The following is a 57,671-nucleotide window of genomic DNA, read 5'->3' as shown; positions in this document are numbered from 1 at the left end:
GCATGATCCCAAAAAGTGGGTGCCGGTTTTTGGAAAAGATCGTGCTCCAACAAAGGGTTAGATCATGATGAGATTTCATCCAAATCTCATCATGATCTAGTAACCCGCTCCAGGCTTGTGTCCGGACGCGCTGTCAAATAGCTTCCGGCGCGGATCAGAGGGCGGCCTCAAGGAGATTTCGATGGCGGGACTTTTGCGGAGCGTCGCTGCGGCGCTGCTCCTTTTGTCGATGACTTCGCTCGGCTTTGCCGCCAATAGGGTTATCATCATTCTTGACGCTTCAGGCTCGATGTGGGCCCAGATCGACGGCAAGCCGAAGCTCGAGATCGCGCGCGAATCGCTGAGGACCGTACTGCAGTCGGTCCCGGGCGACGACGAGATCGGCTTAATGGCCTATGGCCACCGCGAAAAGGGCAGCTGCGACGACATCGAGCTGATCGTGCCGCCGCAAGCCGGCTCGGCTAGCGCCATTTCGGCCGCTGCCGACAGCCTGAAATTCCTCGGCAAGACGCCGCTGACCGCAGCCGTCAAGCAGGCGGCCGAAGCTCTGAAATACACCGAGGACAAGGCGACCGTGGTTCTCATCACCGATGGGCTTGAAACCTGCGAAGGTGACCCGTGCGCGCTGGGCAAGGAACTGGAGGCCTCAGGCGTCGATTTCACCGTCGACGTCGTCGGCTTCGGCCTGACCGCTGACGAGGGCAAGCAGATCGCCTGCCTTGCCGACAACACCGGCGGCAAATATATCCAGGCCTCGGACGAGAAGGCGCTGCAGGAAGCACTGGTCGAAACCGTCGCCGCGCCGGCTCCGGCGCCGGCACCCGAACCCGCTCCGGCGCCTGCCCCTGAACCGGCAAAGCCCGAATTCAATTTCATCCCGACCGTGGTCATGGCGGAAGGCGGCGATCCGATCACCGACGGCAATGCCTGGGAGGTCTACAAGGCCAAGCCTGATGGCACGCGTGGCTACAACGTCACCACCGAATACGGCGCCTACAAGGGCAATCTGGAGCCGGGCGACTACATCATCGTCGCGCGCGACGGGGAGGCCAAGACCGAACAAAAGCTCAAGGTCGAGGCAAGCCAGATCTACAAGCCGCTCTTCACCCTGAATGCCGGCACGCTCATCATTCATCCGCGACCAAGCGTGGGGGCGGATGTTGTCGATGGCGCGGCTGTCGTGATCGACTATCCGGGCGCCGATAACCCCGCGACCTACTATGGCACCACCAAGGTGGTGTTGCCGGCCGGCGACGAGAAAGTGACTGTCACCATCGGCCAGGGCGTGGCTACCGAGACGATTCCGCTCGCTGCCGGCAAGACGGTCGAAAAGGACATCATCGTCGGCGTCGGGCATGTCGTGGCCAACGCCTACTATGTCGCCGGCGGCGACAAGGCCGATGGTTCAGGCATCGGCTTCAAGGTCTTCAAGGCGAAAAAGAAGATCGACGGGACCAGGGAAGAGGTGACCTACTCCTATGGCCCTGACAGCAAGTTCGATCTGCCGGCCGATGACTATGTGTTGATTGCGACGGTCGACCTCGCGGTCGTCGAGCGGCCGTTCACCGTCAAGGTCGGCGAATTCCAGGATGTGAAGGTCGCCATGAACGCCGGCGTGCTGGCAATCACCGCGCCCGGCGCTTCAAAGATCGAGATTTTCGAGGCTAAGAAAGACATCAACGGCAATCGCAAGTCGCTTGGCTACGCTTACGACCAGAAGTATCAGGCGGCGATAGCGACTGGCGATTATGTGGTCGTTTCGGAGAAGTCGGACAACAGCTCGAAGGAAGGCACCGTAACGGTCAAGGCCGGCGAGCGAGCCGAGCTCACGGTGCAATAGGATCGTATGGACGAACGCAAAAAAGGGCGGCCACGAGTCGCCCTTTTTCATGGATAAGGCAATCTGGTCAGGCCGTGCCGAAAGCACTGGCGCCGTGGTCGGCGCGGCCGACCAACTGGCGGAAACCAGCGAACAGCTCGCGGCCGAAACCGAACTCGTTGCCGATGAGATCGATGTCGGCCGTGCGGCGCAGCGCGAGCTCGGGCCCCGGCACCAGCACTTCCAGCGTGCCGGCATCGGCGTCGAGCCGGATGATGTCGCCGTCATGGATCCTGGCGATCGGCCCTTCCTCGACCGCTTCCGGCGTTACATGGATCGCCGCCGGCACCTTGCCGGAAGCGCCAGACATGCGCCCGTCCGTGACCAGCGCGACGCGCTGGCCACGATCCTGCAGGATGCCGAGCACGGTGGTCAGCTTGTGCAGTTCCGGCATGCCGTTTGCCTTCGGGCCCTGGAAGCGGATGACGGCGATGAAGTCGCCGGTCAGCGTGCCGGCCTTGAAGGCTTCGTTCAGTCCCTGCTGGCTGTCGAACACCTTGGCCGGCGCCTCGATGACGCGGCGTTCCGGCTTCACGGCGGACGTCTTGATGACGGCGTGGCCGAGATTGCCGGCGAGCACCTTCAGGCCGCCGGTCGGCTGGAAGGCCTTCTTGAACGGCGCCAGCACCTTCTCGTCGCCGCTCTGCAGCGGCGAGGCTTCACGCACGACGCCGCCATCTTCGCCGAGCCGGGCCTCGACCGCATAGGGCCTCAGGCCTTCGCCCCATACCGTCTGCACATCCTCATGCAGGATGCCTTCGTCGAGCAATTCGCGGATCAGGAAGCCAAGCCCGCCGGCGGCGTGGAAATGGTTCACGTCGGCAAGCCCGTTCGGATAGACGCGCGCGAGAAGCGGCACCGCTTCCGACAGGTCGGAAATGTCCTGCCAGGTCAGCGTGATGCCGGCCGCCGCGGCCATGGCGATGAGATGGATGGTGTGGTTGGTAGAGCCGCCGGTGGCGTGCAGGCCGACGACGCCATTGACGAAAGAGCGCTCGTCGATCATGCGGCCGACCGGCGTGTAGGCGTTGCCGAGCGCGGTGATCTCCAGGGCTCGCCTGGTCGCCTCGCGCGTCAGCGCGTCGCGCAGCGGCGTGCCTGGATTGACGAAGGACGCGCCGGGCGTATGCAGGCCCATGATCTCCATCAGCATCTGGTTGGAATTGGCGGTGCCATAGAAGGTGCAGGTGCCCGGCCCGTGATAGGATTTAGACTCCGCTTCGAGCAGTTCTGCGCGTCCGGCCTTGCCCTCGGCATAGAGCTGGCGAACCTTGGCCTTCTCGTCGTTGGGCAGGCCCGTCGTCATCGGCCCGGCCGGCACGAACACCGCCGGCAGATGGCCGAAGGTGAGAGCCGCGATCACAAGCCCCGGTACGATCTTGTCGCAGACGCCGAGATAGACGGCGGCGTCGAACATGTTGTGCGACAGGCCGATCGCCGCGGACATGGCGATCACGTCGCGCGAAAACAGCGAGAGCTCCATGCCGGGCTGTCCCTGGGTCACGCCATCGCACATGGCGGGCACGCCGCCGGCCACTTGCGCGATGCCGCCAACTTCCTTCGCGGCTTCCTTGATCAGCGCCGGGAAGGTTTCGAAGGGCTGATGCGCCGACAGCATGTCATTGTAGGAGGTAATGATGCCGAGGTTCGGCACCTTGTCGGCGCCGAGCGCAAGCTTTTCAGACGGGCTGCAGACGGCAAAGCCATGCGCGAGGTTGCCGCAAGACAGAACCCCCCGGTTGGCGGCGCGGCTGGAGGTCTCGGCGATGCGGCCGAGATAGCGCTCGCGGCCGGCTTTCGAGCGTTGGCGGATGCGTTCCGTGATGGCTTCGATGTCGCGTCTGGCTGTCATGGTCGGTCCTTTCGAGCCCCGGAAGAACGTCCTCCACCGTCTGCCGGGACTGCTTTGCGTGAAATCAGGGTGCCCAGAACACCTCTACCGGGGTGGGTGCCGCTTCGAGCACTTTGCGGATGGGCTTTTTCGCACCCGGTCCCATCGCACCGTCGAAGGCGGTGCGCTTGTCCTCGCCTTCTATATGCAGCGCGATGAAGCCGGCGTCGACGATCCGCGCCAGCGGCAGCGTCAACCGGGGTTCGCCGGCGCTTGCCGCGTGAACCGGCAGCACGATCCTTGATGAGGCCGGGTCGAGCAAATCGCCGAGATTCTCGGCGTCGGGAAAGAACGAGGCGGTGTGGCCGTCGCCGCCCATGCCGAGCACGACGACATCGAGGGGCCAGGGCAGAGCCTTCAGCGCCGCATCGTCGGCCGCCGCGGCGGTCTCGATGCTTGCCGCCTCATGGTAGAGCGGCACGAAGTGCGCGGCAGCCGCCTTGTTCTGCAGCAGGTTGGCCGCGACCAGCCCCGCATTCGAGCGCGGCGAGGAGGCCGGCACGAACCGTTCGTCGACCAGCGTCACCGTCACCTTGTTCCAGGCGATCGGAATGGCCGAAAGTGCTGCAAAGAACTTTGCCGGCGTGGTGCCGCCGGAAACGGCAAGCAGGGCCGTGCCGCGCTCGTCGATGGCCTTGGTCAGGCGCGCCGCGACATTGCCGGCAAGGGCTGCCGCCAGATCCTGGCGCCCGGCAAAGCCGTTCCAGTTATAGACGGGCTCGCTCAATTGCTTTCGTGCCATGTCCGCCCGTCGCGTTCGATCAGCGCAATCGAGGCCGAGGGACCCCATGTGCCGGCCGTATAGCCTTGCGCCTCCTGCCTGGCGCTTTCCCAGGCGTTCTGGATCGGGTCGATCCACTTCCATGCCGCCTCGACTTCGTCGCGGCGCATGAACAGCGTCTGGTTGCCGCGGATAACATCCATGATCAGCCGTTCATAGGCGTCCGGCGCGCGACCGTCGAAAGATGTTGCAAAGCTCATGTCGAGCGGGATCTGGCGCAGCCGCATGCCGCCCGGGCCTGGATCCTTGATCATGATGAACTGCTTGACGCCTTCGTCGGGCTGCAGCCGGATCACCAGTTGGTTGGCTGAGATCGGCCCGGCGCTGTCGCCGAAGATCGAATGCGGGATCGGCTTGAACTCGATGACGATTTCCGAAACGCGGGTCGCCAGCCTTTTGCCGGTCCGGAGATAGAACGGCACGCCGGCCCAGCGCCAATTGCCGATCTCGGCCTTGATGGCGACGAAGGTCTCGGTGGAGCTGTCTTTGCCGAGTTCCTCGACATAGCCTTTCACCGCGCCGCCTGCAGAGGCGCCGGCGCGGTACTGCCCGCGCACGGTGTGCTTGGGTGCCTCATTGCCGTTGATGCGCTTCAGCGCCCGCAGCACCTTCAGCTTCTCGTCGCGCACGGCATCGGCATCCATCGACGATGGCGCCTCCATGGCAACCAGGCAGAGCAGCTGCAGCATGTGGTTCTGCACCATGTCGCGCAGCGCGCCGGCCTTGTCGTAGTAGGTGACGCGGTCTTCAAGACCGACGGTCTCGGCCACCGTGATCTGCACATGGTCGATATGGGCAGAATTCCAAAGCGGCTCATAGAGCGCGTTGGCAAAGCGCAGCGCCATCAGATTCTGCACCGTCTCCTTTCCGAGATAGTGGTCGATGCGGAAGATCTGGCTTTCGTGGAAGTCGTCTCCAACCACGTCGTTGAGCTTGCGCGCCGAATCGAGGTCGCGGCCGATCGGCTTCTCCAGCACGATGCGCGAATTCGGCGTGATGAGATTGTGGGCTTTCAGCTGGTGCGAGATGTCGCCGAACAGCGCCGGCGCAACCGCCAGATAGAAAGCGCGAATGCGGTCGCTTTCGCCGATCGCCTTTTTCAGCTTGTCGAAGCCGGCACCCGTCGTCGCGTCGGCCGATACGTAGGACAGCCGGGCAAGAAATGTCTTGAGTTCCTCGGCGTCGATGTCGGCCGGCTTAACATGCTGGGAAATCGCCTGCTTGGCGAAAGCCTGGAATTCCTCGTCGCTCATCTTGGAGCGCGAGGTGCCGATGATGCGGGTCGGCTCGGAAAACTGGTGGTCGCGCTGGCGGTGGTAGAGCGAGGGCAGCAGCTTGCGTTCCGACAGGTCGCCGGTGCCACCGAAAATGATGAAGTCGAAAGGCTCGACGGGAATGATCTGGCTGGTCATGGTCTGTCCGCTTTGACGCCGCTCGCTGTGACGCGGCTGGATATAATCTAATCGATTTAAATTATCCAGTGCCATGGTGTCACATAAGGACAAATCACTGCATATTGATTCGGTCCAAATGTGCCTTGACACTGGCTTGCACCCGGAGGCCTTTCGTCAAGCGATGGTCCCGGGGCTTTCGCGCCTGCAACATAAAGCGGGAATGTGACGAAAGCTAATGCGTGTCGCCCAGAAGTGCGAAGCGGTTCTGGGAGACAGACACGCATCAAACAAAAAGGAAAATGCGCTTGCGAGGTGGGTCTTCAATGAGCGGAAAAAGCATGCGTCTGGAAAACAAGGTTGCCGTCATCACGGGTGCTGCGTCAGGTTTCGGCGAAGGCATGGCCAGGCGCTTTGCCGAAGAGGGCGCCAAGGTCGTCGTCGCCGACCTCAACGCCAAGGGCGCGAAGCGCGTTGCAGCAGAGATCGGCCAGGCCGCGATCTGGACCCAGACCGACGTTTCGCAGCGTTCCGAATTCGACGAGATGGTCCATGCCGCAGAAAGCGCCTTCGGCCGCATCGATATCATGGTCAACAATGCCGGCTACACCCATCGCAATGGCGACATGCTCGAGGTCGACGAGGCGACCTTCGACCTGATCACTTCAGTCAACATGAAGGCGATCTATCACGCCGCACTTGCCGTGGTGCCGATCATGGAGCGGCAGGGCGGCGGCGTCATCCTGACCACGGCTTCGACCGCCGGTTTGCGGCCGCGTCCGGGGCTCACCTGGTACAATGCCTCGAAGGGCTGGGCGATCACCGCGACCAAGTCGATGGCGGTCGAACTCGCGCCCAAGAACATCCGCGTGAACTGCCTTTGCCCGGTCGCCGGCGAGACCGGCATGCTGGAGAAATTCATGGGCACTGACACGCCCGAGATCCGCGAGAAATTCCGTGCCTCGATACCGCTCGGCCGTCTGTCGACGCCGCTCGATATCGCCAACGCTGCGCTTTGGCTTGCGTCGGACGAAGCCGCCTTCATCACCGGTGTGGCGCTGGAGGTCGACGGCGGCCGCTGCATTTGAGCAATTCGGGAAGTACCTCGCTGTTCGCAATGCATGGCAGGCAGAGCCACATCGGCAAGAGTTCGCATCGGTGCGCCGGCCAGCCGAGGAACGAACAGTTGACGTCGTCACGCCGGACCCCCGTTTGACTTCTCGATCCCCCAAAAGGCATAACGGGATCGTGGATAGTGTTGGCGGGTGATGAAGATCAGGCAGCAGAAAAGTCGCTACGATCTGGGATGGCGGCTGCGGCTTTACCTGGCCACGCGTGCGCGGGCACAAAGCAAGGCGATTTTCATCGGCATTACCGGAAGCTCCGGCAAGACCACGGCGGGAAGCCTGCTTGGACACATCCTGGCCGGTCATGGTTCGGTCCACACACAGGTTCTGGCCAACACTATGAAACTGTTGGTCTCGACCCTATCCAGGCGAATGGGAAAGGGCGGCAAAACCGACTACGTCGTCTTCGAGGCTGCTGCATTCGGCCCGGATACAATGAAGCCCATGGCCGAGTTGCTTCGCCCCGACGTGGCTGTTGTCACAATGGTCCGGCTGGAGCATCGGGCCAGTTTCAAGACTGTGGAAAACGTCGCTCGAGAAAAGAGCGCCCTAGTCGCGGCGCTGGAGCCGGGCGGCTTCGCGATGCTCAATGCCGATGACCCTCTTGTGATGGGCATGGCCTCGGCGAGCTATTGCCGTTCCGTCACATTCGGCACATCGGAGCAGGCGGATTATCGCGTCAGCGATATCGAGGCAGCCTATCCCAAGCCGTTGCGGTTCTCGCTCCACTGGCGCGGCGGTGTGCTCGATATCGAGACGTCGTTCCCCGGCCAGCATTTCTGGCTGCCGACGTCAGCGGCGGTTGCAACCGCTCTTGAACTGGGCGTGCCTGCGCAGATGGTCAAGGACAGAACCGCGACGTTCCAGCCTCTGGAAAATCGCGGCCAGGTGCTCGTCCCCGCGGGCGGCCCCCACTTCATCGTGGATGCCGCAAAGGCGCCCTGGCATTCGCTGAGCCTTGCCTTCGACATGGTAGCCGGATCGACATTCGGGCGAAAACGTATCGTTCTTGGCCAGCTATCGGATTTTTCCGGCTCGAATAACAGATATGCCCAAGCCTACAGCAGCGCGCGCGAGATTGCAGACCAGGTGATTTATGCCGGCGATCATGCCCATCGCTCCAAGGCGAACCAGGCAGATCGCGACAGCGGCCGCTTCATCGAATTGCGCACGGCCAGGGAAGTGTCGGACTACATCGCCCAAACCGCGCAGCGTGACGAGTTGATCCTGCTCAAGAGCTCGTCCAATCTGCACCTCGAGCGTGTCGCTCTTGCCTGGACCCACGACGTCCAGTGCTGGGTTTCGGTATGCGGCAAGACCGAGGGATGCGAGCAATGCGGCCTCTATGAAGTGCCGTTTGAGCAGCACCGTGAGTTTGTGGCGCAGAGAAAATCGAAGCGCCGCAAGCACAGACTGCTGCGGCTCCTCGGCCGCTAGAATCTTTGGCTGAAGCACGCCAGCGCCCGTTTGACTCTGGAACTTGGCACGACGCATATTAGGCTGGGCTAAAAGCTGGCGGGGTGTGAAACTGGAATTGCTGAAAATTCGCAAGGACTTGGGCTGGGCGCTGCGACGGCTGCAGGCGCGCTGGGTGCGGGCGCGTAACAAGGGGACGTTCATCGGCATCACCGGCAGCTCCGGCAAATCCACATCCACCAGCCTGCTTGCACACATACTGGCCGCCCAAGGCAAGGTGCATCTACAGGCCCAGGCCAATACAATGCCTGCGCTCATCCGAACGCTTTACAAGCGCCTGAGGAAGGCCGGCAAAGTCGATTACGTCGTTTTCGAAGCCGGCGCTTCCGACTTCGGCACGATCAGCGCCATGGCGCAGATGCTGAAGCCGAGTGTGGCGGTGGTTACGATGATCCGTCTGGAGCATTTCGGCAAGTTCAAGACTCTGGAAGCTGTGGCGGGAGAGAAGCGGGCGCTGGTCGGGGCACTCCAACCTGATGGACTTGCGGTTCTCAATTGCGATGACCCACTGGTGATCGGCATGGCGTCTGGCGCGAAATGCCGGATTGCGACCTTCGGCCAGTCCGGCGAGGCAGACTACCGCGTGAGTGACGTGCATGCCGCGTATCCGGAATTGCTGCGGTTCACCCTTCATTGGCGCGATGGCAGCCTGAATATTCAAGCGCCTTTTCCCGGCGAGCAATTCTGGCTGCCGACTGCAGCGGCTGTTGCCGCCGCCTTGGAACTTGGCGTCCCGCCAGAGCAAGTCGTAGCGAGAACGGCATCGTTTGCACCACTGCCCAACCGCTCTACGGTGCAAGAGGTATCCGCGGGTCCGAAATTCCTGGTCGATACGGCCAAAGCGCCCTGGCATTCGCTCAACATTGCTCTGGAGATGATTGCAAAGGCCAAGGGTGCTCGCAAGCGCATTGTGCTGGGGCAGATATCCGACTACGCCGGCTCGTCGAGGAAATACGGCGCCGCCTACAACATCGCGCGCGAAATCGCCGATGAGGTCATTTATACCGGCGACAATGCGCATCGCTCGCGCGCCAGCCAGGCCGACCGCGACAGCGGCCGTTTCATTGAGCTTCGCACTGCCAAGGAAGTTTCGGATCATATCAAACGGACGGCAGTCCCAGGAGAACTGATTCTGCTGAAAAGTTCGTCCAACCTTCATCTGGAAAGGATCGCGCTCGCCTGGACACACGACGTCAAATGCTGGGTCCCGATATGCCGCAAGTCGGAAAGCTGCCAAATGTGCGGCCTCTACGAAGTGCCGTTCGAGGAACAGCGGGATTTCCTGGCGAAGCGCAAACTTGCTCGCAGAAGACACCGTTTCAGATGGCTGCTCGGCGGCTGACCAGAATTTGGCGGCTTCGTCTTGGGCAGGCTCGACGACGTCGTTGTCTCAATCCCCGGTCTTGATGTAGCTCTTGTAGATCCAGCCGCGCTTGCCGTTGTAGACGATCTGGCACCATTTCTTGCAACTCATCACCTGCACCGACGACTTGGCGGGCACGGTCCCCATGGCGGCGGCGTTTTTCTGCGGACCGCTGCGCATTGTCACCGCCCTGAGGATGCGTCCGGTGCCGGCGGCAGCAGCCACCTTCTGTGGCTTGGCCTTGGCCTGGGTATCGTCCGTTGCGGCGGAAGATTGCTCGTCTGGAAGTTGCGGTTTTGGCGTCGGTATGGCGGCGGTCTCGGCGTCGTCGTCATTGGCGGGAGCAGCGACCTTTGACAGCTGCGTCGTGGCGTCGCTCTGCGTCGCCGGTTCTTCGAATGCCGCAGCATCGGACGGTTTGGCGGCAGCCTGCTCGGCAGGAGCCTGATCGGATGGCGTCGCGGCAGGGTCGCTGTTGGATTGCGCCGCAGTCCAGCGCGGATCGTTGGCCGACAGCGGCGGCATGGCAGCCCCACCCACAGCGACCGTCGTTGAAACCGCGTCGCCCTTGGGCGCGGCTTGTGGCGCCGCTACCGCGGTAGCCGTCGCCGCGACCGGGGCAATCTTGGTCGTCTTGACCGGAAAAGTCGGAACGTTCTGCTGTGTGCTGGCGATCGCTTGCCGGTCGTTGGCCGGCAATGCCAGCCAAAGCGCTATGCCCGCCACGCCAAGCAGCGCTGCGGTGCCGACCGCGGCGATCACCAGATGCGAATTCGTGCGCACCCCCTGCCAGAAGGAGGGCCGCATGTCATAACCGAATTGCATGGCGAAGCGCCGACGTTCCGGCGCGCCGAAACTGAAGGGCTCGTTCACTCTTGCCACCTCCAAAAGATGAGCCGGTGTTCTTTCGATCGGCGCCGGCAGCCCGGCATTCGATCGGCATCGGTCCCAACAACAAAGCGGGCAGGCCCGCAGAAATCCCCGTTCAATCGCCCAGAACCGGCATCCTTTGCCCTTGATTGTGGCATCAGTGCGCCCTCAGGGGAATTGTGCGCTCTTGCTAAGGATTCTGCAACGTCTCGCTGCGGCAACCAACAGCTCAATAGAATCAGCTCAGTACCAGCCACGGCTGATATGAGATACTTTCCCTATATTCGGTCCCTCAGGGCAAACCAGTTCAGTGCCAAGAACAATAATGGCGTTCTAAATCGCCGGCCGCCGGGAAAAGCCGGGATGTTCAGGTCCTCGATCAGCTTCAGTCTGTCGCGGTTGCCGGCGACGGTCTGGGCATAGAGCTTGCCGAAGAAGTTCGACAGCATCACGCCGTGGCCGGAATAGCCTCCGGCCGAGATCACATTGGGCATCACCTCGCGCACGAACGGTTTCCTGGGCATGGTGATGCCGACATAGCCGCCCCAGCCATGGGTGATCTCGACATCGCTCAGTTCCGGATAAAGCTCGGCTATCTGCCGGCGGATATGGACATGGATGTCCTTCGGATCGTTGACGCCATAGACCTCGCGCCCGCCGAACAGCAGCCTTCCATCCGTGGATTTGCGGAAATAACGCACGACGAAACGCGAATCGTCGACCGCCTCGCCGCCCGGCAGCACTTTCGAATCGACGCCCAGCGGCACCGTCGCGCCGATGAAGGAACCGATGGGCATGATGTGCGCGGCACTCACCGGCTCGAGCGTGCCGCCATAGGCATTTACACCGATCAGGCATTTCTGGGCGGTGATGGTTCCTCTCGAAGTCGTCACCCTGACCTTGCCGCCGCTGGAGGTAACACCGGTCGATAGTGTCTGCTCGAACAGGTGCGCGCCGGCCGCTGCCGCCACCTTTGCCGTGCCGATCACCAGCTTCATCGGGTGGATGTGTCCGGTGCCGGTGTCGCGGGTGCCGCCGAAGTAGCGTGTGGAGCCCAGCCGTTCGGCCGTTTCCCTGGCATCCATGAAGGCGATGTGCGGATAATTGAAGCGGCCCGCCATGATCTCGGCATGCGCCTTGTAGTCGTCGAGATAACGCGGCTTGTGCGCCACGGACAACTGGCCGGGCATATAGTCGATGTCGATCTGGTTGACGGCGGCGAATTCGAGCAGGTGCGCTTTCGCCTCCTCGGCAAGGTCGAACAGCGCCTTGGCGCGGGAGAAGCCGTATTCGGCCTCCATCTCTTCGGCCCAGGCGCGCTGGCCCGTGCCGAGCTGGCCGCCATTGCGCCCTGAAGCGCCGTCGCCGAAGCGATGCGCCTCGATCAGAACGACGTGGGCTCCCGCCTTCGCCAAATGAGCGGCCGCCGACAGCCCGGTGAAGCCACCGCCGACGACGACGACGTCGCAGCTGCGGTCGCCGTCCAGGGCAGGGTACTCAGGGCGTGGTCCGGCTGTGTCTTCGTACCAGGAGCGACCGGGGGAGATAGGTGATTGGTAAGGCATGGGGACACCAGCCAATGGTGAATGGTGAATGGTGAATGGCTGCGAGACGCACGACGTCTGCGCTCATCCATCCAATATGAAACTACTCACCATTCACTATTCACCATTCACACGACGAAGTCGCCGCTCACACGTTGAGCAACAGATACTCCCGCTCCCACGGGCTGATCACTTCCATGAAGGTCTCGAACTCCGCCCGCTTGATCGCTGCATATGTTGCGGCGAAGGACTTGCCCAGAAGAGCGCATAGTTCCTCGTCGCCTTCGAAAAGATCGACGGCTTCGAGCAGGCCGCGTGGCAGGTCGATCTCATCGGCGTTTGCGGTGGTCAGCACCGGAGGCTCGGCCTTGATCTTGTTGGTGATGCCGATCAGCCCGCAGGCAAGTGAGGCCGCCAGCGCCAGATAGGGGTTGGCGTCGGAAGACGGGATGCGGTTTTCGACACGCCGCGCCGCCGGATCCGAGCGCGGCACGCGGAACGCCGTGGTGCGGTTGTCATAGCCCCATTTGTTGTTGACCGGCGCCGAGGCCGACTGCGTCAGCCGGCGGTAGGAATTGACGTAAGGGGCAAACATCACCAGCGCGTTCGGCACATGCTTCTGCATGCCGCCGATGAAATGGAAGAAGTCGTCGGTTTCCGAGCCGTCCTTCGCTGAAAAGATATTCAGCCCGGTCTTCTTGTCGATGATCGACTGGTGGATGTGCATGGCAGAACCTGGCTGGCCCTGGATCGGCTTGGCCATGAAGGTGGCATAGATCTCATGCTTCAGCGCTGCCTCGCGGATGGTGCGTTTGAACATGAACACCTGGTCGGCGAGCTCGACCGGATCGCCGTGACGCAGATTGATCTCGAGCTGGCCGGCGCCTTCCTCGTGGATCAGCGTGTCGATCTCCAGGCCCTGGCTTTCGGAGAAATGGTAGATGTCGTCGATCAGTTCGTCGAACTCGTTGACGCCGGCGATCGAATAGCCGGCGCCGCCGCCGATTGCCCGTCCGGAACGCCCGACGGGTGGGGTCAACGGATAATCCGGGTCGGGGTTCTTGCGCACCAGATAGAATTCGATCTCGGGCGCCACCACCGGCTTCAGCCCGCGCTTGTCGTAGGCTGCTACCACGCGCTTCAGGACGTTGCGCGGCGTGAACTCGACCGAACGGCCATCCTGATGGACGAGGTCGCAGATGACGGCGGCCGTCGGGTCTTCTTCCCACGGCACCACGGTCAACGTCGACAGATCCGGCATCAGCTTCAGGTCGCCATCATCCTCCGGATAGTGGAAACCGTTGCCGTCCTCGGGATAGCCGCCCGAAATCGTCGTCATGAACACTGCCGACGGCAGCGCCAGCGAGGTGTTGGAAGTGAATTTCTTCGACGGCATCATCTTGCCGCGCGCGACGCCAGCCTGATCAGGCGTGATGCATTCTATGTCTTCGATGCCGCGCCATTCCAGCCAGGCGCTGACTTCCTTCCAGTTCTTCACGCCGCGTTGATTTTTCACGAAGGCAGGCGTTCGGACGCGTCCTCCGCGGGTCGACGGACGGACTTCCTTTTTCGCAGGCGGCATCATTCACCAGTTTGGGTTGCAATTATCACAGTATAGCTGTTGCCGGTGATGGAAGGGAAGGGGAGCTGCCTGTCTTCGCCTTCCTGGTTGAAAATCGCGCCACGCAGATTAGGGTCAAACTCCCGCAGATCGAGCAGCAGAAGACACCGTATGCCAGGCAAATTGACCACTATCGGCTTCGACGCCGACGATACCCTATGGCAGAACGAACAGTTCTTCCGCCTGACCGAGAAGCATTTTGCAACCCTGCTCGCCGACCATGGCGAGGCCGAGCACATCTCGGCACGGCTGCTCGAGGCCGAGAAGCGCAACCTTGCCGTCTACGGCTTCGGCATCAAGGGCTTTACCTTGTCGATGATCGAGACGGCCATCGAAGTGACCGAGGGCCGCGTGCCGGCCTCGACGATCGCCGAAATCCTTGCCGCCGGCCGCGACATGCTCGGCCATCCTGTCGAGGCGCTGCCGCATGCGCGCGAGACAGTCGAAAAGCTCGCCGGCGCCTACCATCTGGTGCTGATCACCAAGGGCGATCTGTTCGACCAGGAGCGCAAGCTGGCGGCGTCCGGCCTTGGCGACCTGTTCGATGCCGTCGAGATCGTCAGCGACAAGAGCGCCGCCACCTATGCCAGGATCTTTGGCCGCCACGGCAGCCCGCAGGACAGCATGATGGTCGGCAATTCGCTCAAGTCGGACGTGGTGCCGGCCATCGAGGCCGGGAGCTGGGGTGTGTACGTCCCGCACGAACTGACCTGGGTGCTCGAACATGTCGAACCGCCGGTGGCAGCACCGCGCTTCCGCCAGATTGTCGATCTTGGCGAACTGCCGGCTTTGATCGAGAGCATCGGCAAGGAAGGCTGACCGCCCCGCACGCGTTCGGGCAGATTGCGATCAGCCGCGCCCGAGACTGATCAGCCGGTCGACCACCGGCTGCAGCCTTTCGGTGGTGATCGGCTTGGTTACCACCACATCGACCACGCTCGACAGGCCCAGGCTGTCGGGCGTGCCGGTCTTGGTTGAAAGCAGGATCACCTTGGGGAGCGACCGCCCAGATGTCCGCCGCAAGGCGTCGATGGCCGCCATCAGCGCGCGGCAGTCCTCGTTGTCGGGGCCGCCATCGAGAACGACGGCGCCCGGAATGAGGGTTCGCAATGTCTTGGCCGCCATTTCGGGCGACTCGGAGATCGGCTTCAGTCCGGACTTCTCGACGATCTTCGACACCACCACCCGGTTGATCGGCGATTTTCCAACGACCAGCACGTGGGAGAAATCCGTTGATATCTCGGAGTTCGCGTCCCTGCTTGACGAATTCAGATGTTTGGCGGTGTCGGTCTCGCGGTTCACAGGGCACATGGGCGGGCACTCGGCGCTGCTTCAATGCAGGGTTGAAATCCGAGAGCCAATTGGCGTGAGATCGCCCGCCATGTCAAGCTGAAATGACGGACTGCGAAATATAGCCGGAAATATTAAACCCCGGAGACAAGGTCTGTTTCCGAACTGTAGTTAAGTTTACGCTCAAAAGCAAAAGTCACCCGCGCTGAAAACCCGCGGGTGACGTTGAAATCGGCCAGTGAGCGGCGGGGTCCATAGGTTCCACAAGCACAAAGCTTCCGTTAGGGAAGATCAGCCGTGACTCTTCTGCGTGACGATCACCGGGATCAGCAGGTCGCCCCAATTGCCGTCGCCGCCATGATGCCGGGCCGAGCGCACCAGTTCCACCGAGACGCCGGCCTCCACTGCCTTCATCACCGATTGATTGAGCCGGTGCAGGTCGTTGGCCAGCATGCGGATGGTCGCCTGTTGGTCGACACTCATCGTGGTGGACTGCTCTTCTGCACGTTCCTTGACGCGGCTTATCGATGCCATTTTCTTCTCCCTTGCCCTTCGGGCGTTTCCTCTGTTGGTTATGTCGATCGGTTCATTCCGCTGCCGGCTTGAACTGGGCGTGCTCGGTCGATTCATGCATGGCGGCGGTCGAGGACTGGCCGCCGCTGATCGCCATTGAGACGGCGTCGAAATAGCCGGTGCCGACCTCGCGCTGGTGCTTGGTCGCGGTGTAGCCGTGGACTTCGGCCGCGAACTCGGCTTCCTGCAGCTCGGAATAGGCGGCCATCTGCCGCGCCTTGTAGCCGCGGGCCAGCTCGAACATGCCGAAATTGAGCTGGTGGAACCCGGCCAACGTGATGAACTGGAACTTGTAGCCCATGGCGCCGAGCTCGCGCTGGAACTTGGCGATCGTCGCGTCGTCGAGGTTCTTCTTCCAGTTGAACGACGGCGAGCAATTATAGGCGAGCAGCTTGCCCGGATGATGCCTGCGCACGCCTTCGGCGAATTTCTTGGCCTGCGCCAGATCGGGCCTGGATGTTTCGCACCAGATCAGGTCGGCATGCGGCGCATAGGCAACGGCGCGCGCGATGCACGGTTCGATGCCGTTCCTGACCTGGTAGAAGCCTTCAACCGTGCGGCCGGCATCGTAGTCGACGAAAGGCTGGTCGCGCTCGTCAATGTCGGAGGTCAGAAGCTTTGCCGCTTCCGCATCGGTGCGTGCCACGACTAGCGTCGGCGTGCCCATCACGTCGGCCGCCAGACGCGCCGCGTTGAGGTTGCGGATATGCGCGGCGGTCGGGATCAGCACTTTGCCGCCGAGATGGCCGCACTTCTTCTCAGAGGCCAGCTGGTCCTCATAGTGGACGCCGGCAGCGCCCGCCTCGATGAACGCCTTCATGATCTCGAAGGCGTTGAGCGGTCCGCCGAAGCCGGCCTCGGCATCGGCGACGATCGGCGCGAACCAGGTGTCGACCGACCGGCCGTTGCCTTCCGAGGTCTCGATCTGATCGGCGCGCTGCAGCGTGCGGTTGATGCGCTTGACCAGTTCGGGCGCCGCATTGGCGGGATAGAGCGACTGGTCCGGATACATGGCCGACGCGGTGTTGGCGTCGGCGGCGACCTGCCAGCCCGAGAGATAGATTGCCTTCAGCCCGGCACGCACCTGCTGCATCGCCTGGTTGCCCGACATGGCGCCGAGTGCATTGACGAAGTCTTCCTCGTGGATGAGCTTCCACAGCCGGTTGGCGCCCATTTCGGCAAGACTCTGGCGTATCTGGACCGACCCGCGCAGCCGCTTCACATCGTCCGGCGAATAGGCTCGTTCGATGCCGTCGAAGCGGCCTTCGGGCGCGGATGGGACAAGATTGTAAAAATCAGTCATTGGTCACTCCAGATCAATCGATGCCAGTGTCTTGAAACGCCGCGCCCTGGGATAGTGTGCGTCGTCTGTGTGTGACATCATTTACATTGCGCCGCGACGAGAGCGAGGGAAACCGCTATTTCCGGTAGAAAATAAGAGAAAACCTGTGTTGTGTTTGACTGCTTGCCGCTGTAAATCTGTCATGATTGTAAAAAGATGGTGCGCCGTTCATCGCTCGCAAGTCGTGTAAATTCCTGTCAAGGAAAGCCGATGGCCGACCAGAAGATATTCGCCGGGCCGCGCATCCGCCGCATCCGCATCGCCAAAGGCCTGACCCAGACGGCGATGGCCGAGGGGCTCGGCATCTCGCCGTCCTATCTCAACCTGATCGAGCGCAACCAGCGGCCGCTGACGGTGCAGCTGATCCTGAAGCTGGCCTCCGTCTACAAGGTCGACCCGCATGAATTGCAGGATGAGGCGAGAGGGTCGATCTCGGCCTTGAAGGAAGTGTTCGGCGACCCGCTGCTTGCCGGTGAGCTGCCGGGCGACCAGGAACTGATCGAACTGGCCGAGGCCGCCCCCAACGCATCGGCTGCGATGATAAAACTGTTTCGCGCTTACCGCGAGCAGGCCGAGCGGCTGTCCGATCTCAACGAGCTTCTGGCGCGCGAGGGCCGCGCCACGGCGCTGTCCGGTGCGCGGCTGCCGATCGACGAAGTGCACGAGATTTTCGAGCGCCGGCCGAACCATTTTGCAGCACTGGAGGAAGAGGCCGAGGCCTTCACCTCGGTGCTCGACCCCGGCGACGATCTGTTCGGCGCGCTGAAGGCGTGGCTGAAGCGCGAGTATGGCATCGTCGTCAAGGTGCTGCCGGTGGCCACCATGCCGAACTGGCGCCGCCGTTATGACCGTCATTCGCAGCGTCTTTTTCTATCGGAGCGGCTGTCGCCGTTCGACCAGTTGCGCGAAGTCGCCATGGAGGCCTGCCTGATCCGCATGACGGTCGCTGTCGCCGGCGAAATTCGGGCGCTGAAGCTCGGTACGGACGAAGCCCGCCGGCTCGCCCGCTTCGAGTTCGGCCGCTACGCCGCCAATGCCTTGATGATGCCCTATCAGGCCTTTCATGCCGCCGCCGTGCGGGCTCGTTACGACATCGATGTGCTGCGCTCGCGTTTCGGCGTCTCCTTCGAACAGGCGGCGAACCGCCTGACCATGCTGCAGCGTCCTGGCTTGTCCGGGGTCCCGTTCTTCATGCTCGAGGTCGACAATGCCGGCAACCGCTTCCGCAAGGCCGGCGGCCGGGGCTTTCCGCAAAGCCGCTTTGGCGGCGGCTGCCCGAAACTGCCGGTCCATGCCGCTTTCGCTTCGCCTGGCCAGATACTGGTCGAGGCGGTGGAAATGCCCGACGGCGCCGAGTTCCTCTGCATCGCACGCACGCTCGAGGGGCCGCAGGGTTCGTTCTCCGAGCGCCCGCGCCGCACCGCGCTGCTGTTGGGCTGCGATATCGGCTTTCGCGACGAGATCGTCTATGGCGCCGGGCTGCCGGCAAAGGCCGGACAGGGCGCCGCCACGCCGGTCGGTCCCGCTTGCCGGCTGTGCGAACGCATCGGCTGCCTCGCCCGCGCCGAGCCGCCGGTGACCCGTCCGCTGGGCCTCGACGAGATGGTGACGGGCCTGAGCGCCTTCGATTTCCAGTGATGCTTCTCGGGCTGGAGGTCGCGGAAGACTGCAGCTGTTTGCGCTAAGCAATACAGCGCGGCCCGAACCATCGCCGAACCGAATATTGATTAAGCATCGGCGCTGCGCTATCGAAAGTGAGCTGCAGGGCAGCCAAGGGGGGACGGCTTATGAACAGGAAAGCTTTGTGGCTTGGCGTGGCGCTTGCCCTTTTGGCGGGGCCTGTTCTGGCAGAAAAATCCTCGGAATTCTTCAAGGACTATCAACAGTATAGTGACGACGGCAAGGCATTCCTGGACAAAATCGATCCAAAGACCGGCGCGGTCGACCTTCCCGAAGGCATCCATCTCGATCTCAAGGACAAGTTCTATTTTCTGGGCAAGAAGGACGCGACGTCCGTCCTGACCGAGGCCTGGGGCAATCCGCCTGATACCGCGTCCGAAGCAATCGGCATGATCTTCCCGGCCAAGTACGAGCCCATCGCCGGCAACGGTTGGGGCATCGAATTGCGCTATGAAAAGATCGGCCATGTCGATGACGCCGACGCCGCATCCATCGACTACACCGAACTGCTGAGCAGCATGCAGGCGGACACATTGTCGGCCAACGATCAGCGGGTAAAGGACGGCTTTCCCCCGATCAAGCTGATCGGCTGGGCCTCGCCGCCGGTCTATGATTTCGTCCACAAGCGGCTGCACTGGGCCAAGGAACTGCAGTTCGGAGACGATACCGTCCACACGCTCAATTACGACGTCCGTTTCCTCGGCCGGGAAGGCGTCTTCGTGATGAGCTACATCGCTACGGTTGAACAATTACCGGAGATCAAGCAGAGCCTGGACGAAGTGCTGGGCGTGGCGGACTTCAACACCGGCAAGAAATACACCGATTTTCTGCCCGGCACCGACACGGTCGCCGCAGTTGGCATTGGCGGCCTCATCGCCGGAAAACTCGCGGCAAAGGCCGGCCTGATTGCGGTCGCGGTCATCGCCCTGAAAAAGTTCGGCATTCTGCTGCTGGTACCGTTGGCCGGTCTTTGGCGCTTTATCCGCGGCAACAAGAGCACGTCCTAGAAACGGCGGTGTTCGCCCGTATGGCTGCCGGTTGGCGGTGCGCCAAAGGGAATGCCGGGCTGGATCACGTCCGGGGGTAGCCTATGCGCTAGGCGAATACGGCACGTTTCTGTCGTCCATTGTGCATCATGCCGCCCCGAGATAGCCGACAGTCGCACCCCATGACCGATACCGCATCTTCTCCAATCGCCGCACCGCCGATCGTCTCGCCGCGCGAAGAGCGGGTCGGCTTGCTGCTGGTGTTCCTGTCGGCGCTGATGTGGAGCTTTGGCGGCACCATCGCCCGCTTCATCGACACCGCTGACAGTTGGACGGTGGTGTTCTGGCGATCGCTGTGGGCGGCTGTGTTCCTGATTTGCTTCATGGCCTGGCGCGACGGCTGGCGCGGCATGTTGCGGCTGTTTCGCGACATGGGCCTGCCCGGCCTTGCCGTGGCCGTCTGTTTCGCCACGGCGTCGACGTGCTTCGTTGTCGCGCTCGCCTACACCACCGTTGCCAATATCCTGTTGATGCAGGCCGGTGTGCCGCTGCTGGCGGCATTGCTTGCCTGGGTGCTATTTCGTGAAAGCGTCGCCGTCGCGACCTGGGTGGCGATCGCCGCCGTCATCGCCGGCGTCGCCATCATGGTGTCGGAATCGCTCGACGGCGCCGTATCGCCCATCGGCGACGGGCTGTCGCTGCTGATCGCCGTCATGTTCTCGATTGCCACCGTCATCACCCGGCGCTTCGCCCATGTGCGAATGACTCCGGCGACGTGCCTCGGCACGATGCTGGCAGCGGCTTTCGCCGCATCGCAAGCCACGCAGTTTGCCACGTCGGCCCACGACGTGGCTTTCCTGTTTGCCTTCGGCGTCATCAATCTCGGCCTCGGCCTTGCCTTCTTCGCCACCGGCGCGAGGCTGGTTCCGGCGGCGATCGCAGCACTCCTCGGCACGTTCGAGCCGATCCTCGGACCGATCTGGGTCTGGCTCGTTCATGGCGAGGTGCCCTCGGTGCGCACCATCATCGGCGGCGCGGTGGTGGTCGCCGCGCTGCTCGTCCATATCGGGCTTGAATTCAAGCGCCAGGCGAGGCCTGCACGGCCGGGGACCACCGGCCTGCCATCCCCTAATTGACCCGCCTTTCCCTTGGTTGAGAACGTCTTTCCCTATTAGGCTCGTCTTTCCTAATTAACGAAGCCGCACGCCCTATCGACCGAGCTTCCCCGCGCGGGCCATTGACAACCTTGCTGCGGCACGGGCAGGCTGGGGGCACGGCAACAACAAGACAGGCTTATCTTGCCAAGTGTCCCCGCCGGTCGGACCAAGACCGGACCACAGCGTCGTATCCCTGCCCGCGCCACGGCGAAAGCCTCTGACTGCGTCAGCGCGCCCGCCATGCGGGCACACAGAGCCATCATCTGCCGCTCGCCGAACCGCCCGGACGGCGCTGGCAGTTCATGCTTGTGGCTGCCCGGAAAGCTCAATACTCTGAAGCAAATGCCCAATCGCGCTCGAACGGCGACGACTTGGCGAAGGAACACTCATCAAAGGAGAACAGCATGATCCGCAAAGCGCTCTGGCTTTCGGCAACCTCGGCATTTCTGACGCTTTTCGCCGTCGGCGGCCATGCCGAGGATCGCGTCGTCAACGTCTTCAACTGGTCGGATTACATCGACAGTTCGATCATTGACGACTTCACCAAGGAGACCGGCATCAAGGTCGTCTACGACACCTTCGATTCCAATGAAATCCTCGAAACCAAGCTGCTTGCCGGCGGCAGCGGCTATGACGTCGTCGTGCCCAGCGGCAACTTCCTGGCCCGCCAGATCCAGGCCGGCGTGTTCCAGAAGCTCGACAAGTCGAAGCTGCCCAACATGTCCAACATGTGGGACACGGTTTCGGAGCGCACCGCCAAATACGATCCGGGCAATGAATACTCGATCAATTACATGTGGGGCACCGTCGGCATCGGCTACAACATCAAGAAGGTGCAGGCTGCACTCGGCACCGACAAGATCGACAGCTGGGATGTGTTCTTCAATCCCAACAGCCTGGCCAAGCTGAAGGACTGCGGCGTCTATGTGCTGGACTCGCCGGCCGACATCATCCCGGCGGCGCTCAAATATCTCGGCCTCGATCCGAACAGCACCTCACCTGACGACATCGCAAAGGCCGAGGAGACGTTGCTGAAGGTGCGGCCGTATATCCGCAAATTCCATTCGTCCGAATACATCAACGCGCTCGCCAACGGCGACATCTGCCTGGCGGTCGGCTGGTCGGGTGACGTCTTCCAGGCACGCAACCGCGCGGTCGAGGCCAAGCAAGGCGTCGAGATCGGCTATTCCGTGCCCAAGGAAGGCGCCCAGATGTGGTTCGACCAGATGGCGATTCCCGCCGATGCGCCGCATGCCGCCGAGGCACTCGAATTTCTCAACTACATGATGAAGCCGGAAGTGATCGCCAAGTCGTCCAACTATGTGCTGTATGCCAACGGCAACAAGGCTTCGCAGCAGTTCGTCGACAAGGCGCTGCTGGATGATCCGGCGGTCTATCCGGACGCCGAGACCTTGAAAAAGCTCTATACGGTCCAGCCCTACGATCCCAAGACCCAGCGCCTGATCACGCGCAGCTGGACCAAGATCGTCACCGGCCAGTAAGCAATGCGACATGGTCCCGGCAGCCACCTGCCGGGACCATTCTTCTCTGGGGCGAGAAGCAAAAAAATAGGACGGAGTGGGACATGAAATCGCTTGGCAGCATCCGCAGGGATTTCGCGCCATGGAACGACCCGAACGCCAAGCCATATATCCAATTCGAGAACGTCACCAAGAAGTTCGGTGACTTCACCGCCGTCAACAATCTGTCGCTGACCATTTTCGAGCGCGAGTTCTTCGCCCTGCTCGGCGCGTCGGGCTGCGGAAAGTCGACGTTGCTGCGGATGCTTGCCGGCTTCGAGGAGCCGACCGCCGGCCGTATCCTTCTCGACGGCCAGGATTTGCGCGGCATCCCGCCCTATCGCCGCCCGGTCAACATGATGTTCCAGTCCTATGCGCTGTTCCCGCATATGAGCGTGGAAAAGAACATTGCCTTCGGCCTCAAGCAGGAAGGCATGCCGGGACCGGATATCGAAAAGCGCGTCGCCGAGATGCTGAAGCTGGTGAAGCTAGAGCAGTTCGCCAAGCGCAAGCCGCACCAATTGTCGGGCGGCCAGCGCCAGCGCGTCGCGCTCGCCCGCTCGGTTGCCAAGCGGCCAAAAGTCTTGCTGCTCGATGAGCCGCTCGGCGCGCTTGACAAGAAGCTGCGCGAGGAAACTCAGTTCGAGCTGATGGACCTGCAGCAAAATCTCGGCCTTACCTTCGTCGTCGTTACCCACGACCAGGAAGAGGCGATGACCATGGCCGACCGCATCGCCATCATCGACAAGGGCGAGGTGATGCAGGTGGCGACGCCGGCGGAAGTCTATGAAGCCCCCAGTTCGCGCTTCGTTGCCCACTTCGTCGGCAATGTGAACATGTTCGAGGGCAAGGTCGCCGAGCGTGCGGCAAACACCACGCGCATCACCGGCGCGACAGGGGCCCAGATCGTCGTCGAAAACAGCACCGATACAAAGGCCGGTTCCGACATCGTCTTCGCCATCAGGCCGGAGAAGATCAAGGTGTCGTCGACGAAACCGGCCGACGCCGTCAATGCGCTTGAGGGCGAGGTCTACGACGTCGCCTATCTCGGCGACATGACCGTCTACCACATCAGGCTGGATGACGGCCAGATCATCAGGGCAAGCGCGCTCAACGCTGCACGCGTCATCGACGACCCGCTGACCTGGAACGACCGCGCCTGGGTCTCCTTCCGGCCGGATGCCGGCGTCGTGCTGACACGGTAGGGGGCGGCCATGTCCAACATTGCACTCACTGACGCCGGTCCATCGGCCGCGGCCAAACCGTTCCTGACGCGGCTCGGTGCCGGCTTCGTCAGCCGGCTCGTCATCATCGTGCCTTATCTCTGGCTGCTGTTCTTCTTCTTCATCCCGTTCATCATCGTCTTCAAGATTTCGCTGTCGCAGTCGGCGATCGCCATGCCGCCCTACACGCCGGCGCTCGATTTCAGGGACGGCATATCCGGGTTCTTTGTCCGCTTCCGCGAACTCAGCGTCGACAATTATGTCTGGCTAACGCAGGACGCGCTTTACTTCAAAGCCTACGTGACCAGCGTTGTCATCGCTGCTGTCTCGACGATCCTGACCTTGCTCGTCGGCTTCCCGATCGCCTACGGCATGGCCCGCGCGCCGGCGACGATCCGTCCGACCTTGCTGATGCTGGTAATCCTGCCGTTCTGGACGTCGTTCCTGATCCGCGTCTATGCCTGGATCGGCATCCTCAAGCCCGAGGGTCTGCTCAATCAGCTGCTGTTGTCGCTGCACATCATCAATCAGCCACTGATCATCCTCAACACTTACACGGCGATCTTTATCGGCATCGTCTATTCCTACCTGCCATTCATGGTGCTGCCGCTCTATTCGTCGCTGGAAAAGATGGATTACTCGCTGATCGAGGCGGCAAAGGATCTCGGCTGCCCGCCGACATCAGCCTTCTGGAAGATCACCTTCCCGCTGTCGCTGCCCGGGGTCATCGCCGGCTGCCTGCTGGTGTTCATTCCAGCGGTTGGCGAGTTCGTCATTCCCGATCTGCTCGGCGGCTCGCAGACGCTGATGATCGGCAAGACCTTGTGGAATGAATTCTTCGCCAACCGTGACTGGCCGGTGTCGTCGGCCGTCGCCGTCATCCTGCTGCTGCTCCTGATCGTGCCGATCATGCTCTTCCAGCAGGCCCAGGCACGCGCCCAGGAGCAGGACAAATGAACGCCACCTGGAGCCGCTTCAACGTCACCTCGGTCGTGCTGGGCTTTGCCTTTCTCTATCTGCCGATCGTGCTGCTCATCGTCTTCTCCTTCAACGAGTCGAAGCTGGTCACCGTCTGGGGCGGCTTCTCGACCAAATGGTATGCCTCGCTGTTCCACAATCAGGGGCTGATGGACGCCACCTGGGTGACCGCGCGTGTGGGTGTCATCTCCGCCACTGTGGCAACCGTGCTCGGCACGCTGGCGGCACTGACCTTGACCCGCTACACCCGCTTCCGCGGCCGCATCCTGTTTTCCGGCATGGTGTTTGCGCCGCTGGTCATGCCGGAAGTCATCACCGGCCTGTCGCTGCTGCTGCTGTTCGTCGCCGTCGGTCTCGACCGTGGCTTCCTGACCGTGACGCTTGCTCACATCACCTTGACCATGTGCTTCGTGGCCGTCGTCGTGCAGTCGCGCCTGGTGTCGTTCGATCGTTCGCTGGAAGAAGCTGCCTTGGACCTCGGCGCAACGCCGGTAAAGACCTTCTTTCAGATCACGCTGCCGGTCATCATGCCGGCCATCGTCTCCGGCTGGATGCTGGCCTTCACCCTGTCGCTTGACGACCTGGTCATCGCCTCCTTCACCTCCGGGCCTGGCGCCACCACGCTGCCGATGAAGATCTACAGCCAGGTGCGTCTCGGCGTGACGCCGGAAATCAACGCCGCCTGCACCATCCTGATCGCCGTCGTGGCGGTAGGCGTCATTATCGCTTCGGTCGCCAACAAGCGGCGTGAGGTGCAGCGCCAGCTCGACGAACAGGCCGCGCAGCGCGGTTGATTGCGTCAAACGAGGGATAGGGCGGTCCCGGTAAGGGTCCGGCTATTCGCCTGAGACGCCGCGGCTGATCGGCGAGATGAACGGCGTGCTCCAGGTGCCGCCGACGAAGAATGACGACTGGTTGGATCCCTCCTGGCCATTGACCGGTGCCGCTGCCGGGTCGGCCTGGGTGACACCCCCCGAAAGCGCCAGCCCGCGTCCGCCGTAAGAGGCGATGCCGGACAGCCAGACCTTGTATTTCGCCGAATTGGCCTCGGCCTTGTCCAGCCTTGCCACACCCTTCGAGATGGTGGCCTTGAGCTCGGCGCCGTCCATCGGCAGTGTCCCGTCCGAGACGTCGTCGAGCGCGAAGAAGCCGCCCTGTTCCGTGTGCTTCAGAAATGCCGGCAAATTGAGCCCGCTCAGCGCGCCCGGCCCGAACGTCGCAGAGACCGAGCCGTCCGCGTTCTCGAAGATCGAGTCCCAGGATTTGCCCGGCCCTTTGAGAATGACCGAGACAGAGCCGGTGCTGGCCGGCACCAGCCGCGTCATTCCGGCTGCGGTGCCGAAAGCGGCGCCGTCAATGTCGGAGGCGAGCAGCCGGATCTCGACCTGCGAGCCCTCCGGTTTGCGGTCGAAACGCAGGCTACTTTGCACGTTGCCGCCAAAGGCCGACGCATCGGAGATATCGAAGACGGCAAGCCCGTTCTTCACCTGCGCCGTAGCGGCGACGTCGGCAAGCTGGATTGCGCCGGCCGAGGCATGTGCCGCTGACAGCCTCAGATCGAGATTGATCCGGTCGGCGAAGCTGGTGTCGATTTCGCCGGGACCGGTCTCGCCGGTCGGCGCCAGCGGCGTGAAGGCCGAAAACAGCGACCTGAGGTCGAGCGTATCGAAGGCGAGTGTGCCTGATATCACCGGCAAGGCGTCGCCGAACGAAAAATCCAGCGCCCCCATTCCCGGGTTGTTGTCGAGCGTCACCGCGGTGTTTTCGAATTTGACGCGGCCGGCGGTCGCCGTGATCTTGCTCGAAATCGAGACCGAACCGATCGCCGTACCAGGAGCAATGCCGGCCTGCGACCATTCCAGCACGCGCCGCAGCGAGGGCGCGGCGAATTTCGCCTGGCCATCGAAATAGGCGTTTTGCGACATGCTGGCCGTGCCGTCGAACGAGAAGCTGGCCGGCGCTGCCTTGAACGAAAACGTGACCGGTGCGGCGCCGCCGGCAAACAGCACCAGCGGCTTGGGCGAGGCGGCATCGACGGTGACGCTCTCGCCGCGCCAGATTCCGGTCGCCGACAAGGTCGCGTTGCTGTTCATCGCTGCCCAGCTCGCCTGGCCGGACAGGCTGGTCAGCAATTCGACGTCCTTGCCGCCGACGGAGGCGACCATGCGGCCGTCCCTGAATTCCACGGTGCCGAACGGATCGGCGGGCAGCTTGCTCAGATCCGGCTTCGTCGGATCGGCGTTGACCACGCCGCGCGCCGTGTCGATGGAGCGGGTGATGCGTCCGCCCGTTGGTATGGCGGGCAGGAATATGCCGTTTGCGGCGCGCTGGACCCGGATCGTCGGCCGCACCAGCCGCGCCGTCGAAAACACCACATCGCCCTGCAGCGCCGCCATGGCCGAAAGGTCGACCTCGACCCGTTCGGCCTCGATCACCGGCGGCGCGTCGGTCTCGGTCCACTGGGACAGCGTGACGTCGCTCAATATGGCGCGGAACTTCGGCCACACCTCGATGCGCGGCGAACCGGCGATGGTGACCCTGAAACCGCTCCACGCGCTCATCTCCCAGGCGATGCGATCGCGCACGATCCGGGTCGAGGCAAACAGCGGCAGAGCGGCGACGACCAGCGCGATGACGAGCACGGCAACGCCGATCGCCCATATTCCGCGCCGGATCAAAGGTGATGGCATATTGCCCCGGTTGCTTTCATTCCGATAAACGCCTGACGGGTGTAACCGCCAGTCGTCACCACGCCTTCCAGCCGTCACTACGACTTAGGGCTGAGGCATTTCAAGTCTTTATGGCCCGGCGATGGCAATTGCGCACATATGGCCGAGTTTAGCGGAACAAAATCTTGCTCTGCCGCACGGTGGTAGGCATAAGCGATGCAGCTTCAGCCTGTTACGAGGCGCGGCGTTTTTGGGACAGCGGCGCCTGTAAAGCTGAGGCTAGTGCATGTCGCCCGGAAGAGTGCAGCGGTTCCGGGACAACGACGTGCATCAAACAAAAGCATATCTATCTTGCGACGCGACGGGCTTCAAGGAGGATCGATCATGGCTGCCGAAGCACCGCTCTGGACTCCGACGCAAGACCAGATCGACGCAGCACCACTGACCGCGTTCATGAAGTCAGCAGCGGCCAAAAGCGGCACATCCTTCGCCTCCTACGCCGAACTGCACCGCTGGTCGGTCGAGGATCGCGAGGGCTTCTGGAGCCTGCTGTGGGACTTTTGCGGCATTGTCGGCGACAAAGGGACCGATGCGGGCGAGCCCGTGCTCGTCGATGGCGACAAGATGCCCGGCGCATCGTTCTTTCCCGAAGCGACGCTGAACTTCGCCGAGAACCTGCTGAAGAAGACCGGTTCCGGTGACGCGATCGTCTTTCGCGGCGAGGACAAGATCGAGCGGCGGCTGTCGTGGAGCGAACTGCACCAGCTGACCTCGCGCTTTCAGCAGCTTTTCCTGTCGCTCAAGGTTAAAAAGGGCGACCGCATCGCGGCGATGATGCCCAACATGCCGGAAACCGTCGCCGCCATGCTGGCGGCCGCCTCCATCGGCGCGGTCTGGTCGTCCTGTTCCCCCGATTTCGGCGAGCAGGGCGTGCTCGACCGTTTCGGCCAGATCGAGCCGGTCATATTCATTGCGCCGGACGGCTATTGGTACAATGGCAAGGCAATCGAGGTAGCCGACAAGATCGCTGCCGTTGCGGCGAAGCTCGAAACCGTCCGCAAGGTCCTGATCGTCGACTATCTCGGTACCTCGCGCGATATCGCAGCGATCATCGACAAGGCCGTGGCGCTCGAAGAGGCGCTGTTACCCTTTACCGCCAAAGCGGTCACGTTCAAGCGGCTGCCGTTCGCGCACCCGCTCTACATCCTGTTCTCGTCAGGTACCACCGGCATTCCCAAATGCATCGTCCATTCGGCCGGCGGCACGCTGGTCCAGCATGTCAAGGAACACCGGCTGCATGCCGGACTCATCGAAGGCGACCGCTTCTTCTACTTCACCACCTGCGGCTGGATGATGTGGAACTGGCTGGTGTCGGGCCTGGCCTCGGGCGCCACGCTGCTGCTCTATGACGGCTCACCCTTCCACCCCGACGGCAATGTGCTGTTCAGCTTCGCCGATGCCGAGAAGATGACCTTTTTCGGCACCTCAGCCAAATTCATCGATTCCGTGCGCAAGGCCGGGCTCAAGCCTATCCGCAGCCATGATCTGTCGAGTGTGCGGGCGATTTCCTCGACCGGCTCACCGTTGTCGCCGGAGGATTTCCGCTTCGTCTTTGACGGCATCAAGAAGGACGTACATCTGGCCTCGGTTTCCGGCGGCACCGACATCGTCTCCTGTTTCGTGCTCGGCGTACCGACGCAACCGGTCTGGACCGGCGAGATCCAGGGTCCCGGCCTCGGCCTTGCTGTCGATGTATGGGACGATGACGGCAAGCCGATCCGCGAGCAAAAGGGTGAGCTGGTTTGCACCAAGGCGTTTCCGTCGATGCCGATCGGCTTCTGGAACGATCCTGAGGGCAAGAAATACCATGCGGCCTATTTCGAGCGCTTCGACAATGTCTGGTGCCACGGCGACTTCGCCGAATGGACCGCGCATGGCGGCATGATCATCCACGGCCGTTCCGACGCGACGCTCAATCCGGGCGGTGTGCGCATCGGCACGGCGGAGATCTACAATCAGGTCGAACAGATGCCGGAAATCCTTGAGGCGCTGTGCATCGGCCAGGATTTCGACAATGACGTGCGCGTCGTGCTGTTCGTGCGGCTGGCCGCCGGCGTGACGCTGGACGAGGATCTGGAAAAGCGCATTCGTTCCAAGATCCGCAGCGGCGCCAGCCCGCGCCACGTGCCGGCAAGGATCGTCGCCGTCAGCGACATTCCGCGCACCAAATCGGGCAAGATCACCGAGCTTGCAGTGCGCGACGTGGTGCATGGCCGCGCCATCAAGAACAAGGAAGCGTTGGCCAATCCAGAGGCGCTGGAGCTGTTCACGAACCTGCCGCAGCTGGCTGAGTGACGCGGCCGGGATGGTTAACCAGATATGTCGGTCGAATTTACCTAGATTTCATGAGTGGTACACATTCGTAAATTTTTTGGACGGCCGGTAAGGATTTGTTAAGGCCCGGCGTTGATAGTCGCACGTAACTTGAGGGAGAAATCCCGTTCCTCGTCCCCTGAGGATCAGATTCGCTCAAGCCCCGTTGTGACAGCAAATCCCATTTAAGGCGTCCTGTTGGACGCCTTTTCTTTGTCCGGGATTCTCGCCCGGGAATGGCCGGCCCTATTCGGCCAGCACCCGCGTCGACGGGAAAGCGACCTCGACCAGCGTCCCTTCGCCCGGCGTCGAGGTGATGGTGAAGCGGGCGCGGTTGGCTTCCACCATCGCCTTGGTCAGCGGCAGGCCGAGACCGGTGCCGTCGCCACGCCCGCGCTTCAGCGCATTGATCTGCTTGAACGGCTTCAGCGCCTGCTCGATCTCGGCATGGCTCATGCCAATGCCGGTATCGCGCACCCGCATGACAACGTCGCCGGAGGTTTCATAGGCGGTCGACACGATCACCTGTCCGCCGGCTTGCGTATAGCGAATGGCGTTGGACAGGATGTTGAGCGCGATCTGGCGCACGCTTCTGAGGTCGGCGACGACTTCCGGCAGTCGCGAGGCGAAGCTGGAGCGAATGATGACACGCTCGCGGTTGGCCTGCGGCTGCATCATCGCCACCGTCTCGGCCAGCGTATCGTTGAGCGACACCGCCTCGTAGTCCATTTCCTGCTGGCCGGCCTCGATCTTCGAAATGTCGAGGAGGTCATTGACGAGATCGAGCACATGGTTGCCCGAGCGGTTGATGTCTCTGAGATAGTCGCGGTAGCGGTCATTGGCTACCGGGCCGAACTTCTCGTCCACCATCAGCTCGGAAAAGCCGATAATGGCGTTGAGCGGCGTGCGGATCTCGTGGCTGATGCGGGCGAGGAAATCGGTCTTCTGCGAGGAGGCGCGCTCGGCCACCGCGCGCGCCTGGGTCAGATCCTCTTCGGCCCGCTTCCACTGCGTGATGTCGCGCACCACGGCGCAGAAGCCGCTGTCATTGGGCAGCCTGCCGATGGTCATGAACAGCGGGATGAAGCGGCCTTGCGCCTCGCGCCCGATCACCTCGCGGCCATCGTTCATCACACTCGCCACGCCGGGCTCGGACAGGCCGTTCAGATAGTCGCGCGCCGCGCGCTGGCTTTCGATGGCAAACAGCGAGGCGAACGGTTTACCGGTGACGTCGTCGCTGTCGAAGCCGAACAGCGCCTCGGCCGGCCGGCTGATCGAGCGGATGTCGCCGTCGCGGCCGATCAACACCACACCATCGGTCGCGGTGTCGATGATGGTGCGCATCTCGGCAATGCGCGCTTTGAGTTCGGAGACATCGGGCTGCGTCTGCTCCTCGGCTGCGAGATGCGCAACCATCGGCGGCTCGTTGTCGCCGGTACGTCGCACCACCAGCATCAGCGCCTTGCCGGCGCGCCACGGCACCGAACGCAAAATGGCTTCGATCGGAAATTCCTGGCCCTCGCGCGTCTTCAGTTTGAGTGTGTGGTCGCTTTCGCCGGCCATTTCTGAATAGGGATCGGCAAACAGCGCGTCGAGCCCGCCGGCGTCGCTCAGGTCCTCAAGCGTGTCATAGCCGGTCAGGCCGAGGAATTCCTCATTGGCGTAATGAAGCTCGTCGCCCGAATGGATGAGCAGCGGCACCGGCAGCTTGCCGAGGATCGACGTGTCAGGGGCCTTGTGTTCATCTCCGGCCGAGAATGCCGAAGGCATGAACCCCTCAAGCTTGAGCGGCGGCACTTTCAGGCGCTGTGGTTCTGCCGGCACTGTGTCCGCATCGCCGGCCTTGTCCCCGTCTTCCACGGCGGAATCGGTCGCCTCGTCGGACGGCGCCCAATCCTCATTGTCCTCGGCATCGCGGAAGTCGGCCGACGTCATGCTGTCGTCTTCACCGGCATTGGCCGGCGTCTCGGCAACAACCGGCTGTGGCTCTGCGGCCTCGACGATCTCTTGGGCTTGCGTATCATCCGGTTCGGAAGCCGGCGCAAGTTCGTCGTTGGACGACGTTGCTTCCGTACTGTCTTCGGTGACGGAGCCTGGTTCGGGATCGGCATAGTCGAGCAGGGAGCGCGACACTGTCGGCGCCTTCGCCTCGCCTGCTTCGCTGTCCGCAAGGCCGTCGTCCGGCTGCTCGCCGTCAAGCCGCGTCAGGTCCTTTTCGTCCTCGGCATCGCTTTCCGGCGGTTCGGCCTCAGCCGTTTCGCTTTCGGGTGCGGCTGCCGATGGTTCAGCCGCGGCAGCCGGGCCGGCTTCGTCCGGACTCGAGACCTCGGCGGGTTGTCGGGCTGGCGCGGCTGTTTCAGGCTGGTCCGCCTCGACATGATCCGGCTTGGGCTCATCTGCCTTGGCCTGGTCTGGCATTACCTGATCCGGATTGGCCGGTTCGGCCTGCTTGGCAGTCTCCGGCTGCTCCGGCGGGGGATTGTCCTTCTTCAGCCGCTCGCCGATTTCGCGGAAAGCGCTGCGCTCCAGCGTCGACAGGCCCCTCTCGCTTGTCGGCTGCTTGTCGTTGGCGGGCTGCCGATGCTCGGCCAGCCGGATGACCTTGTCGGCAAAACGACGTTCCTGCTTCGGCACGATGGTCAGTGCCGGCACTTCGCCCTCGAACGGATCGGCCGCCTTGGGAGCTTCCGCCACGGGCTGTTCCGGGGCCGGCTCGGCTGCTGCCGCTGGCGCGCCATTGGGGACCAGCGCCATGCCGATTGCTTCCGGATCGACCACCGCATCGCCGGCGCGGGCGACGCCGAAACCACGAAAACCTTCGAAGGCGCGGCTGCGGCCATAGACAGGCAGTGCTGCCAGATCGACCGGTATCTTCAGGTCGGAGCCGGCAACCGGCCACAGTACCGAGCGGCCCGACCAGGTGTCGCGCCGTTCAAGCAGGCCCGCGATCTCGCCCGAGGCGTCGAGGCCGAAAGTTGTCGCGACGTCCTTGAAGCGGCGGCCGATCACGTCGGCGGCGGCTTTGCCGACAATGTCGCCGAATTCCGGCGACAGCGCGCTGAACTTGCCCTCGGCGTCGGTGCGCCAGACGAAGCGCAGCGGCGGCGCCGAGCGGTCGATCTCACGTTTGGCGGGAGGCGCAGCCGGTGGGGCTGCGTCAGAGGGCAGGGCGGGCGCAGCGGCACTGCAGTCCAACTGCGCACTCTCGGCCGGGGAAACAGAGTCCGGCTCGGCCTGCGCCGGGCTGTCCGGCTCGCCAGCCTGCGGCTCTTCGCCGGCATGGAAGTACCAATGATCATGTTGCGCCGGCGCGCTGTCATTCGCCGCCTGCTCGCGGCCGGTCGTCTGCTCGCGATGGTCCGCCTTTGTATCGGTTGACGCCGAAGCATCATGCTCGGTGGCAGCCCGACCTGTCTCCCCGACATCAGGCGCGGCCGCGAGTGGGGCGCCCTGATTCCCGCTTGCGGTGGGGTGGTCAGCCACCGCATCCACCGTTACCGCGTTCTCCGCGGCGGCTTGCGCCGGGCCATCGTCGACCTGCGCTGCAGCAGGTTCGGCATCCAGCTCGCCGACAGGATTTTCCTCACCGAGCTGATCCTCGTCGATGACCACCAGCAGATGCCTGGACTCGGTCAGGCGCGCGAAGCCGGCCGGATAGGACGTGGCGCCGCCGGGAACCAGCCGCTTGACGATGCGGTCGTCCTGGCTCGCCACGTCGGCGACAAGCGCGGCCAGCGTCTCAGGCCGGATGGCGAGCGCGCCAAAGCCATCCGAAGCCGCCTCGACAGTGCCGGCGGCGTCGACAAAGGCGATGAAATGGCCGTCTTCGGTAAAGCCGCTGATGGCGCGGGCCGCAATGTCGGCAGCACTGCGCGAGCCGGCCTGCGCTGCCGGCACCACCAGCATAATGGCGCTTTCGCCGTCCGGCATAGTCACCGCACTGGCCAGGAAGCCGACGGCGCGGCTGGTGATGCCGGTCGCCAGCCGTACCGTAATGGCGCGGTCGCTGCCGATCTGCGGGAAGCCCGCGGTCGCCATGATCTGGCGCCTGGCGATCAGCGGCAGCTGAGCCGAGGCGCCGATGATGGCCTCGATATCGGGATAGCCGAACACCGCAGCGCCCGGGCCGTTGGCCCAGATCACCTGTTCGAGGTCGGCCGACAGAATCGCGATCGCGTCGCCGGCGGCGAAGCGCTGGCGAACCGCATCAAGCACGGCGACATCGAGGAAAGAGTAGTTCTCGGAAGGCATGCGCTTGGCGGACCCTTTCGGTGAAACCTCTTGGCGAACCCCTCTTGGCGAACCTACAAGGCGGGCAATTTGCAGTTAACGCTTTGTTAATAAAAGCCCGCGCGGCGAAGGTCCACAAGCCATGGCGGGAAGCAGGTGGAATCTCTGGCCACTTGGTTAACAGCGTCTCGGAATGTCCCTGGATAACCTCTTGGGTGACGCATGGGAAGAAATTTATGGTGCACTGCAACAAAGATATTGCATCGCACAAAAAAACCGCTATATTGCCATCATACATGAACGAGACGGCTTTTTGTCAAAGCCGCTACCCCGAAAGGATGGAAAATGACCAAGGCCAAGACCGCTGAGACCATCGAAAACGTCGAATTCCCGAGCTTCGACGCTTCCAAGGCAACCGACCAGATCCGCGCTTTCGCCGAAAAGGGCGTCGAGCAGTCGAAGGAAGCCTACTCCAAGCTGAAGACCGGCGCCGAAGAGACCCAGAAAGTCCTGGAATCGACCTTCGAGACTGCCAAGACCGTTTCCAGCGACCTGTCGCTCAAGACGATCGCCGCTCTGCGCGCCAATGCCGAAGCCGGCTTCTCGCATCTCGAGGCACTCATCGGCGCCAAGTCGCTGTCGGAAGTAGTCGAACTGCAGACCGCCTTCCTGCGCAAGCGCGTCGAGACCACGGTCGAGCAGGCCAAGGACTTCCAGGCTGTTGCTTCGAAGGCTGCCGAAGACGTCTCCAAGCCGGTCAAGACCGCTTTCGAGAAGGCCCTGAAAGACATCAAGGCCGCCTAATAATTGCGCACAACTCTGCGATGCATCAAAACGTCGCATTTCGTCAGACAAATAGGTGTGCAATAGAGTTGTCCAAATGAATACCCGGCGAGTGGAACCTCCTCCCTCTGCTCTCCGGGGTGACCAGCCAGCACCTCCTCCCGCTGGCTCGTAACAGGAAAAGGCCGGCACCTCCTCCCGCCGGCCTTTTTCTTTTGCCGAAGAAACCGGCGCCTGTTGGCAGAACCGGCTTTGCCTTATCAAAGGCCTTGAATTAGTCTCTGATAGACCGTATTGGACGCATCGCCGAACGACAGAGCGGATCTCGGAGAATGAATTTTCACCACGATCTGGCTCAGGCGAACGTGCCGTTGTAGCTCAGATGGTTAGAGCGCCGGATTGTGGATCCGGAGGTCGCTGGTTCGATCCCAGCCAACGGTACCATCGAATTTCCCGCTAAAGTATTGATTGCCGATCCCGGCGATCCACGGGAGATCAAGACCTGTATGGCGCTGTCGGCAGGGCAGGAAGACCCTGACTGCACACACGCCGCGGTGCGGATACCCGCGCCACAGCTTAGGTTTCATTTTACTCCAGCGATTCGTCGGTCGGCCGAGGCGTCGTGCCTGCCTGACGAGGGCGGCCGGCATTGCGATTTGCAATACGGCTGTCGAGCGGCGATCTGGACGCTTGCTGGGCGCCGGCGGTCTTGGGTGCCGTCGGCTTGGCGCCGGAATCGCTGTCTTCAGCATCGCGACGGGGATGTGGCAGGCCGGCGGCGTCAGGCGACCTGGCCGGGGGTGTGGCGGCCGGGTTTGTCGATGCGGGTTTATCCTTGGCCATTTTCAACTCTCGCCTTTTCAGCATGCAGACGGCCGGACAACAAAGTCGGGCCATTGGACAGAACGGTCAGCCGTGCGGGCGCATCACGACTTTGATGCAGCCGTCCTCCTTGTCGCGGAAGGTTTTGTAAAGCTCGGGCCTGGCCTCGACGCCACCCGATGGGTGATCACGAATGACGGGTCGATATCGCCGTTCTGAACTTTCTGCAGCGATGTCGCGTTCATCCTGGATCGTCGGATCGGCCACCTGTTCGCAACGTATGTGGCCTTTGCCGCGCCATGTGAGGGCCTTCATGTGCTGTTCCTTGACGACAAGCTCTGCGAGCCCGAACTTGGCTTGATGTGAAATGTTCCCGCTTCGAACGAGCATCTGGCCTCAACCCTTGGCGGCCGAGCCGGGTTCGGCCATGCCGCAATGCTGCTCGGTCGGGGTGCCGGCCGGCGTGGCATGCGCGGCTGCAACCTGCTTTTCCAGCCGCTGATCGCCTGCTGCCCACGGCCACATCCTTGAACGCGTTTTGGCGCAAGCGCAGGATCTGCTATCGCGCCAGCATCGCGGCGACAACGAACACGACGGCGGCAACGACGACAAGCGCGACAATGGCCAGCACCGGGCCATTTTTACTCGGGGCCGGGGCGCTCTCGTCGTCCGGCCGCCGCATCGCATTGGCGAAGCTTGCTTGATTAGCGAAAGCCGGCGTGCCCGTCGCTGCGGGAACCGGCACGGCGCCGGTGTCTGCCGCTTCGGCATCGGTTTCCATGGGCGCCGCCGCCGGGTCGAATCCCGGCGTCTTGTCCTCTGTCACCCCAGACTGAATATCGCCTCTGTCTTCGGCCGGGTTACGTTCGACGTTCATGATGATGCTCCTGCCGCTGGCCCGGGCTTCCCCAACCACGAGCGGATCAGGATGTTCCATTGGGCGGAATCGCCGACAACGAGGAGCAAATTTCAGATAGCCTTCAAACAGATGTCTCTGGTGGCAACGCGGGCCTTGCAACCGGTCAGCACCGGATTGGTGGTCTCGTTGTAGTCGGCCATGGTCGGCAACGCGGCAGATTCGGCAAAGTTCCAGTCTGGCTCGCAATGCCCGCTTACGCACACCGCCGCTCGTTGACCTTGAGCTGGCTCGTTCCAGCCACTCCAACCCAAATTGCCAGTCCGGCTCCCGGCGGCGCGCTGTTTGGATTCCGTGGGAACATCAACAGCGCCAGCGAGTTCGGTATGTGCAGCGAGTTCCCTGTTCGCCGCATGGCCAACATCCGGAGCTCTTGACTGCCCGCGTCTTCGCTCCTGGAGCGCGGGCCACTCCTCTTAGCCCAAGGTTGCGATCATGAGCAGAAACATTCCGGAAAAGCGGGCCAGGCAGGGTGGCTTGGGGCGACCGGTCCTTGGCGTGCTCTTGGCAGGCCTTGTCTTGGCGCTCGTTGCCTGGGGGATCGCTGAAATCTATGGCGAGCAGGCTAAGACACCGGCGACACAGCAAAACAGCCGGGTTCCCTCGCCAGATACTTACAGCCCAAATCCTGGCCAAACGGACCCTGCAAACTCCAAGGCCGACGATGTGAATGGCGAACCGGTGGACCGAAATCCCAAGCTCGACAAGGATCCCACGCCGCGATCAAGCACTGGCGGGGATCAGCCAGGAACGCCGCCAACTCAACCTGCTTCGCCATAGCGTTCGCACTAGTTGATAAACACAATTCAAACAGATGCGGAAATGTGGAGCGGCGATTTCAGCCAATTTCAAGAGCCGGGTCTGTCAATAATCGCCGGCGCTCTCTGATAGCTGGGGAGCCACGAAAACCTCCGCTGATTCTTACCGCTTGCTGGATGGCACTGGCGGCTCCAGACCGACTGCGCGCTGTGTCACGCCGGCAGACCTTTGCACCTCTGGGCGCTTTTGAACTTGCAAGTCGATGGAATCGGGCAAGCTGGGTGTAGATGATGCAGTCGTCATCTTATCGAGGTCCGGCAGCAACACCATCTTTGCGTAGCGTGGAGGAACCAGATGGCCTCCGAAAACAGCGAATATCCCGCACACGAATAAAGCGAGAAGCAGGGCCGTAAGCACATCTGTGAAAATCTCGACAAATCTCATGTGCTCGCTCCGCGCGTAAGGATCCCGCCGCGCTCTCGACAGTAAGAGCGGCGGGATCCTCAACCGGCGATGAAGGGACTTTGATCGACGGTCTTCTCCTAATGTGGCTTCCGGTTTGCGTGTTCCCTGGTTCGGACCTTATCCACCGACTATGGGACTAAGGTCCCGAACCTAAATGGAACCAATGGGGAAGAGCGGAATCCATGTGCCTTTAAGAGGCTTCAACCAGAGGGCACGACGGCTGATCGTCAGCCTCCCGCCAGAGACAGTCCACGGGCGCGCTCGCGCAGCAAGGCAAGCAGTTCGTCGCGCCGTGGCTCCGGCGTGTCGACGGGTAACACCAGACACAAGGTCCTTTTGATGGCGCCGTGGCCGTCGTGGATGGGCGCTGCCATGCACCAGGTGAAGCGGTCCGCCAGAGCGGCGGTCTCGCTGAAACCCTGCCGGTGGGCCAGGGCAACATCGGCAAAGAATTCGGCTGGTGCAATGATGCGGCCGTCGGGAAGCTTGTAGTCGCCAGATGGGATGAAGTCCCTCAACTCTTGCTCGTTCATATGGCCGAGGAGCAGCCGTCCGGATGCCGTCCATGGGATCGGCACCTCGACCCCGACATCGCTTGAGATCCGGAACGGGCCCGGCGAATCTCGGCAGTCCAGAACGACGTATTTGTTGCCACGCAGGCCGCATAGCTGGACCGTCTCGCCTGTCTCGGCGGCCAACTTATCCAAGGTCTCGATGATGCGACGGTAATGGGCGTTGTGATGTGAGTAGGCCCAGCCGAACAGATGCATGGCGCGTCCGAAATAGACGTAACCTTCACCGCCGACGTTTTCGAGCATTTCGGCGTCGAGCAGGCTGTTGACGATCTCGTAGGTGGTCGAACGCGGCGCGCCGATCATCTTGGCGATGTCGCCGACGCGCATTGGCGCGCGGTGCCGCAGCAACGCCTCGAGCAGCATGATGACGCGGTCAATGCCGCGTCGTCGTTCGCCGTTGCGCGGCTCCGCGCCGGCTTCCTTCCCGATCGCATCGTTAGTGCCGTCGCTCATGACCATCCGCCAAAATCATTTCGGTTCTCGTCTCAAGGCGCTTGAAAGATGTCAAGGCTCGGTCTAGCATCCAATTTGTCCGATATACAGACACATTGTCTGAAATACCAGACAAACTAACGAGCCGGACGCAGACAAATCCCGAGAGGACACACGGTTTCCAAGACCCGGCGACCGACGGGTTTCCTCGCCCTTGTTCTGCACGTCGAGGCCACAACCTCTGAAGGGAACAGTCATGATGAAATCACCGTTTTTCGCATCCGCCAGCGCGCTTTGCCTCGGTCTCGTGCTGAGCTTTGGCGTCGCCTCGCAGGCCAATGCTGCCGCCAACTGCATCAAGGGCGACCGCAAGGCGCCGTACACGATCGGCTGGGCCAACATCTATTCCGTGCCGACCTGGATGAAGCAGACCCAAGGCACGATCGAAGCCGAAGTCGAGACCCTGAAGAAGCAGGGACTGGTCGACAAGCTCGTCGTCACCGACGCTCAGGGCGATGCCAACGTCCAGATCCAGCAGATTCAGTCGATGATCGATTCCGATGTCGACGCCATCATCCTGATCGCCGGTTCGTCGACCGCACCGGCACGCGTTCTGGCCGACGCCTGCGCCAAGGGCATCGCCATCATCAACTTCGACAGCCTCGTCGACACCGACAAGGTCACCGCCAAGGTCAACACCGATTCTTCGCAATGGGGCGACCAGGCCGCCAAGTTCCTGATCGACGCCATCGGCGGCAAGGGCAAGATCCTGATCCTCAATGGCCCCGCCGGGGTTTCGGTCAGCGATGACAGGCGCAAAGGCGCCGACGCTGAGCTCAAGGCCCATCCCGACGTGACGGTGCTTGCCGAGACCAACACGCCCTACAACGTCGCGCCGGCACAGGAAGCCGTCACCAGCCTGCTCTTCGCCAACCCCGAGATCGACGGCATCCTGTCGCTCGGCGGTGCTCTGTCGGCAGGCGCCGTGCTGGCCCTCGACAAGCAGGGCCGTGAACAGGTGCCGATCACCGGTGAGAACGCCCGGCAGTTTTTGGAACTCTGGAAAGAAAAGGGCTTGAAGAGCTGGGCGACGATGCAGCCGAACTGGCTCGGCGCCTTCGCCACCTACACCGCCGTTCAGGCGCTGGAAGGCAAGGATGTGCCGGCTTTCGTCAAGATTCCGCTGCCGGTGATCGACAATTCCAACATCGACGAATACCTCGCCCGGGCCAAGGACTTCCCGGCTGACGGCTACATCTTTTCTCCTTACGATGAGGAGCTGTTCAAGAAGCTGCTGGCTCAGAAATAAGCCTGAAGGGTTGTAGCGTTGACAACCATGGCTCCGCTGCTCGCGGCGCGCGGGGTGTCGAAGTCTTTCTTCGGCAACCCCGTCCTGCGCGACGTTTCAATCGCTCTCCAGCCGGGCCGCGTGCATGCGGTGCTCGGCGAGAACGGCGCCGGAAAGTCGACCTTGATCAACCTTTTGTCCGGCGCCTTGAGACCGGATGGCGGGACGATCGAGGTCGATGGACGCGCGGTCTCACGCATGACGCCAGCTGTTGCGCGGCAGGCCGGCATCGCCGTCGTCCAGCAGGAACTCAGCCTGACGGCCAGTCTTTCCATCGCCGAAAATGTTGGTCTCGGCGCCTATCCCAAACGGTTCGGCCTGATCGACTACCGCGAACTCGCTGCGCGGGCGAGGGCCGCATGCGAACTTGTCGGGCTGCACGAGCCGCTGTCGACGCCGGTCGGGAATCTGTCGCTCGGCCGCCGCCAAATGGTGGAGATCGCCAAGGCGCTCTACCGCCGGCCGCGCGTGCTCATTCTCGACGAACCGACATCGTCGCTATCGGCAACCGAAACCAAAATCCTCACCGATCTGCTGCAGCGGTTGCGCGGCGAAGGCATCGCCATTCTCTACATCTCGCACCGACTGAACGAAGTCATGGCGCTGTGCCAGCACGTCACCGTGCTGAAGGACGGCACCTGCACGGCCGACCGCACCCTGGAAGGCACCGACGCCGCCGGGTTGGTTCGGCTGATGGTCGGCCGCGATCCCGGTGATCTTTTTCCGCAATGGCAGCCTTCCAGTTTGCTTGCCGACGCTATCTCCGTCCGAAATCTTTCGGCCGGCCTGATGCGCGACGTCGATCTGGATATCAAAACGGGCGAAGTGCTTGGCATTGGCGGCCTGGTCGGGCAAGGGCAGGAAGATCTGCTGCTCGGTCTCTACGGCGCCATTCCGGCACGGACGGCGTCGGCGACCGTCAACGGCGCCTCCGGCCTGCCCGGCGGCGTGCCGAAAGCCAACGCGCTGGGGCTGGCCTATGTGCCCGCGGATCGCAAGCGCGAGGGCCTGCACCTGATCCATCCCATCATCACCAACATGATGCTGCCCGCCTTTGCCAGGCTGCCGGCGCTGAAGCTGCGCAGCCGCCGCGCAGAGCGCGAGACGGCCAAAAGCCTTGCCGCCCAACTCGGCATCAAGGGTCACCTCGGCCGGGCGGCGCAGGCTCTATCGGGCGGCAACCAGCAGAAGGTGGCGCTGGCGAAATGGATGCCGCACGACCCGTTGGTGCTTCTGCTCAACGATCCGACGCGCGGCGTCGACGTCGAAACCAAGCGTGAGATCTACATGATGCTTCGCAATTTCGCCGCCGCCGGCAAGGCGGTCGTGCTGCTCAGTTCCGACACGCCCGAACTCGTGCACCTTTGCGACCGTGTAGCCATCGTCCGCGAAGGCCGCATCGTCGCCATGCTGGCGCGTGGAGCGCTGAGCGAGGAAGCCATCGTCTCCGCGGCGATGGGCGCCGAACAGCGGAAGGTTGCGGCATGAACACATCTTCCTCCGCCCGGCAGACCGGCGCGCTCTACTGGCCGGTGCAACTGCGTCGCAATGTCGGCGTGCGCAGCCTGTTTGCCGTCGTCCTGGTGTTTCTCATCGCCTATGGCGTCCTCTTTCCGGGTCTGTTCACGGCGTCCGGCTTCGCCAAATTCACGCAGAGCTGGTTTCCATTGGCTCTGGTCGCGATGGCGCAGGCGATCCTGATGCTCACCGGCGGCATCAGCCTGGCCATCGGCGCGACGGTCAGCTTGGGCGCGGTCATCGCCGCGACGACGATGGCCGGGCCGCTGGGCGTCGCCGGGGGCACTGCCGCGGTGGCGCTGACGGGCCTCGGCATCGGGGCGGCGACCGGCTTCATCGTGGTACGGCTTCGGCTGCCGGCCATCGTGGTGACGCTTGCCGGGTCGTTCATCATCGGCGGCGCCGCACTGCTGATCCTGCCGCGGCCCGGCGGCGCAATCCCGGCGTGGCTGTCCGACCTGCTTGCCGGCAACACACCGGCGGCATTCGTGCTGCTGGTGCTCATCGTTCTCCTGTGGAAGCTCTATCTCGCCACGCCGCTTGGCTTGAGCCTCTATGCCGCCGGCGAGAATCCGGTCGGCGCCTATCGCTCCGGCGTGCCGGTCGACGGCGCGCGCATTGCGGCCTATGCGATCAGCGGTCTGCTCTCCACCGGCGCCGGCTTGTTCGTCGCCGCACAGACCGGTTCGGGCGACCCGGTCATCGGCGCCGCCTTTACCCTGAACTCGATTGCCGCTGCGGTGCTCGGCGGCATCGGCTTCCTCGGCGGCCAGGGCACGATGCGCGGCGCGCTTGCCGGCAGCCTGCTGCTCAGCCTGATGATCAGCGTCATGTTCTTCCTCGGCTTCACGCCGGTCGCACAATATGTGGCCCAGGGCCTGATCATCATCGGCGCGGTCGCCATCCCGCAATTCCGCAAGGCACAGCAATGACAGCATGGAATGACAGCGCGGGCGGCAAACGCGCCCTGACGGTCCTGCGCAGCCGGCCGTTTCTCACCGTTGCCATCGTTGCCGCGGTCTGGATCGTGGCGAGCTTCGTTTCGCGCGGCTTCGGCGCTTATGGCCATCTGCGCTATCTGGTGGAGCTCGGCGCCGTCATCGGCCTGGTTGCCGCGGGCCAGACTTTTGTGGTGATCGCCGGCGGCATCGACCTTTCCGTCGCGGCCATCGTCACGGTCAGCGCCGTCAGCCTGCCGCTGCTGTCGTGGCAGGTGGATCCGACCGGCATCACCGCCATTCTTGCCGTTCTGGTGCTGACCACGGCAATCGGCCTGGTCAACGGGCTCGGCGTCGCTTTGCTGCGCGTCCACCCGATGATCATGACATTGGCCATGGCGACATTCTTGCAGGGTCTGTTGATCATCATCGCCGGCGGCAGCGCCGTGACCGCCGAGAACCCGCTGGTCCACTGGCTCGGCAATGGCCGGCCGGCCGGCATTCCCGCTGGCGTATTGTTGTGGGTGGTCGTCTCGGCGATCGTGCTGACCACGATGCATGCGACATCGCTCGGCGCCCGGATTTTTGCCATGGGCGCCAACCCGCTTGCCGCGGCGCTGTCCGGTGTTCCGGTCACGTCCACGACGCTTGCGGTCTACGGCATCAGCGGCTTCTGCTCGGGACTTGCCGGCGTGCTCGTGTTGGGCATGAACGGACAGGGCTATGTCGGCATCGGCGATCCCTATCTGCTCGCCTCGATTGCCGCCGTGGTCCTCGGTGGCACCTCGATCCTCGGCGGGCTTGGCACCTATGCCGGCACCATCCCCGGCGCCATCCTGCTGGTCACCATCACCGCGCTGATCACCGTCGTCAACGCATCGCCCGGCTGGCGCAGCATCCTGTTCGGCTCGCTGATCCTCGGCCTGCTGCTGCTCTCAGGCCGGGAGCAGGCGCGCCGATGACACATCGTCGAGCCGATAGATGCGCCTTGCGTTGCCGAAGAACAGCGCCGTCTGCTCGTCGGCGGAAAAGTCCGCTGTGATGGTTTTGAAGCCGTCATATATGTCATCGAACGAGGCATGCAGGCCGGCGACCGGAAAGTCGCTGCCGAACATGGCGCGACCGGTGCCGAAACAATCGATGCAATGCAGGACGACGGGCTTCAGGCTGTCGAGCGTCCAGTCATGATCGTAGGCGACCAGATCCGATATTTTGATGGCGACGTTGTCGCATTGCGACAGAAGCCGCAGCCCGTCGCGCCACACCTGCATGCCATCGGCGTCGCGGTCGATCGGGCTACCGCAATGGTTGAGCACGAATTGCTGATCGGGGAAGGCCCTGGCAAGCAGCCCCGCGTCGGCGAGCTGGCGCGGAAACACCATCATGTCGAAGGCCAGCCGATGCTGGCCAAGCAAGGCAAGCCCGGCGCGCCAGGCCGGATCGTCCATGATGCCGTCACGGGCCGCAAAACGGCGGGCAGGGTCGGGATCCCAGCTCAATATGTCGCGCACGCCGGCGACACGCTCGAACGCGGCTTGCGCTTCGATCAGCGCCGGCGCCTGGCGATCGGCGAGCGGCACGTGAACGACATAGCGGGCGGCGACGCCGCGCGATTTGTCGAGTGTTTCAAGCCAGCGCGTTTCTCCGATGCAGTCGCCACTCGCCCAGCCGGCTTCGACATGGACGGTGGCGATGACATTATGCCCTATGGCATCGCGCGCATAATCCCCGGGCAGATAGTTCCGCCGCAAGGGGCCAAGCTCGCCGAGGCCGCCGCGCTCGCTGGCCGTGGCGGCGAGCCAGGGATGCCGTCCCAGTCTGAGATCCCAAAGATGATGATGGGCGTCGATGATCGGTCCGGCGTAAGGTTCTGGCACGTATCTCTCTCAGGCTGTGACCGGCGATCGATCCTGGCTTCGTTCTGCGACGGTAAAAGGGTTAGCATCGCATGACTGAAAACTCACCGGTTCCAGCCCTTTCGGTGCGCGAAAATTTTCGGCTCGACGACCGCATCCGCGGCGTGCCTCCCGGCACAACCGGGCTGGACAGCAGCCTTGTCGCGGCCGAGCACTGGCATCCGGCCGATGGACGCATGGCGCTTCCGGTGCTGACCCTCGACGAGGCGGCCTTCTCCGCCAATCGCGACCTGTTCCTGCGCTATGCGCGCGAACACAATGTTGCGATCGCTCCGCATGCCAAGACGCCGATGGCGCGCGATCTTACCCGGTCGCTGGTCGAGGCCGGCGCATGGGGCACGACGGTCGCCGACATCAGGCAAGCGACAGTGATGCTGAAGGCCGGCTTGACACGGCTGATCATCGCCAATGAGGTTGGAGGAGCCGGCGGCGCCAACCGGCTGGCCGTGCTTGCTGGTGCCTGGCCGGATGCCGAGCTCTATGTCTTTGCCGACTCGGTCGACGCCGTGAACGCGCTTGCCGAGGCTTGGCGCGCCAATGCGGCGCTGCCGCCGCTGCGCGTGCTGGTCGAACTTGGTGCGGGCAGGGCGGGCGCCCGCACCACCGCGCAAGCCGAGGCCATCGCCGATGCGATCACGGCTGCCGGCGGGCGGCTGCTGATCGCCGGCGTTGCGACCTATGAAGGGGCGGCGGCGCAACCCGAGCCCGGTCGCACCGATGAGGTGATATCCGGCCTGCTGGCAATGACCGCCGACATGTTCCTGCGGCTGCGTGCCCGCGTCGGCGGCGACGCACCGCTGATCGTCACAGCCGGCGGCTCCGCCTTCTTCGACCAGGTGGTCGCGGCGCTTGCACCCCTCGTTTCCAGCGACGGCAACGCAACGCTGGTGCTGCGCAGCGGCGCCATCTTCTTCCACGACCACGGCACCTATGACCGTTCGCTCGGCGCCCTCGATGCCCGCAAAGGTTTTGCCATAGGCGGCATCAGCGCTTCGGCGCGGCATTCCTTTCGCCCTGCGCTACGCCTTTGGGCCGAAGTGCTGTCGCGTCCGGAGCCGGGCCTTGTCATCTGCGGCATGGGCATGCGCGACGTGTCGTTCGACCAGGGCTTTCCAACGCCGCTCACCGTCTTTCGTGCCTGCAAGCCGCTGCCGATGCCGGCGGCGCGCGCCGAGGTGGTCAAGCTCAACGACCAGCATTCCTTCCTGTCGATTGCACCGAGCGACGACGTGGCCGTCGGCGACGTCGTCGAATTCGGCATCTCGCATCCCTGCACCTGCCTCGACCGTTATCGCGTGATCTTCGGCGTCGACGCGACCGGCCACGTCCGCCACGCTTTCCCCACCTGGTTCGGCTGACCAGATCCCCCAAAAAGAGAACCTCGAAAGGATCCGATATGATCAAGTATTTTCAGTCCGGCTCGCGCATGTCGCAGGCAGTCGTCTATGGCGGCCTCGTTCACATAGCCGGCCAAGTGGCCAACGATCGCAAGGCCGGCATCGAAGGCCAGACCAGCGACGTGCTTGCCAAAGTCGAGGCGCTGCTGGTCGAGGTCGGCAGCAGCAAGTCGAAGTTGGTGGCGGTCAACATCTTCCTGCCGCAGATCGGTGATTTCGAGGCCATGAACAGCATCTACGATGCCTGGATCGATCCTGCCCGCCTGCCGGCGCGGGCCTGCGTCGAGGCGCGGCTTGCCGACCCTGATCTGCGCATCGAAATCACCGCGGTCGCGGCGGTCTGACCATGCACACCGGCCTCGCCCACACGCTCGATTTCGACCGCGACGGCAAGACGCTCAGCCATCTAAGCATTCCGTTCTCGATCGATCGCTCGCCCTACTTTCAGGTCAAGGTGCCGATCTGCCTCATCCGCAATGGCGACGGCCCGTCACTGCTTTTGATGGCCGGCAATCACGGCGACGAATATGAGGGCGAGCTGTCGCTGGCAAAACTGGCGCGCCGGCTCGATCCGAAGCGGATCAAGGGCCGCATCACCATCATGCCGATGGCCAACGCCCCTGCGGTGATGGCCGCCAAGCGCTGCTCGCCGCTCGACGGCGGCAATCTCAACCGGGCGTTTCCCGGCGATCCCTCGGGAACGCCGACAAGCCGGCTCGCCAATTTCCTTGAGACGGAGCTGTTTCCTCGTCACGACGTCGTCTTCGATATCCATTCGGGCGGCACGTCGATGGAGCATCTGCCGACCGCGCTGGTCGAACGCAACGCCGATCCCGAGCGCCACCGGCGTGGCGTCGAGCTGATGCGCACGCTCGGCATGCCCTACGGCTTTATCGCTGACAACGGCCAGGCCTCGCCAACCTCGATGGGCGCAGCGCGCCGCGCCGGCGCCGTCGGCGTCAGCGGTGAGTTCGGCGGCGGTGGCACCGCAACGGTCGATTCGATGGCGATCACGGCCCGCGCGCTCGACCGTCTGATGATAGCAATGGGTGTGGTCGACGCGCCGGTTCTTGGCGCGGGCGAAAAGCCTTCGGCGCCGACAAGGCTGCTGTCCCTGTCCAGGCACAGCCAGGGCCTCTATGCCACCCGCCGCGGCTGGTTCGAGCCCGCCGCTAGGCTCGGCGACAGTGTCACTTCAGGACAATTGGCCGGCTGGTACCACGATCTCGAGCGGCTCGATGTTGCCGAGGAGGCCCTGCATTTCGCCGAAAGCGGCTTGGTGCTGTCGCGCCGGCTGCACACGATGTGTGAGGCGGGCGACTGCCTAATGCAGGTCGCAGAGCCGGTCGACGGCTGAGCCAAAGGCAGAGGATATTCCATGCAGCAACTGTCCATGTGGACCTATCCCTGGGACATCCAGGATCTCGGCCTGGAGACGGTCGAACGTGATCTTGTCGAGCGCGCCGGGCTCAACATGATCAGCCTGGCGACATCCTATCATGCCGGGCGCTTCCTGCAGCCGCGCAGCCCGCGCCGCAAGGCCTATTTCCCTGAGGACGGCACCATCTATTTCAAGCCGACCGCTGCGCGCTGGGGAAGTCTAGCCATCCAGCCCAAGGTGGCTGACGTGATCACTGAGGGCGGCGACGTGCTCGGTCAGCTCATCCGCCGTCGCGACGCGGGCGGACTAGGAGTTTCGTGCTGGACGGTCTGCCTGCACAACACCCGCCTGGGCATGCTGCATCCGCAGGCCGTCACCCGCAACGCCTTCGGCGATGCCAATTACTACAATCTCTGCCCCTCCCATCCCGATGCGCGCGCCTATGTCCGCGCGCTGATCGCCGACATCTCGCACAGCTACCGGCCGGACCGGATAGAACTTGAAAGCCCGTCCTTCATGGGCTTTGCCCATGAATACCATCACGAGAAGGACGGTGTCGGGCTGACGCCGGAAGACGATTTTCTTTTGTCTCTGTGCTTCTGTCCGTCCTGCGTCGCCCGTGCGGCAAAAGCCGGCATCGATGCCGAGGCGGCGCGCAAGCTCACCAGGCAATGGATCGTCGAGACCTGCGAGCGTGCGATGCCTGAGCGGCGCTTTCCCGATTTTCCCGCCTGCGGCATCGACGCCTTTGCCCCCTGGCCGGAGCTCCATGCCTATCTCTTGTGGCGATTCGAGCCAGTGACCAGCCTGGTCGCCGAACTGCGCGAGGTAGCCGATCCCACGACGCGGGTCGTTATTATCGATCTGAAAGACGGCTGGCTTGGCGGTTGCGATCTGGCAGCGCTGGGCAAGGTCTGCGACGGGGCGATCCTGTGCGCCTACGACATGCAGGCCGGCGATGTCGCCAGCCTGATGGCGGCCGGCCGTGCGGCACTGGGCGCGGACAAATTCCTCGGCGCCGGCTACCGGCTGTTCTATCCGGAAATGGCCCGCCCCGACATTCTTGCGGCCAAGGTGAAGCCAGCGCTGGCGCCCGGTGTCGACGGCATCAATTTCTACAATTACGGCCTCATTCCAGCCGCGCGGCTCGACTGGATCCGCGCTGTTCGGCAGCCTTGAGCCAGCCGGCCAATGCTCGCCGGCCACGAGGCGTTGAGGCCGGATTCGGGCGCGAGCGCTGCGGGGTGAATCAAATCAGCGAAACCTGAAGCCATCCATGGTGTAATCCGGGTATGCGTCCATCGTGTCGAACAGGTCGAACAGGTCAGGTGTGTCCGCCAATATTCCTGACAGAACCAGCACCGTGGCCACGCCGGCAGCAAGTCCGCCAGCGATGTCGTGTTCGACACTGTCGCCGACGCAGACCACAGTGCCGCGGTCTGGATTGCCTGCCAGCGCTAGTGCGGCGCCGAATATAGTGGGGTAAGGCTTGCCGATACGCGTGACGCTACCACCGAGGTCCTCGTAGAGATCCGCCAGCCGGCCGGCACCGAAGCGCGGCCCCACTGCCGTCAGCATGATCTTGTCAGGGTTGGTGCAGAAGCATGGCACCTGCCGCACCGCAGCCGGCGCAAGAAGTCGGCGATAGTGCTCAAGATCATAGCGGTCGCCCTCGCTGGCCGAAATCAGCACCAGCCCGGCATCGTCACCGTCCTTAGTCAATGCGAACGGCAGACCTTCGATCGCCGAGCGGTCATCGTCGCGGCTTATCAACAGGCATTTCGTGTTTGGCAGTAGCTTTCCGGATACCGCCATGTCGTGGAAGAACTCCCACGCGACCTCGCCGGAAGAAACAAAATGGTCCCAGCTTCCCGGTTCGAAGCCGAGCTTTAGCAGCCGGCTCTCGTTAGGCCCCGCCCGCTTGCCGGAGTTCGAGATCAGCACAATGGTCTTGCCGGCGCGCTTCAGCGCCGACAGTGCTTCCACTGCCCCTGGATAGGGGCTGGCGCCGTCATGCAGCACGCCGAACTGATCGAGCAGGAAAAAATCATAGCGCTCGGCCAGCTGGTTGACGCCGTTGAGGTGTTCGACTGTTTTCGCGCTCATAGAAGCCCCGCCGCGCTTGCGCCCATCAGCGCCAGCCGCGCTGTGCCGGCGGCGGCTTCGTCCGAAAGCGCCGGCAGGAAATCAACACCAAGTCTGCGCTGCCGGATCGCCGTCCAGGCGGCATTCGCCGCACCGCCGCCGACGCTTCTGACCGACGTCAGCTGCGGAGCGCCGAGCTCGGCGAGCCTGTCATAGCCGAGCGCCTCGATCGCGGCGATACCCTCCAACATGGCTTTCAGATAGTCGGCGTCCTCCACCGGTCGCGGCACAAGACGCGGCGGCAGTGCCGGATCGGCGATCGGAAAGCGTTCGCCTGCAGTGGCAAGAGGATAGTAGTCGAGGCCGGTCTCGGTCATCGGGTCGATCGCCATGCTCAGCTCGACGATGCGCGCCAGAGGGAAATGCTGTGTCAGCACCTTGCCGCCGGAGTTCGATGCGCCGCCCGCCAGCCAGACATCTCCAAGCCGATGGCTGTAGATGCCGAAGCGTGGCGCCGAGATAGGCCGGTCGGACAGGATCTTGACGGTCAACGACGACCCCAGCGCGGTGACGCCGTCGCCCATTGCCGCGGCACCTGTCGCCAGGAACGAGGCGCAGCCATCGGTCGTTCCGGCGACGACGGCGATTTCGCGCGGTAAGCCGAACATATCCGCGGCATCCGCGGTGAGTTTGCCGACGACATCGCCCGGCCTGGCGATACCGGGCAGCAACTCCATGCGCATTTCGGTGGCCGCAATCCAGTCCGGCCAGCAGCGGGCCGTGATGTCGTAACCGGTTTTCAAGGCATTGTTCTCGTCGCTGACATCGAAGCGACCGGAGAATTGTCCCGCGATCCAGTCCGCCTGATGCAGCACCGCGGCAACACCGGGCGTGCGCTGGAACCAGAGCGCCTTGGCGAGACCGGACGTCGCCCCAAGTGCGGCACTGGTCGCTGGGGCTTCGCGAGCGATCGCGACCAGAATGGCGTTGTCGGCGACCGTATCGTTGTACATCAGCGGCTCGGCCAGCGGCCGCCCGGCGCCGTCGACCGGCAGCAACGTACCTGAAGTGCCGTCAACAGCGATCGACCGGACCGCTGTTCGGTCGATGCCCGAAAGCAGTTCCGCCAGCGCTGCGCCGACCGCTGACCACCACACTGCAGGGTCGCGGGCATTCCGGCCAAACAACTCGAGCGAAACGGCGGAACGCGCGGCAATGGAAAAATCCGGACGCATGGCGACCGCGCGCGCGCCGGACGTGCCGATGTCGATGCCTATGGCAAGCGGCGTGTCAGCGGCTGGCGGCATTGAGTTTCTGGCGATACTTCTCGGCGTCCCAGTTGACCAGTTCATCGTTCTCGGCGGCGGTGAGGTAGTTCAGCCGCGCTGCAATTTCGATGCGTGCCGTCACGTCGGCAAGGCAGCGTTGCATGGCGTCGGCGCCCGCACTGGCATCGCCGCGCATCAGCACGCCCAGCCCGGGAAACAGGATCGCCACGGGGTTTGTACCGCACCGCTCGATGACGCGCGGCACATCCTCACCGGGCTTTGCCACCACCGACCCCCGACCCAGAAAGATGACGTGATCGGGGTAGAGGCTGCCCCCGGACGCCATGCGGCGGCTTTCGGGATCGATGGCGACCGCGTGCGCCTCGATTTCCGCCGGCAGCCTGTAACCGGTTTTCCCGGCCAGCGCCGCCAATCCCGCAACATCCGGTTCCGCCACTTGGCGCGCCGGCCGCGCCAGAAGCAGCGTGACGCGGCGCAGCAGCACTTCGGCCTCGGCGACGGTATCGGCCGCGACGACCAGCCCGTGATTGGCAAGGATCAGCACGTCGACCCCAGCCTGAAGCCGCTCGGCAATACCCTGGGCAAGCGGCAGGCCTGGCCGGAAATAAGGAACATACGCCCATTTGAGACCATCAAGGCGTCTGGCGGCTTCCACCTCGCAATTGGCCTGTACCGCCAGCGAAATGGTTTCGACGCAATGGACATGCAGGACGACGCGCTGCGGCATCAGCGCGTGAACGGTGGTTTCAATCGAAGGGCGCAGGCGCCGGGCGTTGAGCGTCTCGATGGCGAAGATCTGCGGCTGGTCGGCGGCGCTGTCGCGCTGTTCGACAGCCCTGAGCAGCGGCGCCATCGCCACCGGGACCATGATGTCTTCGGAGAGCGCATCCTTCAGCCATGTGCCGGAAGCCTTGATCCACAGCGTGTCGCCGGCTTTCAGCGAGGTGTTGCCGCCGGCGGCCTGGGTCAGATTTGGATTGCGCCCGATGCTGGCCGAAAGCGCCCGCAAAGCAGCCATTTCCTGCGCATCCGCATAGCTCGCCATGGCGCATTTCCTCTATCAGCTCCGTCAGCCTCGCAGCTTCGGATACCCGTCGTGGGATGTTGATGTGTATCGCAGATGCGAGCGACTTACGTCAATAGTGATCTAATGTCATCAAAGGTTCTTGCAATCGGAAAGATGTTGAGTAAGTTACGTCAAATGCCGTGGCAAAAACGGCTCCTGGGAGGAAAAACGATTGAGCGACTCCGGCCGCCAGCGTCAGATCGTCGAGTTGCTGCGGGATCGCCCCTTCGCGTCGGTGCGCGAACTGCAGGAGCAGCTCGGCGTGTCGGCGGCGACGGTGCGGCGCGACATCGACAAGATCGACGAGGCCGGTGAAGCACGGAAGGTCTATGGTGGCATCTCGGCGCTCGACGGCGCTTCACAGGCGGGTGTTGCCTATGCCAGGCCCTATGACGAGAACCGCGACCTCGCGGTCGAGGCCAAGCGGCAGATCGCCGCTCTCGCGGCCACGATGGTGCGCGACGGCGATGCGGTCATCGTGCATGGCGGTTCGACCTGCTTCCACCTTGGGGTCAAGCTGGCTGAGCGCAGCATCCGTCTCTATACCAATTCGATGCCGCTCGCGGCCTATCTGAGCGACCACGGCCATTGCAGCCTGACCGTTGCCGGCGGCGATCTGCATCGTGAGCCGGGCATCATCCATTCACCGACCCAGGCGGAGCCGTTCTACGCATCGAAGTTCTTTCTCGGCGCGCAAGGCCTTGGCCAGGAGGGCGTGCTGGAATCGCACCCGCTGCTGGTCCGCTCCATCGCCGATCTCAGCCTGTGTGCCGACCAGATCGTGGTGCTGGCCGACAGCCGCAAACTGTCGATCCACGCCCGTAACATCGCGCTGCCCTTGTCGCGCATCGGCACGCTGGTGACCGATGACGGCCTGTCCGACGTCGACGCGCGCATGCTGGAAGACGCGGGCGTCATGGTGCGCATCGCTTCGGCTTCGGGAGCCATCCAGTGAAGATGGCCGTCCTCGATTTCGGCAAGACCAATTCGAAGCTGTTCGTCTTCGCTCAGGACGGGCGCATCGTCGACGAGCGCCGGACCCGGCCGAACTGGATGCGCAAAGATGGCTTCAGCGTGCTTGATGAGGCAGCACTTCACGATTGGGCGGTTCGCGCCGTAAGCGAGGCCTCCGACGTCCATGGCGTACAGGGCGTGATGGTGTCGGGCCATGGCTGCACCTTTGCCCTGGTCGACGAGGCGGCGCTGACGCATCCGATACTCGATTATGAGCAAGAGCCGCCGGCTGATATTGCCGCGCAAATTGATCGCCTCGTTCCGGATTTCACCGAGACCTTCTCGCCGCGATTGCCGCTCGGCTTCAACTACGGTCGCCACATGCTGTGGCTACAGGCGGTGCAACCCGGTGCATTCACGGCCGCGAAATCGATCCTCGGCTATCCACAATACTGGAGCTGGCGGTTTGGCGGCCGGGCGGTCTCGGAAGTGTCCTATCTCGGCTGCCACTCGCATTTATGGGCGCCGCGCAAGCGCGACTTCAGTTCGCTGGTCGATATTGAGGGCTGGCGCGACCGGATGCCCGCTTTCGAGCGGGCGGGCTCGGTTGTCGGCGAGCAACGCCTCGGCGACACGAAGCGGCGGATCGCCATCCACAATGGTGTCCATGACAGCAATGCCGCGCTCCATGCCTATCGCCGGCAGGAGCTTGGCCCGGTCACCGTCGTCTCGACCGGCACCTGGGTCGTCGTGCTTAATCCGGATTGCCTGCTCGACGCGCTCGATGGCCAGCGCGACATGCTGGTCAATGTCGATATCGACGGCGGCCCTGTGCCGACCATCCGCTTCATGGGCGGGCGCGAATTCGCCACGATCAGCGACGGCTGGCAAGGCGCGATCGCGCCGGCGGCAGTGCAGCGGGTGATCAACGCCGGCAGCATGGCGCTGCCGAGCTTCGCGCCGGGCGGACCAATGCCCGGCCGCGCCGGCAAATTGGTCGGCCGCATGCCAAGCGCCGAGGAACGCGCAGCCGTGGCGCTGCTCTACGTCGCGCTGATGGTCGACCTCTGCCTCGACCAGATCCATTCGGACAACACCGTGATCGTCGATGGCGGACTGAACGCTGGCGGCCTGCTCGCCGGGCTAGTGGCGCAACTGCGTCCCAGCCAGGCCTTCCTGCAAGGGGCCACACTGGAGGGCAGCGCCACCGGGGCGGCGGCGCTGGCCTTCGAGACCGTCGGCCGCGAATTTGCCGCGGAAGTGCCGGAGCCCGTGCGTGCCGCAAGCTTCACCGGACTTGCCCGATATCGCGACACATGGCGTGGCCTCATCGGCGAGCAGGGCATCCCCCGCGCGGCAGCGGGAGGCGCACGGTGATTGTCGCTGCTCAGGCCGAAGTCACGCGCCAGCCAGTGCTGGAAATGCGGCACATCTCGAAGACGTTCGGGCCAGTCCGCGCCTTGCAGGACGTGTCGCTGACCGTCCATGCCGGCGAAGTCCATGCGCTGATGGGTGAAAACGGTGCTGGCAAGTCGACTTTGATGAAGGTGCTGTCCGGCGCCTATCGGCCTGATGCCGGCGGCGAGATACTGATCGACGGCGTGCCGGTCGCCACCGGCGACCCGATCAAGGCGCGGGCTCACGGCATTGCGGTTATCTATCAGGAACTGTCGCTGGCGCCCAACCTGACGGTCGCGCAGAACATCTTCCTCGGCAATGAGCCGAGGCGTTTCGGCATCGTCGACCGCGACCAATGCTACCGGCGCAGCAATGAGATCATCAAGCGTCTCGGCGTGTCCTTCTCCGCACGGGCCCAGGTTTCCAGCCTGTCGCTCGGCGAGCGTCAGCTGGTCGAAATCGCCCGCGCGCTTTCGACCAGCGCGCGCATCATCGTCATGGACGAGCCAACCACCTCGCTGACCTCGCGCGAGACCGACCGTCTGTTCGAGGTCATCGCGACGCTGAAGTCGCAAGGCATCGCGATCATCTACATCAGCCACCGCATGGAAGAGGTCTACCAGTTGGCCGACCGTGTCAGCGTGCTGCGCGACAGCGGCTATGTCGGCACACTCGAGCGCGCCGAGCTGAACGCCTCGCGCCTCGTCTCGATGATGGTTGGCCGCGACCTGTCGGCTTTTTACAGGAAGGATCATCGCCCGCCGAACAGCAAGCGCGCGGTCGCCTTGTCGGTGCGCGGCATGGCGGACGGCAATCTCCTGAAGAACTGCTCCTTCGAACTGTACAAGGGCGAGGTGCTGGCTCTGGCTGGCCTTGTCGGCTCGGGCCGCACCGAACTCGCGCGACTGATCTTCGGTGCCGACAGACGCATCGCCGGCACGCTGGAACTCGACGGCAAGCCAGTAACCATCGGCTCGCCAAGCGAGGCACTGAATGCCGGCATCGCCTATCTCACCGAAGACCGCAAGGAACTCGGCCTGTTTCTCGACATGTCGATATCCGACAACATCAGCATGGGCGTGCTGGCCAGGGATGCGCGGCCCGGCGGCTTGCGCGATTTCAAAGCCGCCGAGAGACGTGCTGCCACGGCCGTTTCGGATCTCTCCATCCGCACCAGGTCGGTACAGGCCAATGCCGGTTCGCTGTCGGGCGGCAACCAGCAGAAAGTGTTGCTTGCCCGCCTGCTCGAGACCGAGCCGCAAGTGGTCATCCTGGATGAACCGACGCGCGGCGTCGATGTCGGAGCGAAGTCGGAAATCTACCGGCTGATCGACAATCTCGCCAAAAAGGGCATCGCCATCCTGATGATCTCCAGCGAACTGCCGGAGGTGATCGGCGTTGCCGACCGCGTGCTGGTAATGCGCGACGGCACGATTGCCGGCGAGGTTACGGCGTCCAAAGACCAGCCGCTGCGCCAGGAAGCAATCATGGAACTTGCAACGGGAGCGGCCAAGGGATGACCGACAAGGCGACCGAGATCAGTGGCCAGGCTGTCGGCAGGAGCCGGCGGTTGCGCACCGCCTTCGCCGCCCTTGGCATGCTGCCGATCCTGATCCTGCTGGCGGTCGGCTTCCAGTTGATGAACGCGCGCTTCTTCACCCAGACCAATTTGCTGATCGTCATGCAGCAATCGTCGATCAACATCGTGCTGGCAGCGGGCATGACCTTCGTCATCCTGACCGGCGGGATCGACCTGTCCGTCGGCTCGATACTTGCCGCCTCGGCGATGGTGGCGGTGATGGTGTCGCTGGTGCCCGATTGGGGACTGCTGGGCGTGCCGGCGGCCATTCTCGTCGGCCTCGGCTTCGGCGTCATCAACGGGCTGCTGATCGCCTATATCAGACTGCCGCCCTTCATCGTCACGCTGGGGTCGCTGACCGCTGTGCGCGGCGTCGCCCGCCTGCTCGGCCAGGACACCACGGTGTTCAACTCGGACCTGCCGTTCGACTTCATCGGCAACGGTTCGCTGTTCGGCATTCCGTGGCTGGTCATCATCGCCTTGTCGATCGTGGTGCTGTCCTGGCTGGTGCTCAAGCGCACCGTGCTCGGCACCTGGATCTATGCCGTTGGCGGCAATGCCGAAGCGGCGCGGCTGACCGGCATCAAGGTGCCGCTGGTGCTGCTCTTTGTCTATGGCGTTTCCGGCCTGCTGGCCGGCCTTGGCGGCGCCATGTCAGCGGCCCGGCTCTATGCGGCCAACGGGCTGCAGCTTGGGCAGTCTTACGAACTCGACGCCATTGCCGCGGTCATTCTCGGCGGCACCAGCTTCGTCGGCGGCGTCGGCTCGATCTGGGGTACGCTGATCGGTGGCCTGATCATAGCGGTGCTATCCAACGGGCTCATCTTGGCCGGTGTCTCGGACATCTGGCAGTACATCATCAAGGGATTGGTCATCATCGTGGCAGTCGCCCTCGACCGCTACAGGCTCCAGGCAGGAGCGAGAACGTGATTGACCTTGGTCGCCGGCGTAAACGACCGGTTTGTGTAACGCACCGTGAGAGGCGCGGGGCAATTGGAGGAAAGCAATGAAGACCATCGCTAAACTGCTCTGCGGCGTCGCACTCGCGGCCGCCGCCATCGCGCCCGCATCGGCCAAGGACCTCAACAAGGTCGGCATCTCGGTCGGCCTGCTCGGCAACCCCTTCTTCGTCGCCACCATCAAGGGCATCGAGGACGCAGCCAAGAAGATCAACCCAAAGGTCGAGGTAACCTCAGTGTCGGCCGACTACGACCTCAACAAGCAGGTCTCTCAGGTCGATTCCTTCATCGCCGCCGGGGTCGACGTGATCATGCTCAATGCGGTCGATGCCAAGGCGATCAGCCCGGCGGTGAAGAAGGCGCAAGCAGCGGGCATCGTCGTTGCCGCCTTCGACGTCTCGGCGCCAGGCGCCGACGTCACCGTGATGACCAACAACGTCAAGGCCGGCGAAGAGGCCTGCCAGTATCTGGTCGACCACACCGGCGGCAAGGGCGACTACGTTATCCTCAACGGCCCGGCGTCGTCGTCGATCCTGGAGCGGGTGAAGGGCTGCAAAGACGTCCTTGCAAAACACCCCGACATCAAGATCCTCTCCGACGACCAGAATGCCGAAGGCTCGCGCGACGGCGGCCTGAAGGTCTTCCAGTCGCTGCTCACCCGCTTCGACAAGATCGATGCGGTGTTTGCCATCAACGATCCGACGGCGATCGGCGCCCAGCTTGCGGCCAAGCAGCTCAATCGCTCGGAGTTCATCTTCACCGCAGTGGATGGCGCTCCCGATATCGAGAAGGAACTCGCTTCCGGCACCTCGATGATCAAGGCCTCGGCTTCGCAGGATCCCTACGTGATGGCTGGCCAGTCGCTGACGATGGCGGCTGAGCTGCTTGCCGGCAAGAAGCCGGCGGAGCCGACCGTGCTGCTCGACCCGAAGCTGATCACGGCCGAGAACCTGAAAGACTACAAGGGCTGGACCGCAGCCCGCTAAGCCTCCCAAGGCCGTTGGGGGGGGGGGGGCCCCCCCCCCCCCCCACAAAAAACAAAGCGGGGGCGGAGGGTTGGGGGGGGGGGTGTTTTTTTGGTGTGTGGGGGGGGGGGGGGGGGCGGGCGCCCGCGCCACCCCCCAGGG

The 57,671-nt window shown here is 63.2% G+C and carries 47 protein-coding genes, 1 tRNA gene and 1 pseudogene; 29 read left to right on the top strand and 20 right to left on the bottom strand.

The features are described from left to right. Positions 1-181: 181 nt before the first annotated feature. Entirely contained in the window at positions 182-1,840 is a 1,659-nt protein-coding gene (locus NKJ80_RS25990) for a vWA domain-containing protein (RefSeq protein ID WP_352498575.1), read from the top strand. Positions 1,841-1,907: 67 nt separating this feature from the next. Here NKJ80_RS25990 and edd read toward each other — a convergent pair whose 3' ends face one another. From edd to zwf, 3 genes are all read right to left on the bottom strand, one after another. Next, positions 1,908-3,731 (bottom strand): phosphogluconate dehydratase, encoded by a 1,824-nt coding sequence (gene edd, locus NKJ80_RS25985; RefSeq protein ID WP_352498574.1) that lies wholly within the window; start codon positions 3,729-3,731, stop codon positions 1,908-1,910. Between the two features lie 64 nt (positions 3,732-3,795). After that, positions 3,796-4,512: a 6-phosphogluconolactonase gene (pgl, locus tag NKJ80_RS25980; protein WP_023669306.1), complete on the bottom strand. Its 717-nt coding sequence runs from the start codon at positions 4,510-4,512 to the stop codon at positions 3,796-3,798. Further along, positions 4,494-5,963, bottom strand: coding sequence for a glucose-6-phosphate dehydrogenase (gene zwf / locus NKJ80_RS25975; protein WP_023669307.1), 1,470 nt, complete (start codon positions 5,961-5,963; stop codon positions 4,494-4,496). Before zwf ends, pgl begins: the two co-directional genes overlap by 19 nt. Positions 5,964-6,283: 320 nt before the next feature. Here zwf and NKJ80_RS25970 point away from each other — a divergent pair, with 320 nt between their 5' ends. The 3 genes from NKJ80_RS25970 to NKJ80_RS25960 all read left to right on the top strand — a co-directional run bounded on the left by NKJ80_RS25970 (position 6,284) and on the right by NKJ80_RS25960 (position 9,887). After that, complete coding sequence (locus NKJ80_RS25970; protein WP_031205266.1) at positions 6,284-7,030, top strand: SDR family oxidoreductase; 747 nt, start codon at positions 6,284-6,286, stop codon at positions 7,028-7,030. Positions 7,031-7,210: 180 nt separating this feature from the next. After that, positions 7,211-8,506: a Mur ligase family protein gene (locus NKJ80_RS25965; RefSeq protein WP_352463254.1), complete on the top strand. Its 1,296-nt coding sequence runs from the start codon at positions 7,211-7,213 to the stop codon at positions 8,504-8,506. 85 nt (positions 8,507-8,591) lie between these two features. Then, entirely contained in the window at positions 8,592-9,887 is a 1,296-nt protein-coding gene (locus NKJ80_RS25960) for a Mur ligase family protein (protein WP_352498573.1), read from the top strand. 48 nt (positions 9,888-9,935) lie between these two features. Here NKJ80_RS25960 and NKJ80_RS25955 read toward each other — a convergent pair whose 3' ends face one another. The 3 genes from NKJ80_RS25955 to NKJ80_RS25945 form a co-directional block, all read right to left on the bottom strand. Continuing rightward, entirely contained in the window at positions 9,936-10,781 is an 846-nt protein-coding gene (locus NKJ80_RS25955) for an SH3 domain-containing protein (protein WP_023806619.1), read from the bottom strand. A gap of 275 nt (positions 10,782-11,056) precedes the next feature. Continuing rightward, entirely contained in the window at positions 11,057-12,343 is a 1,287-nt protein-coding gene (locus NKJ80_RS25950; protein WP_023806620.1) for an NAD(P)/FAD-dependent oxidoreductase, read from the bottom strand. A gap of 127 nt (positions 12,344-12,470) precedes the next feature. Continuing rightward, positions 12,471-13,907, bottom strand: a complete 1,437-nt coding sequence (locus NKJ80_RS25945; RefSeq protein WP_023669313.1) for a glutamine synthetase family protein — start codon at positions 13,905-13,907, stop codon at positions 12,471-12,473. Positions 13,908-14,054: 147 nt separating this feature from the next. On the opposite strand from NKJ80_RS25945, the gene NKJ80_RS25940 reads away from it, so the two are divergent. Continuing rightward, the gene (locus tag NKJ80_RS25940; protein WP_352498572.1) at positions 14,055-14,762 is read left to right on the top strand and encodes an HAD family hydrolase; all 708 of its coding nucleotides are present in this window, start codon (positions 14,055-14,057) and stop codon (positions 14,760-14,762) included. Between the two features lie 30 nt (positions 14,763-14,792). Here NKJ80_RS25940 and NKJ80_RS25935 read toward each other — a convergent pair whose 3' ends face one another. The 3 genes from NKJ80_RS25935 to aceA form a co-directional block, all read right to left on the bottom strand. Further along, a complete protein-coding gene (locus NKJ80_RS25935) occupies positions 14,793-15,254 on the bottom strand; it encodes a response regulator (RefSeq protein WP_023669317.1) in 462 nt (153 codons plus the stop codon). 270 nt (positions 15,255-15,524) lie between these two features. After that, positions 15,525-15,767, bottom strand: a complete 243-nt coding sequence (locus NKJ80_RS25930) for an SMc00767 family acetate metabolism repressor (protein ID WP_023669318.1) — start codon at positions 15,765-15,767, stop codon at positions 15,525-15,527. Between the two features lie 52 nt (positions 15,768-15,819). Next, complete coding sequence (aceA, locus tag NKJ80_RS25925; protein ID WP_352498571.1) at positions 15,820-17,109, bottom strand: isocitrate lyase; 1,290 nt, start codon at positions 17,107-17,109, stop codon at positions 15,820-15,822. Between the two features lie 249 nt (positions 17,110-17,358). On the opposite strand from aceA, the gene NKJ80_RS25920 reads away from it, so the two are divergent. The 7 genes from NKJ80_RS25920 (at position 17,359) to NKJ80_RS25890 (ending at position 25,486) form a co-directional block, all read left to right on the top strand. Then, entirely contained in the window at positions 17,359-18,786 is a 1,428-nt protein-coding gene (locus tag NKJ80_RS25920) for a helix-turn-helix domain-containing protein (protein WP_352498570.1), read from the top strand. A 149-nt stretch (positions 18,787-18,935) separates the two neighbouring features. Continuing rightward, positions 18,936-19,835, top strand: coding sequence for a DUF2167 domain-containing protein (locus NKJ80_RS25915; protein WP_352498569.1), 900 nt, complete (start codon positions 18,936-18,938; stop codon positions 19,833-19,835). Between the two features lie 161 nt (positions 19,836-19,996). Continuing rightward, entirely contained in the window at positions 19,997-20,950 is a 954-nt protein-coding gene (locus NKJ80_RS25910) for a DMT family transporter (RefSeq protein WP_352498568.1), read from the top strand. 425 nt (positions 20,951-21,375) lie between these two features. Continuing rightward, positions 21,376-22,473: a polyamine ABC transporter substrate-binding protein gene (locus NKJ80_RS25905; protein ID WP_352498567.1), complete on the top strand. Its 1,098-nt coding sequence runs from the start codon at positions 21,376-21,378 to the stop codon at positions 22,471-22,473. An 83-nt stretch (positions 22,474-22,556) separates the two neighbouring features. After that, positions 22,557-23,696, top strand: coding sequence for an ABC transporter ATP-binding protein (locus NKJ80_RS25900; protein ID WP_352498566.1), 1,140 nt, complete (start codon positions 22,557-22,559; stop codon positions 23,694-23,696). 9 nt (positions 23,697-23,705) lie between these two features. After that, a complete protein-coding gene (locus tag NKJ80_RS25895) occupies positions 23,706-24,671 on the top strand; it encodes an ABC transporter permease subunit (RefSeq protein WP_352498565.1) in 966 nt (321 codons plus the stop codon). Continuing rightward, positions 24,668-25,486: an ABC transporter permease gene (locus NKJ80_RS25890; RefSeq protein ID WP_023669326.1), complete on the top strand. Its 819-nt coding sequence runs from the start codon at positions 24,668-24,670 to the stop codon at positions 25,484-25,486. Before NKJ80_RS25895 ends, NKJ80_RS25890 begins: the two co-directional genes overlap by 4 nt. A 42-nt stretch (positions 25,487-25,528) precedes the next feature. On the opposite strand, the gene NKJ80_RS25885 is transcribed toward NKJ80_RS25890, so the two are convergent. Next, positions 25,529-27,382 (bottom strand): AsmA family protein, encoded by a 1,854-nt coding sequence (locus tag NKJ80_RS25885; protein WP_352498564.1) that lies wholly within the window; start codon positions 27,380-27,382, stop codon positions 25,529-25,531. A gap of 363 nt (positions 27,383-27,745) precedes the next feature. Between NKJ80_RS25885 and NKJ80_RS25880 the strand changes: the two genes are divergently transcribed. Next, positions 27,746-29,716, top strand: a complete 1,971-nt coding sequence (locus tag NKJ80_RS25880; protein WP_352498563.1) for an acetoacetate--CoA ligase — start codon at positions 27,746-27,748, stop codon at positions 29,714-29,716. Between the two features lie 264 nt (positions 29,717-29,980). Here NKJ80_RS25880 and NKJ80_RS25875 read toward each other — a convergent pair whose 3' ends face one another. Continuing rightward, positions 29,981-33,985 carry a PAS domain S-box protein gene (locus NKJ80_RS25875; RefSeq protein ID WP_352498562.1) on the bottom strand — a complete coding sequence of 1,335 codons (4,005 nt, stop codon included), beginning with the start codon at positions 33,983-33,985 and terminating at the stop codon, positions 29,981-29,983. 324 nt (positions 33,986-34,309) lie between these two features. Here NKJ80_RS25875 and NKJ80_RS25870 point away from each other — a divergent pair, with 324 nt between their 5' ends. Next, a complete protein-coding gene (locus NKJ80_RS25870; RefSeq protein WP_023669330.1) occupies positions 34,310-34,768 on the top strand; it encodes a phasin in 459 nt (152 codons plus the stop codon). Positions 34,769-35,114: 346 nt separating this feature from the next. After that, a tRNA-His gene (locus NKJ80_RS25865) sits at positions 35,115-35,191 on the top strand. Between the two features lie 144 nt (positions 35,192-35,335). On the opposite strand, the gene NKJ80_RS25860 is transcribed toward NKJ80_RS25865, so the two are convergent. From NKJ80_RS25860 to NKJ80_RS25845, 4 genes and pseudogenes are all read right to left on the bottom strand, one after another. Beyond that, positions 35,336-35,590 (bottom strand): hypothetical protein, encoded by a 255-nt coding sequence (locus tag NKJ80_RS25860; RefSeq protein WP_352498561.1) that lies wholly within the window; start codon positions 35,588-35,590, stop codon positions 35,336-35,338. A gap of 66 nt (positions 35,591-35,656) precedes the next feature. Then, positions 35,657-35,784 (bottom strand): annotated as a pseudogene (locus NKJ80_RS25855) (glutathione-dependent formaldehyde dehydrogenase); the annotation flags it as partial. 181 nt (positions 35,785-35,965) lie between these two features. Beyond that, positions 35,966-36,094 carry a hypothetical protein gene (locus NKJ80_RS25850; protein ID WP_023729077.1) on the bottom strand — a complete coding sequence of 43 codons (129 nt, stop codon included), beginning with the start codon at positions 36,092-36,094 and terminating at the stop codon, positions 35,966-35,968. Between the two features lie 34 nt (positions 36,095-36,128). Further along, the gene (locus tag NKJ80_RS25845) at positions 36,129-36,506 is read right to left on the bottom strand and encodes a hypothetical protein (RefSeq protein ID WP_502902228.1); all 378 of its coding nucleotides are present in this window, start codon (positions 36,504-36,506) and stop codon (positions 36,129-36,131) included. On the opposite strand from NKJ80_RS25845, the gene NKJ80_RS25840 reads away from it, so the two are divergent. Beyond that, positions 36,506-36,862, top strand: a complete 357-nt coding sequence (locus NKJ80_RS25840; protein ID WP_352498560.1) for a hypothetical protein — start codon at positions 36,506-36,508, stop codon at positions 36,860-36,862. The genes NKJ80_RS25845 and NKJ80_RS25840 overlap by 1 nt on opposite strands. Before the next feature lie 1,074 nt (positions 36,863-37,936). Here NKJ80_RS25840 and NKJ80_RS25835 read toward each other — a convergent pair. After that, a complete protein-coding gene (locus tag NKJ80_RS25835) occupies positions 37,937-38,743 on the bottom strand; it encodes an IclR family transcriptional regulator (RefSeq protein ID WP_023748648.1) in 807 nt (268 codons plus the stop codon). Positions 38,744-38,972: 229 nt separating this feature from the next. Between NKJ80_RS25835 and NKJ80_RS25830 the strand changes: the two genes are divergently transcribed. The 4 genes from NKJ80_RS25830 to NKJ80_RS25815 are packed head-to-tail and all read left to right on the top strand — an operon-like array spanning position 38,973 to position 43,482. Then, positions 38,973-40,025, top strand: a complete 1,053-nt coding sequence (locus tag NKJ80_RS25830; protein WP_023748647.1) for an ABC transporter substrate-binding protein — start codon at positions 38,973-38,975, stop codon at positions 40,023-40,025. A 27-nt stretch (positions 40,026-40,052) separates the two neighbouring features. Then, positions 40,053-41,552: a sugar ABC transporter ATP-binding protein gene (locus tag NKJ80_RS25825; RefSeq protein WP_352498559.1), complete on the top strand. Its 1,500-nt coding sequence runs from the start codon at positions 40,053-40,055 to the stop codon at positions 41,550-41,552. Continuing rightward, positions 41,549-42,514, top strand: coding sequence for an ABC transporter permease (locus tag NKJ80_RS25820; RefSeq protein ID WP_023686801.1), 966 nt, complete (start codon positions 41,549-41,551; stop codon positions 42,512-42,514). Before NKJ80_RS25825 ends, NKJ80_RS25820 begins: the two co-directional genes overlap by 4 nt. Beyond that, positions 42,511-43,482, top strand: coding sequence for an ABC transporter permease (locus tag NKJ80_RS25815; RefSeq protein WP_023695084.1), 972 nt, complete (start codon positions 42,511-42,513; stop codon positions 43,480-43,482). The genes NKJ80_RS25820 and NKJ80_RS25815 overlap by 4 nt, the downstream gene beginning before the upstream one ends. Here the strand turns inward: NKJ80_RS25815 and NKJ80_RS25810 are convergent. Next, positions 43,456-44,397, bottom strand: coding sequence for an amidohydrolase family protein (locus tag NKJ80_RS25810; RefSeq protein WP_023735735.1), 942 nt, complete (start codon positions 44,395-44,397; stop codon positions 43,456-43,458). The two genes, NKJ80_RS25815 and NKJ80_RS25810, sit on opposite strands and share 27 nt — an antisense overlap. Positions 44,398-44,468: 71 nt before the next feature. On the opposite strand from NKJ80_RS25810, the gene NKJ80_RS25805 reads away from it, so the two are divergent. From NKJ80_RS25805 to NKJ80_RS25790, 4 genes are read left to right on the top strand one after another with little or no spacing between them, the layout of a single operon-like run. Continuing rightward, a complete protein-coding gene (locus tag NKJ80_RS25805) occupies positions 44,469-45,794 on the top strand; it encodes an alanine racemase (RefSeq protein WP_352498558.1) in 1,326 nt (441 codons plus the stop codon). Between the two features lie 38 nt (positions 45,795-45,832). After that, complete coding sequence (locus NKJ80_RS25800; protein WP_023686804.1) at positions 45,833-46,177, top strand: RidA family protein; 345 nt, start codon at positions 45,833-45,835, stop codon at positions 46,175-46,177. Positions 46,178-46,179: 2 nt separating this feature from the next. Continuing rightward, positions 46,180-47,190, top strand: a complete 1,011-nt coding sequence (locus NKJ80_RS25795) for a succinylglutamate desuccinylase/aspartoacylase family protein (protein WP_023686805.1) — start codon at positions 46,180-46,182, stop codon at positions 47,188-47,190. 21 nt (positions 47,191-47,211) lie between these two features. After that, positions 47,212-48,393: a hypothetical protein gene (locus NKJ80_RS25790; protein ID WP_023807587.1), complete on the top strand. Its 1,182-nt coding sequence runs from the start codon at positions 47,212-47,214 to the stop codon at positions 48,391-48,393. A gap of 75 nt (positions 48,394-48,468) precedes the next feature. Here the strand turns inward: NKJ80_RS25790 and NKJ80_RS25785 are convergent, their stop codons facing one another. From NKJ80_RS25785 to NKJ80_RS25775, 3 genes are read right to left on the bottom strand one after another with little or no spacing between them, the layout of a single operon-like run. Then, positions 48,469-49,320, bottom strand: coding sequence for a TIGR01459 family HAD-type hydrolase (locus NKJ80_RS25785; RefSeq protein WP_023701283.1), 852 nt, complete (start codon positions 49,318-49,320; stop codon positions 48,469-48,471). Then, positions 49,317-50,606 (bottom strand): FGGY-family carbohydrate kinase, encoded by a 1,290-nt coding sequence (locus tag NKJ80_RS25780; protein ID WP_031199271.1) that lies wholly within the window; start codon positions 50,604-50,606, stop codon positions 49,317-49,319. The genes NKJ80_RS25785 and NKJ80_RS25780 overlap by 4 nt, the downstream gene beginning before the upstream one ends. Then, positions 50,590-51,633: a class II aldolase/adducin family protein gene (locus NKJ80_RS25775; RefSeq protein ID WP_352498557.1), complete on the bottom strand. Its 1,044-nt coding sequence runs from the start codon at positions 51,631-51,633 to the stop codon at positions 50,590-50,592. Before NKJ80_RS25775 ends, NKJ80_RS25780 begins: the two co-directional genes overlap by 17 nt. Positions 51,634-51,826: 193 nt before the next feature. On the opposite strand from NKJ80_RS25775, the gene NKJ80_RS25770 reads away from it, so the two are divergent. The 5 genes from NKJ80_RS25770 to NKJ80_RS25750 all read left to right on the top strand — a co-directional run bounded on the left by NKJ80_RS25770 (position 51,827) and on the right by NKJ80_RS25750 (position 57,530). Beyond that, the gene (locus NKJ80_RS25770) at positions 51,827-52,609 is read left to right on the top strand and encodes a DeoR/GlpR family DNA-binding transcription regulator (protein ID WP_023701285.1); all 783 of its coding nucleotides are present in this window, start codon (positions 51,827-51,829) and stop codon (positions 52,607-52,609) included. Beyond that, positions 52,606-53,985, top strand: coding sequence for an FGGY-family carbohydrate kinase (locus tag NKJ80_RS25765; protein WP_352498556.1), 1,380 nt, complete (start codon positions 52,606-52,608; stop codon positions 53,983-53,985). The genes NKJ80_RS25770 and NKJ80_RS25765 overlap by 4 nt, the downstream gene beginning before the upstream one ends. 44 nt (positions 53,986-54,029) lie before the next feature. Beyond that, entirely contained in the window at positions 54,030-55,526 is a 1,497-nt protein-coding gene (locus tag NKJ80_RS25760; protein ID WP_352498600.1) for a sugar ABC transporter ATP-binding protein, read from the top strand. Continuing rightward, on the top strand, positions 55,523-56,515 hold the full coding sequence (locus tag NKJ80_RS25755; RefSeq protein ID WP_023704479.1) for an ABC transporter permease subunit: 993 nt from the start codon (positions 55,523-55,525) through the stop codon (positions 56,513-56,515). The genes NKJ80_RS25760 and NKJ80_RS25755 overlap by 4 nt, the downstream gene beginning before the upstream one ends. A gap of 76 nt (positions 56,516-56,591) precedes the next feature. Beyond that, positions 56,592-57,530: an ABC transporter substrate-binding protein gene (locus tag NKJ80_RS25750; RefSeq protein ID WP_352498555.1), complete on the top strand. Its 939-nt coding sequence runs from the start codon at positions 56,592-56,594 to the stop codon at positions 57,528-57,530. Positions 57,531-57,671 lie beyond the last annotated feature (141 nt).

The sequence above is a fragment of the Mesorhizobium sp. M0030 genome (genome assembly GCF_040323695.1).
Taxonomy (GTDB): domain Bacteria; phylum Pseudomonadota; class Alphaproteobacteria; order Rhizobiales; family Rhizobiaceae; genus Mesorhizobium.
Note: the sequence above shows the minus strand (reverse complement) of the source record. Positions and strands in the feature narration are given on the sequence as shown.

Coding starts and splice junctions, on each gene's coding strand:
- NKJ80_RS25990 (WP_352498575.1), top strand. CDS start 182: ATGGCGGGACTTTTGCGGAGCGTCGCTGCGGCGCTGCTCCTTTTGTCG.
- edd (WP_352498574.1), bottom strand. CDS start 3,731: ATGACAGCCAGACGCGACATCGAAGCCATCACGGAACGCATCCGCCAA.
- pgl (WP_023669306.1), bottom strand. CDS start 4,512: ATGGCACGAAAGCAATTGAGCGAGCCCGTCTATAACTGGAACGGCTTT.
- zwf (WP_023669307.1), bottom strand. CDS start 5,963: ATGACCAGCCAGATCATTCCCGTCGAGCCTTTCGACTTCATCATTTTC.
- NKJ80_RS25970 (WP_031205266.1), top strand. CDS start 6,284: ATGCGTCTGGAAAACAAGGTTGCCGTCATCACGGGTGCTGCGTCAGGT.
- NKJ80_RS25965 (WP_352463254.1), top strand. CDS start 7,211: ATGAAGATCAGGCAGCAGAAAAGTCGCTACGATCTGGGATGGCGGCTG.
- NKJ80_RS25950 (WP_023806620.1), bottom strand. CDS start 12,343: ATGCCTTACCAATCACCTATCTCCCCCGGTCGCTCCTGGTACGAAGAC.
- NKJ80_RS25945 (WP_023669313.1), bottom strand. CDS start 13,907: ATGATGCCGCCTGCGAAAAAGGAAGTCCGTCCGTCGACCCGCGGAGGA.
- NKJ80_RS25940 (WP_352498572.1), top strand. CDS start 14,055: ATGCCAGGCAAATTGACCACTATCGGCTTCGACGCCGACGATACCCTA.
- NKJ80_RS25935 (WP_023669317.1), bottom strand. CDS start 15,254: ATGTGCCCTGTGAACCGCGAGACCGACACCGCCAAACATCTGAATTCG.
- NKJ80_RS25930 (WP_023669318.1), bottom strand. CDS start 15,767: ATGGCATCGATAAGCCGCGTCAAGGAACGTGCAGAAGAGCAGTCCACC.
- aceA (WP_352498571.1), bottom strand. CDS start 17,109: ATGACTGATTTTTACAATCTTGTCCCATCCGCGCCCGAAGGCCGCTTC.
- NKJ80_RS25920 (WP_352498570.1), top strand. CDS start 17,359: ATGGCCGACCAGAAGATATTCGCCGGGCCGCGCATCCGCCGCATCCGC.
- NKJ80_RS25915 (WP_352498569.1), top strand. CDS start 18,936: ATGAACAGGAAAGCTTTGTGGCTTGGCGTGGCGCTTGCCCTTTTGGCG.
- NKJ80_RS25910 (WP_352498568.1), top strand. CDS start 19,997: ATGACCGATACCGCATCTTCTCCAATCGCCGCACCGCCGATCGTCTCG.
- NKJ80_RS25905 (WP_352498567.1), top strand. CDS start 21,376: ATGATCCGCAAAGCGCTCTGGCTTTCGGCAACCTCGGCATTTCTGACG.
- NKJ80_RS25900 (WP_352498566.1), top strand. CDS start 22,557: ATGAAATCGCTTGGCAGCATCCGCAGGGATTTCGCGCCATGGAACGAC.
- NKJ80_RS25895 (WP_352498565.1), top strand. CDS start 23,706: ATGTCCAACATTGCACTCACTGACGCCGGTCCATCGGCCGCGGCCAAA.
- NKJ80_RS25890 (WP_023669326.1), top strand. CDS start 24,668: ATGAACGCCACCTGGAGCCGCTTCAACGTCACCTCGGTCGTGCTGGGC.
- NKJ80_RS25885 (WP_352498564.1), bottom strand. CDS start 27,382: ATGCCATCACCTTTGATCCGGCGCGGAATATGGGCGATCGGCGTTGCC.
- NKJ80_RS25880 (WP_352498563.1), top strand. CDS start 27,746: ATGGCTGCCGAAGCACCGCTCTGGACTCCGACGCAAGACCAGATCGAC.
- NKJ80_RS25875 (WP_352498562.1), bottom strand. CDS start 33,985: ATGCCTTCCGAGAACTACTCTTTCCTCGATGTCGCCGTGCTTGATGCG.
- NKJ80_RS25870 (WP_023669330.1), top strand. CDS start 34,310: ATGACCAAGGCCAAGACCGCTGAGACCATCGAAAACGTCGAATTCCCG.
- NKJ80_RS25860 (WP_352498561.1), bottom strand. CDS start 35,590: ATGGCCAAGGATAAACCCGCATCGACAAACCCGGCCGCCACACCCCCG.
- NKJ80_RS25850 (WP_023729077.1), bottom strand. CDS start 36,094: ATGTGGCCGTGGGCAGCAGGCGATCAGCGGCTGGAAAAGCAGGTTGCA.
- NKJ80_RS25845 (WP_502902228.1), bottom strand. CDS start 36,506: ATGGAACATCCTGATCCGCTCGTGGTTGGGGAAGCCCGGGCCAGCGGC.
- NKJ80_RS25835 (WP_023748648.1), bottom strand. CDS start 38,743: ATGGTCATGAGCGACGGCACTAACGATGCGATCGGGAAGGAAGCCGGC.
- NKJ80_RS25830 (WP_023748647.1), top strand. CDS start 38,973: ATGATGAAATCACCGTTTTTCGCATCCGCCAGCGCGCTTTGCCTCGGT.
- NKJ80_RS25825 (WP_352498559.1), top strand. CDS start 40,053: ATGGCTCCGCTGCTCGCGGCGCGCGGGGTGTCGAAGTCTTTCTTCGGC.
- NKJ80_RS25820 (WP_023686801.1), top strand. CDS start 41,549: ATGAACACATCTTCCTCCGCCCGGCAGACCGGCGCGCTCTACTGGCCG.
- NKJ80_RS25815 (WP_023695084.1), top strand. CDS start 42,511: ATGACAGCATGGAATGACAGCGCGGGCGGCAAACGCGCCCTGACGGTC.
- NKJ80_RS25805 (WP_352498558.1), top strand. CDS start 44,469: ATGACTGAAAACTCACCGGTTCCAGCCCTTTCGGTGCGCGAAAATTTT.
- NKJ80_RS25800 (WP_023686804.1), top strand. CDS start 45,833: ATGATCAAGTATTTTCAGTCCGGCTCGCGCATGTCGCAGGCAGTCGTC.
- NKJ80_RS25795 (WP_023686805.1), top strand. CDS start 46,180: ATGCACACCGGCCTCGCCCACACGCTCGATTTCGACCGCGACGGCAAG.
- NKJ80_RS25790 (WP_023807587.1), top strand. CDS start 47,212: ATGCAGCAACTGTCCATGTGGACCTATCCCTGGGACATCCAGGATCTC.
- NKJ80_RS25785 (WP_023701283.1), bottom strand. CDS start 49,320: ATGAGCGCGAAAACAGTCGAACACCTCAACGGCGTCAACCAGCTGGCC.
- NKJ80_RS25780 (WP_031199271.1), bottom strand. CDS start 50,606: ATGCCGCCAGCCGCTGACACGCCGCTTGCCATAGGCATCGACATCGGC.
- NKJ80_RS25775 (WP_352498557.1), bottom strand. CDS start 51,633: ATGGCGAGCTATGCGGATGCGCAGGAAATGGCTGCTTTGCGGGCGCTT.
- NKJ80_RS25760 (WP_352498600.1), top strand. CDS start 54,030: ATGCGGCACATCTCGAAGACGTTCGGGCCAGTCCGCGCCTTGCAGGAC.
- NKJ80_RS25755 (WP_023704479.1), top strand. CDS start 55,523: ATGACCGACAAGGCGACCGAGATCAGTGGCCAGGCTGTCGGCAGGAGC.
- NKJ80_RS25750 (WP_352498555.1), top strand. CDS start 56,592: ATGAAGACCATCGCTAAACTGCTCTGCGGCGTCGCACTCGCGGCCGCC.